This window comes from Rhizobium sp. A22-96 (assembly GCF_053521805.1).
The window spans coordinates 452,994-506,408 of the sequence record NZ_JBNWDQ010000007.1; the positions used below are offsets into that span (position 1 = coordinate 452,994).

At 55.8% G+C, this 53,415-nt stretch carries 41 protein-coding genes and 2 pseudogenes (1 of these 43 cut by a window edge); 25 read left to right on the forward strand and 18 right to left on the reverse strand.

Annotation, left to right across the window (positions count from 1 at the left end):
- The 8 genes from ACQZ6F_RS29375 to ACQZ6F_RS29410 form a co-directional block, all read left to right on the forward strand.
- On the forward strand, positions 1-73 hold the 3' portion of the coding sequence (locus ACQZ6F_RS29375; protein ID WP_449095516.1) for a type I secretion system permease/ATPase. Its footprint begins 2,105 nt before the window's first position; 73 of the gene's 2,178 nt are visible here — the last part of the coding sequence; the start codon falls outside the window, past its left edge; it ends in the stop codon at positions 71-73.
- Positions 70-1,530 (forward strand): HlyD family type I secretion periplasmic adaptor subunit, encoded by a 1,461-nt coding sequence (locus tag ACQZ6F_RS29380; protein WP_449095515.1) that lies wholly within the window; start codon positions 70-72, stop codon positions 1,528-1,530. Before ACQZ6F_RS29375 ends, ACQZ6F_RS29380 begins: the two co-directional genes overlap by 4 nt.
- 52 nt (positions 1,531-1,582) lie before the next feature.
- Positions 1,583-2,332, forward strand: coding sequence for a DMP19 family protein (locus ACQZ6F_RS29385; protein ID WP_449095514.1), 750 nt, complete (start codon positions 1,583-1,585; stop codon positions 2,330-2,332).
- Between the two features lie 747 nt (positions 2,333-3,079).
- A complete protein-coding gene (locus tag ACQZ6F_RS29390) occupies positions 3,080-4,369 on the forward strand; it encodes a hypothetical protein (protein WP_449095513.1) in 1,290 nt (429 codons plus the stop codon).
- A 66-nt stretch (positions 4,370-4,435) separates the two neighbouring features.
- The gene (locus ACQZ6F_RS29395; RefSeq protein ID WP_449095512.1) at positions 4,436-5,752 is read left to right on the forward strand and encodes a TIGR02594 family protein; all 1,317 of its coding nucleotides are present in this window, start codon (positions 4,436-4,438) and stop codon (positions 5,750-5,752) included.
- Positions 5,753-5,805: 53 nt separating this feature from the next.
- On the forward strand, positions 5,806-6,327 hold the full coding sequence (locus tag ACQZ6F_RS29400; RefSeq protein ID WP_449095511.1) for a hypothetical protein: 522 nt from the start codon (positions 5,806-5,808) through the stop codon (positions 6,325-6,327).
- Positions 6,324-7,028 carry a hypothetical protein gene (locus tag ACQZ6F_RS29405; protein ID WP_449095510.1) on the forward strand — a complete coding sequence of 235 codons (705 nt, stop codon included), beginning with the start codon at positions 6,324-6,326 and terminating at the stop codon, positions 7,026-7,028. The genes ACQZ6F_RS29400 and ACQZ6F_RS29405 overlap by 4 nt, the downstream gene beginning before the upstream one ends.
- A 77-nt stretch (positions 7,029-7,105) precedes the next feature.
- On the forward strand, positions 7,106-7,435 hold the full coding sequence (locus ACQZ6F_RS29410; RefSeq protein ID WP_449095509.1) for a hypothetical protein: 330 nt from the start codon (positions 7,106-7,108) through the stop codon (positions 7,433-7,435).
- 495 nt (positions 7,436-7,930) lie between these two features.
- Here ACQZ6F_RS29410 and ACQZ6F_RS29415 read toward each other — a convergent pair whose 3' ends face one another.
- The gene (locus ACQZ6F_RS29415; RefSeq protein WP_449095508.1) at positions 7,931-8,182 is read right to left on the reverse strand and encodes a hypothetical protein; all 252 of its coding nucleotides are present in this window, start codon (positions 8,180-8,182) and stop codon (positions 7,931-7,933) included.
- A 251-nt stretch (positions 8,183-8,433) separates the two neighbouring features.
- Positions 8,434-9,861: a serine hydrolase domain-containing protein gene (locus tag ACQZ6F_RS29420; RefSeq protein ID WP_449095507.1), complete on the reverse strand. Its 1,428-nt coding sequence runs from the start codon at positions 9,859-9,861 to the stop codon at positions 8,434-8,436.
- Between the two features lie 89 nt (positions 9,862-9,950).
- On the opposite strand from ACQZ6F_RS29420, the gene ACQZ6F_RS29425 reads away from it, so the two are divergent.
- The 5 genes from ACQZ6F_RS29425 (at position 9,951) to ACQZ6F_RS29445 (ending at position 15,574) form a co-directional block, all read left to right on the forward strand.
- Positions 9,951-10,427 carry a hypothetical protein gene (locus tag ACQZ6F_RS29425; protein WP_449095506.1) on the forward strand — a complete coding sequence of 159 codons (477 nt, stop codon included), beginning with the start codon at positions 9,951-9,953 and terminating at the stop codon, positions 10,425-10,427.
- Positions 10,428-10,705: 278 nt separating this feature from the next.
- Positions 10,706-11,146, forward strand: coding sequence for an NUDIX hydrolase (locus ACQZ6F_RS29430; RefSeq protein ID WP_449095505.1), 441 nt, complete (start codon positions 10,706-10,708; stop codon positions 11,144-11,146).
- A 72-nt stretch (positions 11,147-11,218) separates the two neighbouring features.
- On the forward strand, positions 11,219-12,073 hold the full coding sequence (locus ACQZ6F_RS29435) for a patatin-like phospholipase family protein (RefSeq protein WP_449095504.1): 855 nt from the start codon (positions 11,219-11,221) through the stop codon (positions 12,071-12,073).
- 768 nt (positions 12,074-12,841) lie between these two features.
- Positions 12,842-13,369 carry a helix-turn-helix domain-containing protein gene (locus ACQZ6F_RS29440; protein WP_449095503.1) on the forward strand — a complete coding sequence of 176 codons (528 nt, stop codon included), beginning with the start codon at positions 12,842-12,844 and terminating at the stop codon, positions 13,367-13,369.
- Positions 13,370-13,702: 333 nt separating this feature from the next.
- Complete coding sequence (locus ACQZ6F_RS29445; protein ID WP_449095502.1) at positions 13,703-15,574, forward strand: DUF4236 domain-containing protein; 1,872 nt, start codon at positions 13,703-13,705, stop codon at positions 15,572-15,574.
- On the opposite strand, the gene ACQZ6F_RS29450 is transcribed toward ACQZ6F_RS29445, so the two are convergent.
- The 5 genes from ACQZ6F_RS29450 to ACQZ6F_RS29470 all read right to left on the reverse strand — a co-directional run bounded on the left by ACQZ6F_RS29450 (position 15,575) and on the right by ACQZ6F_RS29470 (position 21,455).
- Entirely contained in the window at positions 15,575-16,735 is a 1,161-nt protein-coding gene (locus tag ACQZ6F_RS29450; protein WP_449095501.1) for a hypothetical protein, read from the reverse strand.
- Between the two features lie 23 nt (positions 16,736-16,758).
- Entirely contained in the window at positions 16,759-17,406 is a 648-nt protein-coding gene (gene hxsA, locus ACQZ6F_RS29455; protein WP_449095500.1) for a His-Xaa-Ser repeat protein HxsA, read from the reverse strand.
- Positions 17,403-18,485 carry a His-Xaa-Ser system radical SAM maturase HxsC gene (gene hxsC / locus ACQZ6F_RS29460; RefSeq protein ID WP_449095499.1) on the reverse strand — a complete coding sequence of 361 codons (1,083 nt, stop codon included), beginning with the start codon at positions 18,483-18,485 and terminating at the stop codon, positions 17,403-17,405. The genes hxsA and hxsC overlap by 4 nt, the downstream gene beginning before the upstream one ends.
- On the reverse strand, positions 18,482-19,888 hold the full coding sequence (gene hxsB, locus ACQZ6F_RS29465) for a His-Xaa-Ser system radical SAM maturase HxsB (protein ID WP_449095498.1): 1,407 nt from the start codon (positions 19,886-19,888) through the stop codon (positions 18,482-18,484). Before hxsB ends, hxsC begins: the two co-directional genes overlap by 4 nt.
- 655 nt (positions 19,889-20,543) lie before the next feature.
- Positions 20,544-21,455: an HNH endonuclease gene (locus ACQZ6F_RS29470; protein WP_449095497.1), complete on the reverse strand. Its 912-nt coding sequence runs from the start codon at positions 21,453-21,455 to the stop codon at positions 20,544-20,546.
- Between the two features lie 296 nt (positions 21,456-21,751).
- Between ACQZ6F_RS29470 and ACQZ6F_RS29475 the strand changes: the two genes are divergently transcribed.
- Positions 21,752-24,061, forward strand: a complete 2,310-nt coding sequence (locus ACQZ6F_RS29475; protein WP_449095496.1) for a hypothetical protein — start codon at positions 21,752-21,754, stop codon at positions 24,059-24,061.
- 1,527 nt (positions 24,062-25,588) lie between these two features.
- Here ACQZ6F_RS29475 and ACQZ6F_RS29480 read toward each other — a convergent pair.
- Complete coding sequence (locus ACQZ6F_RS29480; RefSeq protein ID WP_449095495.1) at positions 25,589-27,049, reverse strand: HAD family hydrolase; 1,461 nt, start codon at positions 27,047-27,049, stop codon at positions 25,589-25,591.
- A 958-nt stretch (positions 27,050-28,007) separates the two neighbouring features.
- Between ACQZ6F_RS29480 and ACQZ6F_RS29485 the strand changes: the two genes are divergently transcribed.
- Positions 28,008-29,165: a hypothetical protein gene (locus ACQZ6F_RS29485; protein ID WP_449095494.1), complete on the forward strand. Its 1,158-nt coding sequence runs from the start codon at positions 28,008-28,010 to the stop codon at positions 29,163-29,165.
- A gap of 108 nt (positions 29,166-29,273) precedes the next feature.
- On the opposite strand, the gene ACQZ6F_RS29490 is transcribed toward ACQZ6F_RS29485, so the two are convergent.
- Genes ACQZ6F_RS29490 through ACQZ6F_RS29500 form a run of 3 tightly spaced genes read right to left on the reverse strand, consistent with a single transcriptional unit; the run spans position 29,274 to position 39,018 of the window.
- On the reverse strand, positions 29,274-31,901 hold the full coding sequence (locus ACQZ6F_RS29490; RefSeq protein ID WP_449095493.1) for an AAA family ATPase: 2,628 nt from the start codon (positions 31,899-31,901) through the stop codon (positions 29,274-29,276).
- On the reverse strand, positions 31,898-33,022 hold the full coding sequence (locus tag ACQZ6F_RS29495) for a metallophosphoesterase family protein (RefSeq protein ID WP_449095492.1): 1,125 nt from the start codon (positions 33,020-33,022) through the stop codon (positions 31,898-31,900). Before ACQZ6F_RS29495 ends, ACQZ6F_RS29490 begins: the two co-directional genes overlap by 4 nt.
- 2 nt (positions 33,023-33,024) lie before the next feature.
- The gene (locus ACQZ6F_RS29500; RefSeq protein WP_449095491.1) at positions 33,025-39,018 is read right to left on the reverse strand and encodes a DUF3320 domain-containing protein; all 5,994 of its coding nucleotides are present in this window, start codon (positions 39,016-39,018) and stop codon (positions 33,025-33,027) included.
- A gap of 754 nt (positions 39,019-39,772) precedes the next feature.
- On the opposite strand from ACQZ6F_RS29500, the gene ACQZ6F_RS29505 reads away from it, so the two are divergent.
- The 3 genes from ACQZ6F_RS29505 to ACQZ6F_RS29515 are packed head-to-tail and all read left to right on the forward strand — an operon-like array spanning position 39,773 to position 41,590.
- Complete coding sequence (locus tag ACQZ6F_RS29505) at positions 39,773-40,012, forward strand: type II toxin-antitoxin system Phd/YefM family antitoxin (RefSeq protein WP_113349381.1); 240 nt, start codon at positions 39,773-39,775, stop codon at positions 40,010-40,012.
- A 2-nt stretch (positions 40,013-40,014) separates the two neighbouring features.
- Positions 40,015-40,434 carry a type II toxin-antitoxin system VapC family toxin gene (locus ACQZ6F_RS29510; protein ID WP_449095490.1) on the forward strand — a complete coding sequence of 140 codons (420 nt, stop codon included), beginning with the start codon at positions 40,015-40,017 and terminating at the stop codon, positions 40,432-40,434.
- The gene (locus ACQZ6F_RS29515; RefSeq protein ID WP_449095489.1) at positions 40,424-41,590 is read left to right on the forward strand and encodes a site-specific integrase; all 1,167 of its coding nucleotides are present in this window, start codon (positions 40,424-40,426) and stop codon (positions 41,588-41,590) included. Before ACQZ6F_RS29510 ends, ACQZ6F_RS29515 begins: the two co-directional genes overlap by 11 nt.
- A gap of 95 nt (positions 41,591-41,685) precedes the next feature.
- Here the strand turns inward: ACQZ6F_RS29515 and ACQZ6F_RS29520 are convergent, their stop codons facing one another.
- Positions 41,686-42,057, reverse strand: a complete 372-nt coding sequence (locus tag ACQZ6F_RS29520; RefSeq protein ID WP_449095488.1) for a hypothetical protein — start codon at positions 42,055-42,057, stop codon at positions 41,686-41,688.
- Positions 42,058-42,323: 266 nt separating this feature from the next.
- On the opposite strand from ACQZ6F_RS29520, the gene ACQZ6F_RS29525 reads away from it, so the two are divergent.
- Complete coding sequence (locus ACQZ6F_RS29525; protein ID WP_449095662.1) at positions 42,324-43,490, forward strand: ATP-binding protein; 1,167 nt, start codon at positions 42,324-42,326, stop codon at positions 43,488-43,490.
- A gap of 394 nt (positions 43,491-43,884) precedes the next feature.
- Here ACQZ6F_RS29525 and ACQZ6F_RS29530 read toward each other — a convergent pair whose 3' ends face one another.
- Positions 43,885-44,301 (reverse strand): hypothetical protein, encoded by a 417-nt coding sequence (locus tag ACQZ6F_RS29530; RefSeq protein WP_449095487.1) that lies wholly within the window; start codon positions 44,299-44,301, stop codon positions 43,885-43,887.
- A 112-nt stretch (positions 44,302-44,413) separates the two neighbouring features.
- Between ACQZ6F_RS29530 and ACQZ6F_RS29535 the strand changes: the two genes are divergently transcribed.
- The 3 genes from ACQZ6F_RS29535 to ACQZ6F_RS29545 are packed head-to-tail and all read left to right on the forward strand — an operon-like array spanning position 44,414 to position 46,244.
- The gene (locus ACQZ6F_RS29535) at positions 44,414-44,671 is read left to right on the forward strand and encodes a type II toxin-antitoxin system VapB family antitoxin (RefSeq protein ID WP_449095486.1); all 258 of its coding nucleotides are present in this window, start codon (positions 44,414-44,416) and stop codon (positions 44,669-44,671) included.
- Positions 44,668-45,072 carry a type II toxin-antitoxin system VapC family toxin gene (locus ACQZ6F_RS29540; RefSeq protein ID WP_449095485.1) on the forward strand — a complete coding sequence of 135 codons (405 nt, stop codon included), beginning with the start codon at positions 44,668-44,670 and terminating at the stop codon, positions 45,070-45,072. The genes ACQZ6F_RS29535 and ACQZ6F_RS29540 overlap by 4 nt, the downstream gene beginning before the upstream one ends.
- Complete coding sequence (locus tag ACQZ6F_RS29545) at positions 45,069-46,244, forward strand: site-specific integrase (protein WP_449095484.1); 1,176 nt, start codon at positions 45,069-45,071, stop codon at positions 46,242-46,244. Before ACQZ6F_RS29540 ends, ACQZ6F_RS29545 begins: the two co-directional genes overlap by 4 nt.
- Before the next feature lie 214 nt (positions 46,245-46,458).
- Here ACQZ6F_RS29545 and ACQZ6F_RS29550 read toward each other — a convergent pair.
- Together ACQZ6F_RS29550 and ACQZ6F_RS29555 are read right to left on the reverse strand one after the other, a co-directional pair.
- Positions 46,459-46,855 (reverse strand): annotated as a pseudogene (locus tag ACQZ6F_RS29550) (type II toxin-antitoxin system VapC family toxin).
- Positions 46,852-47,103 (reverse strand): AbrB/MazE/SpoVT family DNA-binding domain-containing protein, encoded by a 252-nt coding sequence (locus ACQZ6F_RS29555; protein WP_449095483.1) that lies wholly within the window; start codon positions 47,101-47,103, stop codon positions 46,852-46,854. Before ACQZ6F_RS29555 ends, ACQZ6F_RS29550 begins: the two are co-directional and overlap by 4 nt.
- A gap of 586 nt (positions 47,104-47,689) precedes the next feature.
- Here ACQZ6F_RS29555 and ACQZ6F_RS29560 point away from each other — a divergent pair.
- Both ACQZ6F_RS29560 and ACQZ6F_RS29565 read left to right on the forward strand, forming a co-directional pair.
- On the forward strand, positions 47,690-48,682 hold the full coding sequence (locus ACQZ6F_RS29560) for an alpha/beta hydrolase family protein (RefSeq protein ID WP_449095482.1): 993 nt from the start codon (positions 47,690-47,692) through the stop codon (positions 48,680-48,682).
- A gap of 6 nt (positions 48,683-48,688) precedes the next feature.
- Positions 48,689-49,000: pseudogene (locus ACQZ6F_RS29565) on the forward strand (site-specific integrase); the annotation flags it as partial.
- Positions 49,001-49,420: 420 nt separating this feature from the next.
- On the opposite strand, the gene ACQZ6F_RS29570 reads toward ACQZ6F_RS29565, so the two are convergent.
- Positions 49,421-49,945, reverse strand: a complete 525-nt coding sequence (locus ACQZ6F_RS29570; protein ID WP_449095481.1) for an NUDIX hydrolase — start codon at positions 49,943-49,945, stop codon at positions 49,421-49,423.
- 140 nt (positions 49,946-50,085) lie between these two features.
- Positions 50,086-50,430: an integration host factor subunit alpha gene (locus ACQZ6F_RS29575; RefSeq protein ID WP_449095480.1), complete on the reverse strand. Its 345-nt coding sequence runs from the start codon at positions 50,428-50,430 to the stop codon at positions 50,086-50,088.
- 1,484 nt (positions 50,431-51,914) lie between these two features.
- Here ACQZ6F_RS29575 and ACQZ6F_RS29580 point away from each other — a divergent pair.
- Complete coding sequence (locus tag ACQZ6F_RS29580; protein ID WP_449095479.1) at positions 51,915-52,832, forward strand: recombinase family protein; 918 nt, start codon at positions 51,915-51,917, stop codon at positions 52,830-52,832.
- A 402-nt stretch (positions 52,833-53,234) separates the two neighbouring features.
- Here ACQZ6F_RS29580 and ACQZ6F_RS29585 read toward each other — a convergent pair.
- Positions 53,235-53,415 (reverse strand): hypothetical protein (locus ACQZ6F_RS29585; RefSeq protein ID WP_449095478.1); only part of this gene is annotated, 181 nt, incomplete at its 5' end.

A 53,415-nucleotide genomic window follows, 5' to 3' on the forward strand; every position in this document is an offset into this window, starting at 1 on the left:
GCGCCGCCCTGGTGGGCTTTATGCCCACCTCTGGGCCTTGCAAACCGACCAGTTGCAGGAGGAGCGCGCTTGAACGAGATCGTTCCGACTAAAGCGGTAAGACGGGCTAAGCGCCTTTCCGTCGAACGCCAGCGCTCTGACAATGAGTTCCTTCCCGCGGCGCTCGAAATTATTGAAACGCCTGCTTCTCCCACGCAAATGGCCTTGATCCTTATCATCTGCCTTCTCGCCACGGCCATTTTGGTATGGAGTTACTTTGGGCGGATCGACATTTTTGCAGTTGCCACAGGCAAAATTCGACCGGCAAGTCAGGTCAAGGTCATCCAACCCCTTGAAACCGGGCGCGTGCGGGCGTTCAACGTCGCAAACGGCACGCATGTTCGCGCGGGTGACGTTCTTCTCGAACTTGATCCCACCGAGACCATGGCGGACGCCAATGAGCTGGCTGTCAGCCTGAATTCATATCGAGCTGAAATCTTACGAAGGAACGCCGAGATTACCGCCGCCAAGGGAGAGTACGCCAATATGAGGCCGATTATTCCGTGGCCGACTGATATCTCGGCGGATATCCAGAGCCGAGAGAACCGGGTGCTGGAATATGATCTGGGGAATCTTCGCGCACAAATCCAAAGCCTCAATGCGCAACGGGCGGAAAAGCGGGCTGAGGAGAACAAGCTAAAGGCTACGACGCAAGCTGAAACCGATCTTATTCGGACGCTTCAACAGCGGGTGGATCTTCACAATGCTCTGATTGCTGACAATACCGGCACAAAATCGACCTTGATAGACGCACTCCAGACCCTCCAGGACGAGCAGGCAACGTTCGCGTCCGATCGCGGCCAGCTCGACCAAACCACGGCCTCTCTCGATACGATTGAAGCTGAGAAGCAAAAAACGCTTGAGACGTTCATAAGTGACAATGCCCAAAAGCTTGCAGACGCTGAGCGACAGGCTGACGACCTGACCCAGCGGCTCGTCAAGGCCCAGGCCGCCACAAGCCACATGACTTTAGTGAGCCCAATCGACGGGGTTGTTCAGGCGCTGGCGGTCACGACAATTGGGCAGGTTGTTGCAACCGGCCAGCAGGCCATGCGGATTGTCCCTGACGATGCACCACTGGAAATCGAAGCTTACGCCGAGAACAAGGATATCGGCTTCCTACACGAAGGACAGGAAGCGATCATCAAGGTCGAATCCTTCCCGTTCACCCGCTACGGGACGCTCACTGGGACCGTCAAACGGGTTGCCCGAGATTCCATCCCGAGTTCTGACGCCCAATTGGCTGAAAACGATCCGACACAACTTGCCAAGTCGAACACGAACGTGACCTCAATGGGGCAGACCCAAAATCTCGTCTATCCAGTCGTGATCAGCCCCTCCAGGACCTCTGTCATAGCCGACGGACGAGAGGTGCCACTGTCTGTAGGCATGACCGTGACAGTCGAAATCAAAACCGGTTCGCGGCGGCTACTGGAATACGTTTTCTCGCCGTTGATCGAAGTAGGATCAGAAGCCATGCGGGAACGATGATCTATTCGCAGTTTTCCAAGGCTGACTGAAGCGAGATGCGAAATGGTGGAGCATGACCCCTTTACGTCCGAGTACGATAATTTGCCCGGTTCTTGTGTTTAGCGCGTCTCTTTGGGTATACGATGTCGGGCAGTCCCAACTTTACGAAGTTGAGACCGCTGCAATATTCCGTGCCCAGAGGGATACGTCACCACCTGAAACTGGCTCGCATGTTGGAGATCAAGCGGGAACATTCGGAGCCGCGCCGATTGTTTCTGCGGAGGCGCTCGCAAGTGGAGACGATCAGGGCGCCGTGGAATCGAACTTCTCTGTGGTGGATAGTCTCCGAGACTCGAAGGTTCCTGAGAGAGAAATTAATCAAGCTGCGTTGGAGAGCCGTTACGTCGATTTCTTTTATGGCGAGATGGTTGACGGAGGCTTTGCACAATTTGTGGGGGAATCTGAATGGGACAGTCATACGGTAGCAATGGTCAGAAAGGGGCTTTTCGACCTCAAGGCGTTCAAACATTTGGAACTATTTGACGACGGCGCGGCCATGGTTGCTGCCATCGACCCAAAGGAGTTGCGACAGTTCATCAATACATCCCAACCCAGTTCCAAAGACCGTGTACGCAAGACGCTGGGTTTGATCGACCGTCAATTCTTTGCTGTCAACGACCGAGAAAGCCTCGTAAAACTGAACGCGACGTGGCTTCGCCAACAGCCAAATTTAATCGCGCTTTCACCAGAAGCCTTTCGAAATGAGCTCCTAGGTCGCGGAGTGTACCTCCCTCGTCGCGATAAGATCTCAGTCAAGAGCTAATGGAGTTAACCGAAGAACCTTTTGTCTGGCATTAGCGGCTGCATGCACCATAATGCGAGGCTCCAAGAAGCTCCGAGACATCCGAGTTGCAGAGCAACGGTGGGTGCACTGTCGATAATCGAGCTTTATTCAAGCCCCGCATTGCGCCGGTGCCGCCAGCCCGGTCTCAACGAGGGCGAAGCCTTACATAAGCTCAAACGCGCCGTCTTCGACGACGCCTGCAACCGCAGGCCCGCACATTGTAATTGACTGACAACTGGCCCATTCCTTGCATCGTTGATGCGATGAAAGCTTCAAGAACTCAAAGCTCACTATCCGTGACCGACGTCACATGGCGGCGTCTTTTTGGTGCCTTAAAAAAGGATGGACAAGCAATTAACCTTCAAATCCGCCGCATGATCGTCAATGCGATCGAGACCAGAGTACTCAGCAGGAACACGCTCTTAACGGCTGCTCATTTGTAAAATAGGAAGAAATTGCCCAGCTAAAGAACATGTGAAATCAAAATATTCAACCTTGCAAATCCTAGTTAAACATCCAGAAATTGCATATATTCAAAGAAATTAATATTCAAAATATATTTAGGAATCATAGAGATGAACTTTGCTGCGACAACAGATCACTAACAATCTCTTCGATCTGCGTTAAATGCAAAAAGTTATCCACAGAATATATATCGAACGTGTATTCCAAGTGCCGTTAATTCTCGCAATACTTTCATTGTAATCTTCAATTAGGGCGTTTTCAATGAAGTACATCAATTGTGCTGCGCTCTTGTTTTGCGCGCTGGCCACTGGATCATGCGTAAATTCTCCGGGTATCGAGAGCTCCATCAACGGCCCTCGTCCGATAATGTATGCTTCAAGGGTTTCAGCTTCGACCCAGAACTATTTGTCGGTGCGAGATACCTTCATTCGTCGCTCTTTGGACAATGGAGCATCAACTTACGACTGGTACCAGGTGGCACGCGCCGGATATGGCTATGTCGATGAGCAATGCAGCGATTACCTCGGAAAACTGAGGGACATCCGGATTGCTCGGGATACAACCAGGGCCCAGTTGGCCTCATTTCAGACATCAAGCAATTCCGTTCTTAACATCGTTGGAGCTTCAAAACTGGCGATTGGCGTGACCGCCGCAGCGTTTGGGCTTGCCTCCCAGGTGTCCGACAACGCCACAATTAATCTCCTTTATGCAATGGACCCCTCCGACATTGAGGGCCTTATCAAAAGCCAAACACAGGCGTATCGCAGCATTGCCGAGCAGCAGCGTATAAGTTTTACGGACAGCAATGTCGCTATGGACTCAATCCGCGGATATCTGAACATCTGCCTGCCGGTATCGATTGAGGCACAGGTCAAGGCCGCTGTCCGCAACACTACGTACGTCGCTTCTGCTTCCAGTCCTGGCGTTACCACCCTTACTCAAGTTGCGACGGGAAGTCCGACGGTTCCTTCGGTCAAAGATGTGCGTGATGGCGGTAGCACCAGAGTCAAGCAGTCAATTGCAGACGCTGACCTTGCAGGAGGCTTGACCACCCACGACGTGAGAATTTCCAAAGCCGAAGCCATGACCATACAAAGCAATCTCTGCGCGAAGGCTACGGGCGATCTTGGCGGTGTTGGAAGTGGCACTCGCAAAGCGATTATTGAGTTTCAAAATTTGACGGCGGCGTCAGATAAGAACGGGGAGGCAATTGCTGCGACCGGGGTGCTCGATAAGGTGACACGGAGCAAAGTGCATGACATCGGCCCTTGTCCTAGCGACCGGTACAAATCGTTATTCGAGCACATAAAGCTCAGCACTCACAAGGGAGTCGCGGAAGCCCAGAAGCTGCTGGCGGATTTTGCCAAAGATCCAAGCAGCGGCTTAGGCGCAGATGTCACCTCGCTGGTAGACGATAAATTTGTGGGCGGCGATACGCTGACAGACAACAACCGAAAGGTGATAAGTGCAGCGCAAACGAAGTTGGGGCAACCGGTAACCGGCACATATACCATTCAACTTCAGAATGCATTGCTTCTTAAAACACGCTGACATTTCAATGCAGTAGTCATCCATCGAACATCTACAAACCAAGATGTAACAGATATGGAGTATTAAATGCAGATCACCACCGTCAGTGACACAGTTCCACTGCGGCAGAAGCCGGATGCTAGCAGTCCGGCGGTAGAATTTCCGAAGGGCTACCCTTTTTCTGTTCAGCCAAATGACTCGCTGGTCAATGTCTCAGCGGTCGATCAGGTGTGGTCGAAAGTAACCGTGGATCGCGGCGGCGGCAAAGGACCAACGGGCTACCTGCGCAGTACATACATCGTCACGACCCCGTTGCCTTCTGCAGATGTCTCTTACGAAGATTTCCTTCGCTACTGTGTAAGCGCATGCATCTACTATGAAGTGGATGTTGCCTACCTAATGGCTGTCGCCCGGGTCGAAACAGGCGGAGATTGGAATGACTCTCAAAGTCTTATCCCAGCCTCCGTGATGGAGGCACATGATTCAGGCCCAATCGGCCCGTTCCAATTCTTAGCTTCTACATGGCAGACGACGATCGCGCAAATCGATCCGAAATTCGGCTATGGAATGCAAGATATAACCAGTCCACAGGCCCAAGCGCTTTGCGCTGCGGATATCGCTAACGACGGTATCGACGCTCATCTTAGCAAATTCAACGGACTACCGAGCCCAGCGCAGTTGTATCTCTATCATTTCCTCGGGACCAGCGGTGCTCAGGGAGTTTTGTCAAATCCGGGACAGACCGTCGATGCAGTGCTTTCGGCAGCTGCGATACAAAATAATCCTACTCTTCTCGGACAACCGGGAGCGCCTAATACGGGTGATCAGCTACTTGATATAGTCGCAAACCGGCTACATGACGCATATCAACGGAATGCACCTCTCTTTGATAATCCTCCAGCGTGGTGGCCTTTGCCTCAGGCTTCGACAGGATCTGCACCGTGGCTAGATACAGCCAAACAAGAAGAACAGGCTGGGGTAACGGAGGCCCCTGGCAGCCAAACGAACCCGCGAATTTCTCAATATTTGGAGAGCGTCGGGTTTCCACCAAATCAATCGGATGACACGCCTTGGTGCGCTGCTTTCGTCTGTTGGTGTCTGAAAAATTGTGGCGATGCTACCGCTGCTGCCGCGGCCAGCTCAGTGAAGAATAGCAGCTATGCCAAAAGTTGGATGGACTTGCCGGTGCAGTTGCCAGAGGCAAAGGTCGGCGCAATTGCTATTAAAGCGAGCCAAAGCAGCGATATCACAGGTCATGTGGGGTTTGTAAGCGCCGTCAACGACGATGGCTCAATTATACTTCTTGCAGGCAACCAAGGCGGAAAGACCAATAATGGCCTCGACAGTGTCTGTGAAATTAAGTTCGATCGCGTGGATTTTCTTGGGTTTCGTTGGGTGGGCTAGCCTCACTTGCAGCGAAAACCAGACTGTTCACCTCCCAGCAGTGAGCGAAATACATGGCATCAAAACCACTAAGCCAACGGCTGATCGATGAAGCGCCGCTTCGTAAAATCGCATGTGCAATTATTTTATTGGTTGTCGGTATACCGGCAATCGGTCTTTTTGTAACAGACGTCCTTATCGTCCTTCGAAGTAACAGCATTTCTGTACCACAAGCACAGCCTCTTTTTGACTTCCTGCAGATACCCTTTTCTGACAGCTTGTCATCGCTGGGGTTTGTCGTAACCACATTGGTTCCAGGCATTGTCGCCGTGGTTTGCTACGGCATCAACCAAACAACTCAACCGTGGTCTAGCACCAGTGAGTTGAGCAAAGTTGGCTACATCGTCCTTATTCTTTGCCTTGTGGGTGTTACCGTCGGCTTTATATCCCTCGTCGTCGTAACGGTGTGCGAGCAATATGTGAAGGAGCTGACGACGACGGACAAGGGTGTTGCTTCCATCCATGCTTTAGTGACAGCAACGATGGCTTTTTATGGATTTTATATCGTGCAACTCATGGGATTCGATCCGAAATGAGATATGTTATCGCCATCATAGCCTGCCTAACAAGCTTAGGGTGCCATTACGCCGCAGCCGCGGATGTAGCTATCGAAAATGACATCCCCAGCAACTTTGGGTCAGGCGCAAAAGAGGCGATCGCTGAAATTGTTGGCACAAAAGTAGGCGATCAGCATAGCGCTACCGAAACGACGTTTACACTTACGCTGCCTCCTGCTTCTGCGATAGCGACCCTTTCACTGACGTTGCCGGCCGGCAAGACAGGCTTCGCGGACTATGACCAGAAATTCTCAATTCCATTTTATCAAAAAACCTTGAACTATTATCCGAGTGTGGTCGCCAATGACGCGTCTGACAAGTCCGTTTACGATTTCTTGGCAGACGCATCTTCGAAGCGTTCAGCCGTGGACTTGTTCAGGTTTAATCAACGAGCGCGCGTTCTATTCGAGGAAAGGAACATACCAGGCAGGGCGCCTATTCCTGAGGACGCATCCGTGGCGTATTGGCTTGTTCAATCGACCGGAGCCCTGGTATCCAAAGCTGGCATTGTTATCGATCCAGAGACCAGCGCTGCAGCAACAAAACTGGCGGATTGGACCGCTTCACATGGCCGGTTCGAGAAGAGCTTTTTTTCAAAGAATCCCGGAATCACCTCCGATACTGTAGCTTTTGCATTGAAGGCTTTGCGGAACGTGACGGCAGTGTTCGCGCTCCGCTGATTACCGCTCTGGACAGCGGCACGCTACGTGGGGCTACCAGAGCAGACGCCTGCCTGAGACTGCAATCGCTGCGAGGTATGTTTGAGGATGAATACAGCCAGAGCCTGAGTGGCGCCTTCGCTTACAACAGTTGGTCCTATCAATATGTCCTGGTCATAGGTGTTTCGATCAAATGCATGTACTCGCAGGTGGTGGACGCCAAAACTCAAGGCAATCCAATTACGACCGAAATGAGGGACAACATTACCTATGATCTGAACAAGCTAGCCGCTGCTCTGAAGCTTTATCAATCGAGTGCAGCGAGCAACACGCAGTTGGACAAAGAGGTGGGAAAGCGCATAGAGGCCGCTACCCAACTCTCTAACATTTCCGGTGTAGAGGCGCCTAACGACCTCACGTTGAACTAGCGTATCGATTCCACTAGGAACAGGCAGTCACTTGACCGACCACCAACGATGCATATGTAATTGGCGAAGTCGCCACACTTAGTGCATTCGACGGCGACCGAGCAAATAGTCAACGTCGCTTCATACCTACCTCCAATCGCACCCGCCTTCGCATCGGCAACTGCGAAATTGACGCGCCGGACCGAGCGGCGGCCCCGGCATTCTCTCGGTCGCGTAGCCGGGTGTACAAGTAAAAAGATCACGGTCCGGTTTATTCGGAGCGGTGTTGTATCGCGAGCCTGAAGTCTGCAAAACCAGCAGGACTGCGATGGCTCTGGCCTATCCGCCGAATAGGCTATTACCTCCAGCAACTTCAAAAGCCCGAGCCACCGTGTTCGGGCTTTTGGCTATGCTGAGAATCTTTAACGCTGGCTCCGGTTGGGTTCGCCCCATCCGGCGCTAGGGCGAGAAGAACCCCTTGGCCCTTCTTCTCGCGCTCTTCTCCCACCCTTGAACTTATTGGAAGAAGCCGCTCGCGCCATTCATGATTGTGCCAACTATCGCAAGTGCTGGTCCAATGATGTTGACCGCGAGGGAGTCTTTTTCCGCTTCTTTCGCTTCCTTTAGCGCCGCCTGATCAAGGACATACGGAGCCGCGATGATCTCACTCGACTTTTGCAGCCATGGCTTATAGCCACCTACACGAATGATCGGACGCGCGATGGCAAATACGCCGAGGCATGCCATGACGGCGCCGAACAACGCCAAACTTGCGCTCCAGTTCTGCGGAAGTGTTGAGTTTCACGAGGTTTTGACCCCAATTGCAACTTCACGCTAACCCGTTCAGGCGGATCTAACTTATTAAAAAGCTCGATAGTTTGGCTAGGCAGCCGGGTCATCACGAAACGCAAAACTGGGTTAAACCAACGCGCAAATCAACATCCTTGCCCAGGTAGCAACTCCTCGATAATTTCAGCATTGCTTCCGTCAGCGTAGCTGCACGTGAAGAGGAAATGGGCTCAGGGTGTGGATTGGTCGAGTGGTTCGCGCTCCAAACGAAGCTCCGACCCGAATTGGCGAATAATGAGTGCCGGTCGTCGACGAGACTCGTCCTGTGAGACGGAGACGTGAATGTCAACGACAGGCGAACTGAACGTTCTTTCGCCGCTTGCCACCAGAGGAACCGGTTTGAGCAAGCCAATCTGCAAAGTGAGACTGCCATGGTCAAACGCAACCCTCGCAGTTATGTCGCCAGCGTGCCGGTACGTGCCTGCCAAGCTTCCATAGTCGAGCACGCTCCCTTCAGCCTGTGCGCCGGAACCGGACGTCCATCCAAATTCACTGCCGAGTGCTGATAGGACCTGCGAGATAAGCGGCCACCCTCTGACGGAGTTCATCATAACCACGGCACCGCTGCCGGATGCCCTGAACATCCGGATTTGAGCGATAAACCCGTGATCTTCTCCGCCGTGGCCGAAGTGAAAAGGCTCTCCCTGACCGCTGCAGAACCACCCTATCCCCGCAAACTCTCCTCCAAGCCGATGATGTGGAAGTTGAGGCCGCAGCATGGAGGCGGCAGTTTCTTGGCTGAGCCCTATCAACGAATGCCCGCCACCGAGGACGCTTAACATCTCCGCACCAAGTCGGGCTAGATCGCCTGCGGTTGTCCAGAGGCCTGCGGCAGCCATTTCCGGATAAAGGTGCCACCCACCGGCTACCGGCACACCATTCACGGGATGACCGTTTGCCGCCACCATCGCCCTATCTGGCGGAAGCGGTTGTTCATATGTGCTGTTTTTCATTCCAACCGGGTCGAGAACAAGCTCTCGCATGAGATCTGGAAAGGGTCGCCCGAGGACGTCCATGACGACTTGCTGCGCGATGGTCGTGCCACCTCCTGAATAGCGATAGGAAAGTCCTGGAATGCCTTCGACAACGATTGGCGGAGTATTCGCTGGCGATGCGCCCTCCAGCACCTGGACAAGCGTCGGCACAGGACCACTTACCGGGTATCCTGGAAAGCCGTGCACACTGGTCGCGGCAGTGTGACTTAACAGGTGGCGTAAAGTAATCCTTGGTGTCCATGCTCCATTGGATGGAACCCGCCAGGAGGTCAGATAGGCGTTGACGTCCTCGTCAAGGTCGAGCGTCCCCATCTCGACGAGACGCATGACCGCCATGGCAAACACTGCCTTGCTGATAGAGCCTGTCTGGAAAAGAGTGCTTGGTTTCACCTCGTCCTGCCGGTCAGCAGATCGCACTCCGAAACCACGTTCCCACACAACTTCGCAATGGTCGACAATTGCAATGCTGACACCGGGGATTGCTCGCCGTTGCATTACATTGGCGAGCGACTTTGGCACGCCATTTCGACGCCGAAGTGGTGCCTCAGGCCTCAAGTCATGCAAAACGTTCATCGCCCGGTCATGAATAGATGACTTGCTCACCGTTAGGGCTCCAAGCAGGAATGGTGCAGTTTGGCGCAGAGGTTAGTCGCAGATTCGTCGGATGTTAAAGCGAGAAGCCGACAAGGCCAATGAAAGCCGTCGACATCTTTGTATTTTTATCGCGCCCGGCGATAGGAAATCATCATCATAATCGAAAACAAGACCGTCTGAACGCCGACGATACCGAAATAGGCGATGAACGCCCAGATATCGTTGTCCGGAGCGTCCCATCGCAAGGCACAGGTAATCTGTGCCCATTAGCAGAATGGACCGCGCGAGACGGGAGAACTCGGCTTGACTCACTTTGGCCGCCGTTCAACTCTGACATGACGAATTCTTACGATTCTGAGGTTGCTGTGAGCGCCACAACAGACTTTATCGCCGAGCTGGTGCGGGCTGCAAATGAAGTCGAGAAGCTGTCACCGCACGAAGTCAGCAACATGCTGGACAGATCGGTGAACACAATCCGAGAGCTTCGGCAAGACCTCGGGATCGTTCCGATACCGGGCAAAGATGCGCTGATTTACATTCGCACCGTTTCGGCAGGAGCCGCGAGTGCCACATGAAGAATGGCACCATGGGCTTTTGCATGCCGCCGAGATGATCCGCGACCTGCATATCGTGCGCGATACCGGTACTGAGTTTCGAATTTCCGAAATCGAGTCCTGACGGCCTCCTCGATACAGAACGGTCATACAGTTCGTGACAACATGGAGCGCTGTCTCGTCAACAGCGGGTAATCAAACAGCCACGACAAATTCTTTGTGGGATCGCTTAACTCGGAAGCTCCTAGAGCTACGTGTTCTCCGGCGTGAACACCGATGATAGCAGGATATGAAACTCGATGCGGACACGTCCTTCGGCCCGAATTTTGGTCATCGATCAGTTTGGATGCGTTCTTCTTTTTAAGTTTTCACACACTTCAGGACCGTTGAACGGCCGCATCTATTGGGCAACGCCGGGCGGAGCCGTGGAAGAAGGCGAGACCTTCGAGGAAGCAGCTCTACGCGAACTGGTAGAGGAAACAGGCTTATTGAAGCAGGAGTTGACGGGTGAAGTTGGCCGCCGATCCTTCGAGCTTCAACTGACGAACGGCGAAGTCGTTTGGGCCGATGAGCGGTTCTTCGGAGTTCGAACCGTCCGAAGCTCCATCTCAGACAGAGGTTGGAGCGACAACGAACGAGATGTTTTGGCTGATTACCGCTGGTGGTCTCCTCAGGAACTTAGAGAAACCACCGAAACTATTTTCCCAGAGGGGTTAACAGAACTAATCCGCTACGTATGATCGCTACGGGCCGAGGGTTGGGGAACAGAATCAGAATTTCTCTCCACAGTGTTTCCAGTCGGGAGATCAACGATGTCGAAAGCATTAGTCCTAAGCGGAGGTGGACCGCTTGCTGTTGCCTGGGAGTGTGGCATTCTAAGTGGATTGGCACAGTCGGGACTTGCTGTGTCGTCCGCCGATTTCATTCTCGGAACGTCGGCCGGGGCAATTATCGGGGCTCAGATCGCATCTGGCCGTGACCCAACGCTTATGGCGAAGGCGATTATTGCGGAAGGGGAAAAATCGCCAGCTGGGAAGGTCGGATCACTCTATTCGCCTGAGGCGGTCGCCAAGCTGCCAGAACTCTTCGCAAAATCGCAGACTGGTGACACGGGGCGCATTGAAGTTGGCACCTATGCCCTGAAGGCGTCAACTCAGGACAGTCCAGCTGCCTACATTGAACGCATGAGTTCAATCGTCGGCTTTGACACATGGCCCGAAAAGATCGGACTTGTTGTCGTCGACATTGCCGACGGAAAGCCTCGGGTGCTGCGTCGAGATTGTGGGGTCACGCTCGGAACAGGGGTAGCGGCAAGTTGTTGCCTGCCAGGTCTTCACCCTCCCGTCCTGATCAACGGAAAACACTACATGGATGGCGGCCTGCGTTCCCCCGCCAATGCCGATCTTGTCGGACAGTTCGACATCATCCTGGTTCTCAGCTTCAATCCACCCGGTCCCGTCGGACAGCGAATAAATTCTCGAGTGACCGCACAGGCCGGTGAACTCACGGCCTCGGGAGCAAAGGTTTCGGTTGGTGCCCCGGATCAGGCATGTCTCGAAGCCATTGGGCCGAACACGATGGACTTTGCCCGACGCCCAGAAGTAGTACGGCAGGCAACTGGCCAGGGCATTGCGATTGCGGGTTCCCTCGCGAAAATCTGGCTGTAAGCGAGACGGAAGCAAGACCGCCCCAATCAAGGCCCCACGAAGAATTTGCCACGTTTGGCAACCTGATCATCTTCATGGCTTGCTCGGTAATATCGCTGTACCGAGCAACCGGAAGCTCAGACTTCGATACAAACCGCATCAAATCAGGAACCGCAATTTCTGGATATCCAAGTTCTTTCAACCTGATAGCCTCCCACGAGTCCTTCGAAACCGACAGGAAAGTCGCAATATCAATGGAGCCAGGAGCGACGTCGGCATGATCACCGCTTTCTCCAGAAAACGAAGATATGTCAGTGAGGTAGGTCCAGTCTCAAAGGTCATCCTGGGATATTTTTTCACATATCGGCCACGGTAAACGCGAGATCGGCCCGATGGACCCGCTTCTGAAGACGCCAGAATTCTGAACCAACCATCTCTCGGGCGTCGGTGACGGTCGGACGCAAACCGCTTGTGCAATAGGATTTGCGACCGAAGCCATTGAATCTTGTGACAAATCGGATTGTAAATTCATCCGATCTCACCTATCTTTTTGAGCGAGGCAGCACGCACTGCCTTGGGGCTTCGTAACCCCTGCTAGTGGCTGGTGCCGGCCGATACGGCACCGCACTCCTTGACCTTAGGTCGGGGAGCCTGTGGCGTATGTCCAGGTTCTTCGGAACTAAAGGCCATTGGGCCGTCTAGCACGGTTACGAACTCCCCGATCAGCGGGTTTAAGCGAGTTATTCAGCGGGGGCGCACCGCGGAAACTCTCCACGCGGGGTCTCGAATATGGATCATCGAAGAGCAGCAGCGACAGCAATCTCGTCCGTACGCCGATATCGTGTCCGGCAGCAGGCAGAAGCGCAGGCAGCCAATCCCATTGACCTGCATGTCGGCCAGCAGATCCGCATTCGCCGGATTCAGTCCAATGTGTCGCAGGCCGATCTTGCCGCGGGCATTGGCGTCAGCTTCCAGCAGGTGCAGAAATACGAAAGCGGCAAGAACCGCGTCAGCGCATCAATGCTTTTTCAGGTTGCCAGTTGTTTGAAGGTGCCTGTTGCAAAACTCTTCGAAGGACTTCCGGACGCTAACGGAACAAACCACGGGGATATCGTCACCGAGGTCGACGCGCGGATCGCCTACATCTCGACTGCCGAAGGTCGGCGCCTGATCGAGGACGTCCTGCTGCTTCCGCCGCGCGTCCGAAGCCGTGTCATCGCTTTGGTGAGCTCGATTGCTGATGAGGAGGAGGTAGCGCGTTCGCCCTCTGAGCCCAATGCGTCCAACGCAACCGATTATGTCGATGAGCCGAACTGACGGGTTCTTGGAGGGTTGTTAGAGAGGCCGCCAATGACGCTCTTGAAGAGGAGTCGAACCAACGACCCTCTCTGAAATTCTCCTAACCCACTGATTTACAGAGAGAGAATATTCTATTACGGCCCAACTTATCTTAGCTTTTTTACCCCGAAAGCCCAAACGAACTCAAGTAACGCTGTAATAAGGAAGTCGCGCGAGCAATTTGAACAAGCGCGAAAAGACATTGGCGGACGACCGTGACGACATCGCTAAAGCTCGGAATTCCGGCAACAAAGCCGTTCGTTGCAAAGAGAAAATCGTGTAACATCCATCCGTTGCAGTGGCGAGGGTGGCATGCCATTTTACATTCGGAAGTCGGTAAAGGCGGGGCCATTCCGCTTTAACTTCTCCAAGGGCGGCGTCGGTGTCTCTATCGGCGTGAAAGGGCTTCGCATTGGTACTGGGCCACGAGGTCATTACGTTCACGCTGGCCGTCGCGGGGTTTATTATCGCGCATCACTTGGCTCTGCAGGCAAACGTCGTCATGCTGCGATACAATCCCCTTCTCCGGTGCCACTCACCTTCGAAGAATCCACCGTCACCATGGTGGAAATCGAGTCCGGCGACGTCATGGAGATGCGGGACGAAAATTTCAGCGACCTGCTCGACGAAATCAATGCGAAGGCCAGCCAATGGCGAATGTCTATCATCTTCGGCTGGCTCTTTGCTCTCCTTGGCATTTTCCTTCTTGTGAAAGCATCGCCTATAGGAATTTGGGTATTGGTCGCCGCCCTACCCGCCTGGGCTATTGGATCTTGGATCGACTCTTACCGTCGGTCGACTGTGCTGTTTTACGATATCGATGGCCACGTTGAGCAGGCTTACAAGGACACGATCGCGGCGTTCGACGCTCTGAATGCCTGCGCCGGAAAATGGCACATCGAAGCTGGCGGTGCGGTTAATGACCTGACGACTTGGAAAAGGAATGCGGGCGCTTCCTATATAGTCAAGCGCACAGCGACGAAGCTAGCCTACGCGTTGCCGAAGGTAATCAAGAGCAACATCACTCCGCCTTCGATGCACGTAGGCAAGCAGGTTATCTACTTCCTGCCCGACGTTGCCCTGATCTCCCACAATTCACGCTTTGGAGCCGTATCGTATTCCGACCTTCGCGTTCGTTGGCAGGAATTGCGGTTCATTGAAGATGGCCACGTACCCCGTGACGCAAAAGTCGTCGATCATACTTGGCAGCATCCAAACAAGAGCGGTGGACCTGATCGGCGTTTTCGAAATAACCGGCAGCTGCCCGTTTGTCTCTACGACACCCTCCATTTACAAAGCGACAGCGGTGTAAACGAGGTGCTGGAATTTTCACAAGTCGGCAAGCTATCTGGTTTTGTTGACGGCTGCCGGGCGTTGGCTAAAGCAAAAGCGGAGGTCTCGGAAGCTCCGAAAGTAATCTCATCGACTGAAGCACAGCCGTTACAACCATTTACGCCGGGTATCATTGTCCCGGCGGTGTCGCAGCCAAAGAGTAACGGTCGCGTTGCAGCGTTCATCATCATAGGTATCTTCGGCCTTCCCGTTGCAATCAGCGTATTTCAAAACGCTGGGCATTCGACAAAGCCAAGTGCGACGCAGGCCGTTTTCGGCAACGGCCAAGGGCAAATTCCGCCGCAAACGTCCGCAGCGCCGCCGACCATCTCTTCATCCAGCCCCGATCCAACTGTGCAACCCGCCCAAGCGTCGAGTACTCGGCCCTCTATTCAAGCTTCAAGTACTCAAGCCACAGCACCGGCAACTGGTCTGGTGTCCTCGAATGTCCGCCAACCAGATCAAGAACCAACGCCGGACCCCGCTGCCTTTGAAACGCTTGCAGCTGCCGTGACCGCACCCGACACATCACCCGCAGTCGCATCAATCGAACCACCAGCCGTGCCCTATGTCGTCCCGCCGGAGCCGAAATTCGCCTATCTCAGGCTACCTATACAGCTACGAGAAGGCCCGGGATCGAACTATGTTCCCGTCGGAGCAGTTGGGCAAAATGCTTTGCTCGCCATCCTTGAGGCGGAAGGCGGATGGGTCCGCGTCTCGGGTGGTCCGTCAGCGATTGGATGGGTGCCGAAGGAAGTCCTTAGTCAACGTCCGGTCTCGCTCCAAGCCGCCGCACCCGGACCAAAAGCGAAGAACACATACACGCCACCACCACGGCAGGGAGGTCGATAGCTACTGAAGGGTGCATTGACCCCAGGTCGCATCTGATTTTCGGCACCAACCGCCGTTGGCCAATTCGATTAGAAGCAATGACTGTGAATTGCATGCATCTTGCGAGAAAGAAAGCGAACATGCCGCGCTGTCGGTCAACCATCGGCGAATAATTCGATCCGGGCCAACCACGGATTTATCGCTGGTCGTGATTTTACCGTTCTCAGCCAAAATCTTGTGCGTCACAGGATCCCACGTCATCACTGCGTTCACCACGCCCGAGGACGATTTCTTGCGAGCGGGACTGTAGGTGTACCAGTCGACAACCGCGAAGACTGCACAGGTATCAAAACAGGAGGCATGGGCCGTACCAGGTCGGATTGCGTAAATACGGATCGGCCAGCGGATCGCAAACTGCTGTTTCTCATTCAGAACATCGGCCTTCGAGCGCTGGGAGCCGTAATAGATAACGGAATCGCCGTAATTGCTGGCGAGGAACAACATTCCTTCATTGGTAGACCAGGTCCGTTGCATTTCCTGGAAAAATTGGAGCGCGGCCTCATTCAAGGATGCCGAAGGACTCTCGTCGGAAACCGCAGTCTCCTCGGCCGTCGGTATCACATAGGGCGTCGGCTGACCGGTTACGATCCCAAAGCCAGCCATGTCGATCAGCGACAGCACCTGCCGATCACCGTCGCCAAGACCGGTGACAAATAGGAGAAAAGTTGGGTCGAGGCCCATTTCGGTGAAATAGGCTTTCAACCTGTCCGCGTTTGCCTGCTGACCATTGGGTCCAGGCGATAGAAGATTTCGATACACGACCACTGAACCGTCTTCAGCAAAACGTTGAACGCCACCGACGAACGCGAACAAGCATGCTGCCTCGCATTTTGATCCAGAGACCTGAAGTGTCGAGAGTTTCAGACGACGAATTGCCCGACCGTATCCCATCGCCGCGTCTACGTCGCCACCGAGTGAACGGAAGGCGATAAACTTCGGAGCGTTGCTTTTGATCTCGGCTTCGAGCTTGTCAGGGAGATCACTCATTTCAAACATTCCCTGGATCAGCAAAACATCACTGTTTGCGGCTCTCAAATGGGCAAACCTTATGGCCGCGTGGCCAAGGCCTGGAACCAGGACCAGGGATGTGACGATAACGGAAATGAACACAAACCACCGCATCGCGTCCGTCCTGGCCCATCCGATCAATTTGTTGAAATCCCAAAAGCCGTCAGGACCTGCGGCGTGATGGTTCCGGTCACCTTTAGGCCATAGGCCGCTTGCATTTTATTGAGCCCGCCCCTCGTAGCAGCATCGACCTGCCCGGTGATTGGGCCACCGAAATAGCCAAAGGCGATCAGCGCGGTTTGCACCTGGATGACGATCCGACGAAACTTGTTGGAATTGCCAGGCAAGGTCTTCAACGGAGCAGGGTCAACGCTTACCGAGGACGACTGCGGGGCGGTCTGTACTGGATAGGTGCCAGTTGAAGTCGTCGCCGGTATGTTGGGAATAGAAGGCAGACTTCTAATGACCGGTGACGGATTTGGCGTATAACGCGGCGCCGGGTCCGGCGGCGTATAGGTAGTGCCGCCGCTGCCATAGTCACCACGCGGCAAGGCATAACCACCGCTGGAAGCGGAAGCATGGCTCGCGTGACTGGCATGACTTGCGTGGCTCGAATGCGAGCTGTGACCTGCCAGAGTGTAGACCTGTTTGACCCGCAGCCGTTCGAAGAGAGTGTTCACGGGTTTCTTTTCGGTGAGGCCGGTAATGGGCGCTGCATCGCTTTTCGACGGCATGAACCCAGCCGCGATCAACGACGACACCAGGTAAACCTTACGCTTCTTCATTGCGGAGAGAGTCCCCTAAACCCCTGATCAGTATTATACCATTCAAAAAACCCACCACAAGTAGAGCGCAAAGAACATCCATTGCACTGATCCAGAAATTTGTTCTTCCAGTCTGAAATCGTACCAGGTGCCAGGTGCCGGTACTGCGGTGGGACTGTGCAAAGCGGGAAATTATAAAGCAAAGTTTGTACGCCCCGCCCCGTCGCGAGATTGATCGCCCGACGAAGCTGATCGAAATCCAGCGACGTATCTTTGAAAGAATGCGTCCAGTTCATGCGGCCGTAGCCGATATTTTCGAGCTGCATGATCGCCCAAACATCGACGAATGGCAGCCGGGTTGAGACATAGTTCGCAAGCTCGGGCAATGCATTCCAGTTTTGCTGAAGGACAACCGTGCGAAGCTCGACGGCTGCTCCCGCCTTCATCAACGTCGAAAAGCTTTCCATCAACCTTTTGAAAGCACCTGACTTTCCCACGATGCCATCATGAAGTCCAGCCTGAGGTGCATAGAGTGGGATGCCCCAGAGAACGCGATCTCGCCCAACCTCATCCAATCCGGAAACATCATCCGGCTCGAAAAACTGACCATTGGTCAGAATGTGGAAAGAAATATCCGGCCGAGCTTTAGCGACCGCTCTTAGAAACCGAAACAGCCTGCTTTTATGCAGTAATGGCTCCCCGCCCGATATCGTGATCCGGGCGTCTTGAGGAGCCAGCGTTGCGGCGACCGTGAATTGGTCGAAGAGGTCGGCGTGATGCCTTTTGGGGGGCTGCGAACACATCACACAGAGCTGATCACACTGCTCCGTGACCAGGAAAGTGTTGTGCCGGGACCGTGATCGCACCAATCGATGAGCGGACTGACGCCCCGGCACCAGCAGCAGAACGTCGCCATCCAGATCGGTGCCGGGATCACAATGGACGCGAAGCGAATAGCCTGCGAGATCGAAGGTCTGACTAACCTCATCCCTCTCGATCAAGATTGCATCATGCTCGCTATCGGCGGCCCCCGTACGCAAACGAACGATACTCGGGTGGTCGATTGGGACGTCATCGATCCTGAGACGTAAATCGATCATATGAGCACCGGAGCCAAAGACGGGTCAAACTCCGGAATTCCAGCCCACGCCGCGAGGCTTTTGTGGACCTTCTCGTCATCCGAATAGAGAAGCTCGAAGATCTTGTCGAAGATTGCGGTATGGCGTCGGCAGAAAGCGGTATCACGCTTCGGCAGGTCAATGCGTCCATATCGGGATAGGTCATCGATCACATCGATCCCGCAGGCGGCCTGATACGGACAGTGAATGCAATCAGGATGGAAAGAGTTGGTCGCCTCCTCATTCAAGACATCCAACTTTGTCTGATCGATGCCATCCCAAAGATTGCCGACACTCAGATCGATCTGCCCTACTCTCGTGACCATCCTTGCTTCGTCGGTTGGGTAGAAGGTACCGTCGAAATCGATGACCATATAGTCCATGCCAAGGACGTTTGGATTGCGAAGGTCCACATGGTGATTGTGACCGCCGCGCAGAACCCGGCGAAGACAATGCGTAAAATAGAACTCCTCCGCTGGGACGGCCGCTGTCCAATTATGCTCGATCAACGCGTCGATGAAACGACTGTGGTAGTCGTTCCACCGCTCCTCCTGGCCAATCGCCTGGTATCGTTTCCGCGCGAAACCTTGGTGGTTAATGGGACGCAAGAAGACGGAGCGAAAGCCAAAGCTGCCGAAAGTTTCTATGATATCCTTCGGTGCGGGTAAATTGTTGATGTCGAGCGTGGGTAACGCGGACACCCTACCCTGCCCAAGGCGGGCAATGGCGTTTCCAAGGTTCGAAACAAATTGTTCTGTGTTATCGGACGTAACTGTCCGCTGCCGCTGGTGGACGGAAAGGTCCCCATCCAGTGACGTACTCACAAACGTATCTGGTTCATCGAGAAACGCCCAGGCTTCGTCAGAGACGGACTGCAGGTTGCTGCAAACCGTAAAGGTGACATCCCTGAACTTGCAACGAGCAAACTCTCGAACCTTCTGCATTAGGTCCAGTCGCAATAATGGCTCCCCGCCCTGAAACTCGATCTTTGCGCTTGCAGGGTCCATTCCATCGAGGAAGCGAAGAACTTGGGTGAGCGTGTCATCGGTCCAGTCGAAACCGCTGGCTTTCTCGTTGACACGGGACACCTGGCAGTATCCGCATGCCAAATTGCAACGAAGAGTCGGCACAAGGATGAGGTAGTTTAGCCCTTGGGGACGATGAAGCCTCTGCGCCCATCGATAGGAGAACCCTTGGTACGCAGCATCATCTACTACTTCGAAGGCATGCCCGTTCTCCAAGAGAAAATCGGTATCCGACCCCATCAACCTGTCGGTGGCGTATCGGTCAAGGAAGTAGCGATCTGAGCGAAAATAGCCACCCGCGTCGTCCGCGAACAGGTAATCGGCAGCCAATCGCGTGAACTTCAAGGGGAAGACCGTCATCGTCCGAGAACACCGCTTATCAGCGCCCGTCGCAAAGGAAGCGTTTCGGCGTAGACTTTCTCTCGATAGAGACAGTGCTGGAAATCGGCGATCAACGCGTCAACCGAAGCTGTACCGTCATCAGAAAGCGTAATCTCGTCCGAATGGATAACGCGCACCCGGGCATGTAGGACGTTGAAACGGATTATTGCAGCCGCGAGATAAGGATGATGTGCTGCGTCGATCTCGATTATTGTGCACCGACATTGTTGGCTCGGCTCGCCAAGTTCTTTTGATTCCATGGTAATATAGCGATCTATCCCTCTAACTTCGATTGTACTCACTCAGACGATTGATCACCAGAGGGTTGCACGCAAGAATCGAACGTGCCTCTCCGATGCGCCTCACCAGCAGGGCGCGAGGCGATGCGGGACACAACCTACATCATCGATGAACAACCATCTCCAGCCGGCCTGTTCCTGACAATTCTCAGAAAGAGCCACGTCGCCGAAAACCCAAGCCATATGCTTTCTCGGATACCACTTCGACTATTTGACGAAGCGCTGAAGCTGGAATCTCGCGAGACATGCCTTATTCCTCGCGACATTTACAAAATGAGCCTTGGGCTTTCTTCAACCGCCAGCCCGGGGGGCGTTATCCGATCCCGCGTCACAATTCATTGCTTAAAGCAATTCTCGCGATGCCATTGGAGAAAATGCGGATGTGGTCGCGCGGTCGGTCGTAAGGGCACGATCGCTCTACCGGTCTTGTTGATCAGTCCTCTTATGCTCTCCGGATCATTTGCTTGCCGCGAAACCAGGATATCCAGATCATCAGAGAGCCTGATAAGGCCGCGATCAAACATCCAGTGAGCCGTACCCGACAACGCAATACCATTACTGAGGATGTCAGGTCCGTTTGCCTCAACAGGCCGGATATGAGCGGCGTCCACTTCAGCACGGCCACCACCATTGATGAGCTTCAGGCCAGTGATCGCGCAGCGCTTGTCGTAGGCCTGTAAAACGAGCCGTCGAAATAGCCGGTCGCGAACAACACGCGACGAGAGTTGCATCACACGGTGGCGTTCTTGTTCAAAGATGAACGCTGTTTGATCTGCTTCTGCAAATCCGTTTGTAGGATCAGCCGCTTCCATTCCATCCAGCCGCGGCAGCTCTGGTTCTGGCTCATTGAGGCCGGCCGATAGGATACGGTTGAAGTCTACAGCGGAAATGGGCCGCACCGCCGATTGCGCCCTCCCTGAAATCCGCCCGTCGTCGTTCAATACGCCACGTTCAATGACCCCATCAGGGCCATTGAACGGAACAGGATTGATAAAATCAAGATAACTGCCAGGTTCGATCAGCGCCAGATACATGCCCGCCATCTTCGGGTCCGGGATGACTTGGGCTATCCTGGCGACGGCGAAATAGCCGCGCGTGGCGGCAACCTTGCGCGGTTCATAATAGATGATCCAATCCCCTACGCAGCCTTGAACACGACCGAGGTACTGGCTTGGAAACTGATACTGTTCAGCCGGACTGTCGTCGTAGATCGAGTCCGAGCGGTGAATGAAAACTCCGAATCCCATGTTCGATGCTTAGCACAACAAGATCGGTTTCGGATATGATGCCTGTCTTTCGCTTGAAGACAAATTGTCCGGAGCGGAAGGTTTTAAGGGGAACACTTTATGAGGCTCCCAAACAGCAGCGGCGCCTTCGATTACCAGTCACCTCGGGCCTTTGCGGGGTCGTTGTCGATCCAGTTCATGATTTGACCCGGCATTCCCCGCCAGGTCCAAAGCACCCGATTTTAACCCTTCGCTAACATTCATTCCTTAGCAGGCCATGCTCCGGGGCTGGAATCTCATCTGTAAGGGAAACCTGAATGATCATGAATCCGACGGCGAAAGCCTTTCAGCGCAAAATTGCGGGCTTTTCCGAGATGCGGCTGGCAACGCTGGTAAATCCGGCTGAGCTTGAGTGTCTGACCGCTTACATGTTGGCACTGGTCAACGATCAAGCCCTTCCTCCCATGAAGTGTAAGGCGGTCGATTGGACTGAGATCGCCGCCGCATGCCGGCTGGCTACCAAACCAAGCACAAAGCTGATGCGAGTTGGACAGCATGGCTTCGATGCCATTATCCGCTGGGTGAATACAAGCACTGCGACACCTCGCAACCGCACGAGCTCACTGCCGGACTCGGCTCTGATCTCCAAATCTCGAAAGGCCAGTAGCAGTCGCTCTTCGAAGGAGAATTCAAAACCTGGAGCAAAGCCGAAGCCGATTGAGGAATTCCCCGTCGCACTGTTCGATGACCACCCGGAACCTGTCTCCTTTCAGGCGGCATTGGAATTGCACATCAGGCGCTTTGGCGAGACCTACTACCATCTCCATCGGGCTGTTGTGCGGCCCGGCGACAATTTCGACGTGAAGACTCTCCTCAGTTGGCTCAAAGGCACAAAGATGCCCCGCAGCGTCGAGAGCTTTGAGATCCTGGACCGTATTGAGCAACGATACCGGTTGCCGCTGGCCTACTTCAAAGCAAAACTTCCACATCAGTCGCGAGCCGGCACCGGCCATGAGATCGACGAGGAAGTTTCTCCCGCGGAACGCCGCCGATTGGCCTGGCACCTTCCCGACAATTTCAACAAGCTGCCGAAACCAAAGCGCCAGGAGATTCTCGAGTGGGTTCGCAGGGTCATTATTACCGGCGCCACCGACTATCGCCGCTTTCAGGCGGCGGCAATCAAACAACGATATGCAATCCGCTTTCCGGCGATGGCTTATGGTGGACACGCGTCGTCTGTCCCAATCGGACGCGGCGCTTCAAGCCAGGGCAATCCCATTGGAGACCGTGATGATCCGGATTTGTTATCGGGCGTCATCGATGCCCCTCCCCGACTTGCGCTCGAAATGGCAAACCTGATCTCATTCAAGACGTCTACGCTCACGGCAATCGGGTTTCAGCGGAACAGCGTCTGGGGCGAAGAAACGGCGTCGCAGAAGCTGGAACACCTCGGTCTGATGTTCGGAGCCCTTGTCGCATCGACTGATGGCCAGGTTGCGGGGTGCGGAATTCCGCTCGGCGCCCTCACCTTCGGTCTTCTGGTATTTCCTGGTATCTGGGACTGGTACCTGCAATGGCGCGAGCGCCGGCGCGGGTTTTACACCGCGTGGGAAGCCGACATGCTGAGCATCGCCTTGTCGCTCACGCGCGAAGAGACTGGTTGGCTTCGCCAGCATCCCGAACTGATCGAGAGAGTCATCCCAATCGATGGTTTGGTTTCGGCTGAGGAGATCGCGCTTGCGAAGCGTGACTGGCACGCCTGCTGCGATGCGTTTCATGCCCATGCTCGTAATCGCATCAAGGAAATCCAGCGTGTGATGCGCATACATCGCGATCCATTCGAACCGATCATGTGCGTGCTTGAGGCGCCAAGTCCACTGGCGGAGTATCGAAAGATCACAGACGAGATCCTTCTCAGGATGCCCGACAAGGATCGATATCCAAGAGCGGCGGCCGAATCCGTAAGATCGTTCCTGATGTTGCGGCTCGGGCTCCATCTGGGACTTCGTCAGAAAAACCTCCGGCAGCTCCTGTTATGCCCTCGCGGGCACATACCTACCTCGGAACGTCGGCTTGAAGAACTCAAACGCGGCGAAATCCGCTGGAGCGATCGGGACAATGGCTGGGAGGTCCTGATACCGGCGAATGCTTTCAAGAACTCCAACTCGTCCTTCTTCGGTTCCAAACCATTCCGGCTCATTCTGCCGGATCTGCTTGACCTCTACTATTACATCAATGCCTACATCGATCGGCACCGGCGCCTTCTCCTTGCGAATGCCAATGATCCCGGCACCTTCTTTATAAAGACAGTGAAGCAATCGAGCACTGAGGCTTCTTACAACCAGACCACCTTCTATGAGGCTTGGCGGCTGACCATTCAACGATACGGGATCTACAATCCCTATACCAGCCGCGGGGCAATCAAGGGCTTGCTGCCACATGGTCGCCATAATGTCCGGGACGTGTTGGCCACCCAAATCCTCAAGCTAACCGGATCCTACGAGCAGGCGAGCTATGCGATCCAGGACACCCCTGACATGATCCAGCAGCACTATGGGCGCTTCCTTCCCCAAGATAAAGCCGCACTCGCCGCCAAGATCTTGAATCAGGTTTGGGAAGCGGCATAAGGTTCGAGCGGGCACCCTCTGCAGAGTCCGTCTGTTCGATGTATTACCGCTGGCGCAGTCATGTGGCGCCAGTACCTTAAACCACAACGATCCGCAGCAGGTGCTTACACTGTCCGGCGCAAGGGTTTCTCAGTTGAACTCCGCGCACCCCGCCGAGATAGGGAGGTCGAATGCGGCCGAGAAGGAATGACCGATTTGGGGCCGTTATCGGACTGACCGGTATCAACGGGGATTCGAGAAAGCTGACATTCAACATCCGACAGGCACTCAGTCCGCGCGGCATTTCGCGCAGGTTCAATCGATTACCGGGGTAGAAGTGCAAATCAGCGAGCCCTCTTTATGTGCCTTATTTGGTGGGCTTGCTAGATTTGCTAGGTTTGAGGGACGGTGTATTCCCTGGTGTGCTTTTGTTATCACGGCGGCGCTGATCCGGTTTCCCTGTGGATTTCGCTATCGGCTTTGGTCCCGGTTTAAGTGCCATGAATGCTCTCCTATTTTGATTTAAGAAAATAAGCCTTTGCGTACCTTCTGACGGGTGCTTAGGACACAGCAATACTATGTATCAGTCCACACTAGTTCTGGCTGAAGTCAAGGCCCAATGTATATTCATACAGTAGCTACACCCCACGAAAATCAGCAGGCCAGGCCGAAGGCACTTTGCCTCATTGTCCCTGTCAGCGGCGGTGAGGGCGATCGGGTTTTCCGTATGGACGAAGTTTCTGAGCGCCTGCTGTCGGCCAGGATTGACGTCAGCCTCGTCCGGTCACGTTGATTGAGGTGCTACCGTCTGTTTCAGGAGCAAAGCCTGCTCCCTGCGCTGTCCTTCACTATCAGGGTGGCACACCGACCGGCAGCTCTCTGCGCATTGCTGCCGTTTGTCTCGGATGCAGCGAACGACAGCTCCCCGCCCTTCTTGGTCATTAGCGTCGGCGCGTGCGAACGACGGCTTTTAGGACGGCTCGGTAACCGCATGAACGACCAATTTGAGGGCGTAAAGCAGTCGTCCCGCATTTGGCTGCAACGCCACTTTTAAAGATCACGACCCACAGCCTACAAAATCGGATCCGCATGATGTGAAAGGATTCGAACCGCCAACCCCTCCCTCTCGATTGTTTGTGACTCGGAGTCGAAGAGTGACCGCACAGGTATCCGCACAAGCATCTGAAAATGCTGAAGATATCGAAAAGCAGTAGGGGTCAAGGCTCGAGCCGGTCGTGGCCGCACCATTAAGTGGATTTATGCCCGAAAATCAATAGATTGCGCTCTATAGTGAAGGGGTCAACTTTCGGCTCCGCTTCAAAGCTGCATAACCTAGTCGAACAAGCTCGGAAAACAGGCTTGCTTTCGCGTGAATGGTCGGCAGCCAGAAGCATGATGATCCATTGCATGCGCTGATTGCATTGAGGAACGGGCTATCGCACGGTGCGTCCGATATACACACATCCGGCATGGCGTTTTCTGTCCTGGAAATATGCGCTCGATGGATTGACCACGTATTTCCGCTGGCGGCCTGACACAAGCTACGTCTTACTTCGCTTCCGTTTTTGCGCCCGGGGCGGCGCTCTGTGAAGTCGTGCTGGCGGGAGTGGCTGTGGCTGGCTTGGCCTGTGTCGCGAGCAGCAAGGTGAGGAAAACGACGCCGATCATCACGAAGCCCAAACAGTAGAACATTTTGAGCCGATTTTCGGAGTTCGTCGGGAAGATGCCGAAGATTTTGACCGCCCGGCTCTCTTCAGAAATCGTATTTCCCAGGTCGATACCCGGGATCCTATCTTTGAAAGTCTTCTCGATTTTGGAGGCGTGTTTCACCGCGCCGCGCAGAAATACGTGATACCAATAGTAGTCCATTACGAAGAACGCGAACCAGGCAAACAATGCGGCAAGGATGAATCCAAGGCCCGCCGCGAACTGATGGCCAAGGATGTGGGCCTCGAGACCCTGCTGATAGGTGTAGCCAACAGCCGCGATTAACGCGCCCACGACCGTGATCGCGAAATTGCGGATGCGCATTTCCAAATCGTTGAAATGCTGCTGCACATCCACGGTCTTTTTCCAGATTTCGAGCGCGTTTTTGATTTCCAGCTCGGAATCGGGTTCTTTTTTGATCGAGGGAAAGGCTTCGAAGTCGCAGTACATGAAAATCTCAGCAAATGAGTCCTTCAGCACCGCACTTGGCTCAAAATCGTGGCCCTTTGCTATTATCGCCCGTTCACGTTGCACGTCTGCATCCGTCCAGTGCGAAACGCGCTGCAGAAGCGTATATTCAGGCCGCCTCTGGCTTTCCCCGTACTTAGCATAGATGTCGAACACACCGACGTCACGCGCCATGGCAACGTCTTTGAAGAGACTATCGCCCACATAAGCACAGCGATCAGCGCGTGCGCCGACCGTCTTAAGAATGTCGAGCAGCACGCGCGGATTGGGCTTCAGTTCTCCGGGCGGCGTATGCCGCATCTCCGTCACCTGCAGCTCATAAAATTCATCCGGTAGGCGCCGGAGATTTTCAACCGACACCCCTGCGGGCAACTCGTGATCCTGCGGACTGAACAGCACATCAATCACGCCATCCAACCCAAAGCGTTTCAGTCTGTATGCACTGTAAAAACCCATAGACTCTGTGTAGGCGATGATCTTGGTACCCTTCTTTTTTAACTCCCATAGGCAGCGAAACACGCTCGGATAAAGGCTGAGGTTTTGGTCCCTGCCCTGCCGGGAAAGCTCAATGGCTTCGTGGAAGGTGTCGCGGATCTCGCCGGTTGCACGTAAATCGCTCAAGGCGTCGATTTCTTCGATCAGGAAAGAATATTCCGATGTCCGGCGCGCCTGATGCACGCGACGGATATCCGCCTCGATTTCGGCGGCCGGGCGGCCGGTGACGCGGAGTAATTCGTTATAGACAGGCTCGAACGACGCAAACCAGACGGCGAACCAGTCGAATATCGTATTATCGAGGTCGAGAATGAGCGTATCGACCGCTTTTCTTGTCATGCTTCGGACCTCGACCAGAACGCTAAGGATCGCCTTGCAGGCGGAGCCTAAATATTCATCAGAAAATTAATCAGGCTTATCCGTTTGCCATGTTCTGATGAATACGGAAAGACAGATCTGAAAATGAAATAGCGCGGCAAGGATTGCTTGGCCCAGACCGCATCGGCCGACGTGTCGCTGGCCCGTTGCGTTTGGTAATCAAGGTTCTACGGATTGAAGTTGTCGGCAATGACGATGTCGTAAGGCATGGCGACGCACCCTTCCCAGCTATGCAAGCGTCTCTGCTAAAACGGAATCCCGTCGTCCATGTCCACCGCACGCGGTTCGCTGACAACCGGCAGAAGAAACGCCGGGATATCCGCAAAAACGCGTCCGACGCATCATCCAGGACCTGATTCATTTCCTTTTCGAGATAGCCTTGCAGTTAATCTTCCGACATGCAGTGCCGGTTCTCCGCGGCATCGACTGCGCCATAGTGAACCCGCGCCCACAAACTACACAGTTCAAAAGTCACGCGGTTCACCTCAAGCGTCACGAACGCCGTCTTGCCGTCACGGGAAGACGACGTCATTGGTTGCGTCGCTTGCGACGAGCTGCCGAACGCTATCCCAAATGCCGATTAGGGGAGATGAGGCCGACGGCGAACCGGACGGCTGATGAGATTATCGATCTAGGACGCGAGACGGTGCATTTCAGCGGTCGCATTGCGGTCATCCAAACATCGGATAACCGTTTGGTACCAATTCTCCGGTCGGTTCTTCATGATCAGTCGCGTTGTTCCCAGTTTGCCCAAATGGCCCGCCCCTGCAATTCTGGTGGTATCTAATCCATTGGTTCAACTAGGACTTGATCATGCAAAAGGCGCGCGCAATAGTGATTTCATGGAAATTAGCTATCCGAGACCATCAAGAGATGACCAGGCCGTTACCTTGCCACCGTCGCTGCATGGCAGGCTCAGATGACTAGCAACGGGCTGCCGAGCGCATGGAGGGAGAATTTCTATTCTCTCTTTCCAGGCGAAAAACACGTGATTGACGAAAAGAACGCCCAGGCGATTGGCGCGATTGTCGCGCGAGCTTCCGCGGGCGGGCTGCTCAATTCTGGCAGCACCATGAGTCAGATCGCAACCGAGCTGGCGAATTCCATTCCCGAACGCGTTTCTCTCTCGATTGCGATTGTTAGAAAGGTCATAGCGGCCCACGGCGAAAGCATTTCCGGTGAAAACAAATCGGAATTGATCGCTCTATTGCAAAAGCTGGTTGTCGATCAGCAAGACCAGTTGAAGCACAAAGCCTTGAGCACGCCTCCATTCCGTTCAGCTCCACAGGCGGCACGGGACGCTGCCCTGAACTACATAGATCTGAAAGCAAATTTAGAAATCAACCGCATAGTTGGAGAGATCAATCTTATGGCCGCCAAAAAGCCTGCCCTAACGCCGCTCGATTCCACCGCCTATGAAATCCTGGCACTGCTGAAGGAAGAATTTGTCTCTGCGGGTCGAGCATCAACCGAGCTGGCAAACAGTTATGTCGGGCCATCACTGCCGGGCATTCAGCAGGCAATCATGACCGATGGTGCTGTATCACAGGTGGATTTCGACCTTTCATTGAGTGCCCTGGAAAATAACCAGATGGTCCAGACGGGACCGATGGTGCCGTTCGAAAACAAGCCCGGCTCTTCGATCATGGTTCTCGGTGTTTTCAGCAAACGCGAATACCTCAGCCTGACAGAGGATGGTTATCGCGCCGCCAATAGGCCCGAGGCGAGGACGCCACACGCCACGCACGGTCATTCCATCACGATCAAAGATAGTCACTTCCACAATTCGCCGGTCGGCGCAGGAACAAGTGTTACCCAGACAGTTGCCTTCGACGTGACCAATGAAAACGAGACGGTCAATTATCTGTACGAGCTGCTATCCCACAATAACGGCAAGGTCGACGCTTCAGCCAAGCAGGAAATCAAGGCGATGGTCGACGCAGCCAACGCCGGCGACATGAAGGCGGCAAAGCCTATTTTTCAGAAGCTGTTCGGCGGCGCTGCCGACGCCGTCAAGGAACTGGGGATTGGTGTCCTGACGGCCATCGTGAACAAGCAGTTAGGCATGGACGGCTAGCCCTTCACGTTCCGGCAAGAGCACACCTCGACGACTGTCTGCGCCGGCCTTCAGCAAAGTTACGACCTCCACCAAACGGCTATCTCGATCTTTTCAACCTAGGTGAGTCTACGGCTGCCAGTCCGTCATCTGAAGAATGTTTCCGCCGAGTTTCTGGAAGGCCCGTTGACGGCAGGAAAAGACAATGATCTGTTGGTCTCTGGACTGTCTGTGGAGTGCGTCGAACATCTTCTCGATACGGTCATCGTCCGAATAGACGAGTGCGTCGTCGAGGATGACCGGTGCCGGCCGACCGTCGCGGGCAAGCAGCCTCGCAAAGGCGAGCCGTGTCAGCACAGAGAGCTGTTCCCGCATGCCGCCGCTCAGGCGATCGACATCCTCCTCCTGGCCGTTGCGCAGGATGGTCTGGGGCAGAAGCGTCTTGTCGTCGAACGTGATCGCAACATCGTCGAAGAGCAGTCTGAGAAGCGGGGCCAGTTCGAGCATGACTGGCTTGAGATAGAGTTCTCGGGCATCGGACCGGGCGGTCTCCAATCCTGTAACCAGCCGCTGCAAGACAGCCACCTCCTTTTCGAACGCCTGTGCGCGTGCCATCGCGGCAGAGAGCGCCTCAGCGGTCTCACGCCATTTCTCTTCCACCGCCTCGTCGGATTGCGCACGAATCTCGGCGTTCAGGCCGGCGATGGTCTCGCGCAGCGTACTGACCTCCCTATCGGTTGCCTCCTCGATTGAACGCGTCCGCTTCAGGGTGGCTTCGAGCGACTCCAGATCGACAGCGGCAGCGCCAAGCCTTTTCGCATGTGCGTCGGCCTCAACGAGCGTCCGGTCAAGGTCGTCCAATGTGTTCAACAAAGCCTGTTCGCGTTCGCCGCGCGCTTCTTCTGGACCCAGGATCGCCATGACCTGCGCCCTGTCGGCCATCAACGAGGCCAATGCTGTCTCAGCAGCGACGAAGGCTTGGTCGGCGCGCGCCTGGAATGGCTCCGCCTCTCGCAGGACCTGCCTCGCCTTCTTCCGCCGCTCTTCAGCTTCGGCAAGTGCGGCGCGTACCTGCACGGGTTCTTGCTCTAGTTCCAGAACTTCCGTGCTTGCCGAATCGGAGTCCGCTGCCACCTTCTCGCGGAGCTTGGGTAGGCCTTCTGGTGCGAGCAATGACAGCCGGCCCCGCAGCTCACGTAGGTCAGCGTCCATCTGCTGCGCGCGGACCTGCCGCGTCCGCGCCATGCTGAGGTTGTCGACGCCCATTGAAGCGAGTAGCGTTCGGCGCTTGGCCGCGGCCTGCTCCAGGTCGTCGTTACTGCGGACCGGACGGTTCGACCGTAGCGTGATCATACCAAATCCCGGCACTGCGAGCTGCGCCTGCCCATCGTAGGTGCGCTCCTCCCCGTCCATCAGCGGCGTACCGTCCATCGTTACAGGGCCGACTGCGTCCGTCTTATAGTCAATCGCAAGTGACGGACGAACGGCCTCTTCGACTGCACGGAGCTTAGCAATGTCGACTTCAAGCGTGTGAAGTTCATCAATGGCGTTCGTGGGTATCTTCAAGAGCGAGAGTTGCGCTTCACCTTCTTCGAGGGCCTGGCGGGCGCTCTCCGCTTCTGCCAGCTGTTCCTTCCATTCTGCCAGGCGTTCGGATGCCTCGTGTGCCTTCAACGCCGCATCCAAGCGAGCAAGCAGATCACGTGTGTCCTGCTCCTCGGCCTCCGCGGCCTCGACATCCTCACGCGCCTTTTCGATCGCCTCAACGGCCTCGCGGCGTTTGCCCACAGTGTCGCCTCGGTGCCGCTCGGCGACAAGCAGCTTTTCCCGAAGCACCTTTTCATTTTCCTGGGCCGTCCGGAACGCTTTGAGATCCCGCTCCGCACCGATCCAGCGTTCGCGAACGAGCTTCAGTTCCGCCTCGGCTGTCTTTAGCTTCTCGCTATGCGTCTTGGCAGCGTCGAAAATCGCCTGTGCCGCCTCGATTGCCTTTCGCCGCTCGGCCCTGTCTTCGGCCCCGTCAAGTTCGGTGAGCCGCTTAATAGCGCTCGCCCGACTGTCCAACGCCTCGCGCAGTGCGGTGACTTCGTTCGAAAGCCTTTGCTCGTCCGCAGCGAGTTTATCGCGTTCCTCGATCACGGCGGCGTAGCGTCCGCCAGTCTTCGGTCTCCCGGTGGAAGTGACAAGTTCCGAAAGGGCTTCCCGCGCGGCGGCCATGATCTCGGCCATACGTCGCCCGCCGGTGACGGCCTCAACCTCTCCCTGCACGGATTCGAGCAAGCTCTGTCGGACTTGCTTTTCACCATCTTCTTCGGAGCGGCTTCGCTTTTCGATCCCAGTGATGCCCTGGCGCACCCAAAGGAGACCGGCTGGTCCGGCGGTACCTCCTCTGATCAGGCTGGCAATAAAGTTTTCTGCTTCGTCTGCCTGAGCCACGACCCGGCCGGTCCCCAGATCGGTCACGCGTGCGGATCGGCCGCCATAATATTGCTTGGTTATCCGGAAGCGGCCCTCCGCCGTCGAGATGTCGGCTTCGAGCAGTGGATTGCCGCCGCTGTAAGGCCGGAGCCTCTGGACATCGCCAGGGGTGCCTGAATGCGGTTGGAAGAAGAGCGCGTGCAGCGCCTCAAAGCTCGTCGACTTGCCAAACTCGTTGGCCGCGCATAACACGTTGACGCCATCGCCAATCCCCTCAATGGCAACACCGCGGCCGGCAAACCGCTTCACATTGAACAGGCGCAGTGCTGAAATCTTCATGGTGCGACCGCCTGTGCGTAGGAGTAGAGGCGTCCCAGTGCCGCCCGTGCGATTTCACGCTCAGCCGAAGAACGACTCTCGTCGTGAGCCTCTACAAGAAGCGCATTTGCGGCCTCGCGAAGTGCACCGCCGCGATCGATCTGGTCGAGGTCCTCCACCTCGCACTCTGTCGCAAGACCCGCGTCATCCAACTCAAGGAATGCGAAATCCGGCACCGCCCTGTCGGTCGCACCCGCCAGTGCCGCGCGCGCCGCCAAGCGACTGCGGCCTGTCGCCACCACACGGGCGAGCGTGTGCCTTCGATACCTAGCCTCAGGTAGCTGCGCTTGCAGAGCCGACACGGGATCGTCGCCGTCGAGCAGATGGAGATCGAAACTGCGCCAAGCAAAACTCGCGGTCGGCAGTGAGATCATCTCAGGGATGGCAGTGTGGCCGGCGACACTCACCAGCAACGCCGTACCCGGAAGTTGGTGTTTGAAACGATCGGGCTCGGGCGTACCACTGTAGTAGGTCCGCTGATCGACTTCGACCGCGCCGTGCCAGTCGCCGAGCGCGAGATAGTCGAGTCCGGCTCGCCGTGCTCGGTCCGGCGCAATTACATCGGAGGCGGCAGCCTCTTCCGAGAAGCTCCGGATGGCACCATGGGCAATCCCGATGCGGACCGTGCCCTCTGGAGTAGCTTCGCCGTCCATCCATTCGGTCAGGTCTCGGCCTGGGCGACGCGTCGTGCAAGGGGCCGGCAACAGCACAACGTCCGTCGCCAACTCGATCGGTCGAGGATCGACCGCAAGCGCGACATTTTCAGGCACTTCAGCATTCAATGTCGACCAAAGCTGCGTTGCCTCAAGCGAATCGTGGTTGCCGGGCAGAATCACCCACTGAATTGGCGCGTGGTGGCGCATCTCAGCGAGAGCCTGTCGTCGCACATCCGGCGCGGGCGTTTCGGTGTCAAACGTATCGCCCGCGAGCAAGATGGTAGTCGCACCTTGCTCGCGGGCGTGCTGGGCGAGCCGTGCAATCACGGAGTGTCTTGCTTCGCGCAACCGACCGGGCAGGTCGCCCGAGAAATTACCAAAACGCTTACCTAGATGGAGATCGCCTGAATGAATAAAACGGAACATGGCTACCCCAATGACTGAGTGGTTGAATCGTGCTGGCGGGCTCTCGCAATCGCTTCGTCCAGCCGCGAACGCGAAACAGCGGCGAGTCGCTCGACGCCGAGAAGACGAGCAAGTTCGCGCGCCGGATCTGGCTCGTCCAACAGGTCCGGATTATTGAGCACAACGAAGGCGAGTTCTGCGAGCGGGATATCGGCGATCGACCGGCGTGCGTCCTCGCTGGCGGGCTGCCGATAGGGAACGATGTCCGATATGGCTCCCTTCTTCCAGATGAACTCTCCGCTTGATTCCAGGGTTGTGTCGAGCCCACGCAAATGGAGGTCGATTCTTTCTCGGATGCGTCCGCCGGTGCGCAGCCAACCGTGGGCGCGCGAAAGCCGCTGGGCAAGGATGTCTGCCCGTAGGGGGCTTTCGGTTTCTATGACGGCTTCGATCATGCCTCGCAGGGTATCGCGATAACCGAATTCGAAAAACTGATCTGGGTCTGCTCGGAAACCGGACAGATCGGTGATGCTGTACCGGCGCTCCTCCACGGTTTCGTCAGGAGCCGGAGCCGCAGCTAGTTGCATCTCCGCCGCTTTGGGTTCGCCGAAGGCTACCGGCGTCTCCACATATACGAATTCGGTCTCTATGGCCACTGACGGCGGTGTGGTTTCTTCGCTCGGAACGGCGGCTTGGGCGCCGTGAATCTCGTTGATCCCGATTTCTTCATGTCCCGTGTTCCAAAGTGTCGGAATGTCATCTTGTTCCGCGATACGTCGCGCCCTGCTTTCCTCCAGCAGCCTTTCCAAATTCGCGTGCAGACGTTCCATGCAGCCTGCGGCATCAAACCACCAATCCGTCGACCAGACGCGGAGCATGTTCCAGCCAAGACCCCTCAATACCTGCTCGCGGACCTTGTCACGGTCTCTTGCCGTCGCAGAGCTGTGGTAGGTGGCGCCGTCACACTCCACGCCCGCCAGATAGGTGCCAGCCAGATCAGGGTGGCGGACGCCGAGGTCTATTCTGAAGCCGGAAATCCCGACCTGTGGCACGGCACTCCAGCCGCGGCGCTCCAATTGCACTGCGACGGCTTCCTCGAAGGAGGAATCGAAGCCGCCAACAGACCCGATATCTTGCGCCGGCAGGGCGATCGCGCCACGCTCGGCATAGTCAAGGAACGTCTTCAGATGCTGTATAGCGAGCCCCTTGGCTCGGGCTGGATCAATCTGGTCGGCCGTGAAGCCGGAAAACACGATGAGCTCCTGCCGCGCACGCGTCACAGCGACGTTGAGGCGCCGCTCGCCGCCGTCGCGGTTGAGAGCTCCGAAATCCATCGTCAGTTTTCCGGCGGCGTCCTTCCAGAACGTGATCGAAAAGAGGATGACATCCCGCTCGTCGCCCTGCACGTTCTCCAGGTTCTTGACGATTGTCGGCTCAACTCGTTCTTCGGCAAAGAACCACTCAAGTTCTGGATCATCCCGGCGCGCAGCGTCGAGAAGATCGAGGATCAGCGATTGCTGCTGAGCATTGAAGGTGATCACCCCGAGCGTCGGGCGATCTTTTTCCGGCAATTTCAACCATCCCTTCATTCGGGAAACAGCTTCTTTCGCGACAGCCTCCGCCTCGATCCGATTGGTCCGGCTCTTGCCGCGGTCGTAAACACCGTTCTGCACTTTGCGCAGATGCACCGCGCGATCTTCAACGGCCGGTGATGGAAATGTCACCAGACGGTTCTGATAGTAGTGATGATTGGAGAAGGCGATCAGGGATTCGCTTCGGCTGCGATAGTGCCATCGCAGATCGCGGATCGGAATTCCGGAGGCTTTGGCCTCGTCGAGAATGCTCTCGAGATCTTTCTCGTGGTCGGCAATTTCCTCCTCTTCCTCGTTACGCCCGAAAAAGTTCGTCGGCGGCAACTGCTTCGGATCGCCGACGATGATGGTCTGGCGCGCCCGCGCGATGGCGCCAACGGCGTCCCAAGTCGTAATCTGCGAAGCTTCATCGAAGATCACAACGTCGAACAGCGCCTGATTGGGCGGGAGATACTGAGCGATGGAGAGCGGCGACATGAGCATGCAGGGCGCGAGCTTGGAAAAGTTCTGCGGCATCTTGCCGATCATGTCACGTATCGAGTGGCTTGGCCGCTGCAACTCCATCTGGTAGCGCAGCAGCCCGAGTTCCGAATTGCGTGGAACGCTCTGCACGGGCGGCAAGCCATGGGCGATCACGCTGATGACACGCTGGGTGGCATGCGATCGCACGAGATCGTCGATCTCACGGAATTCATTGATGGCGTTCTCATGTTGAAAGCGCCGAAAATTCCGTAGCACCGTATCGGAGTCGAGGACCTTCGGGAGCCACCACCGGGCATATCCAAGTCGAAACGCGGCCCGTGCTTCGTCGGGTCGGATTGTCTCCTTCTCAATCTGTTCGACCAGAGAGGAAAGATTAGACGCGATGGCCCGGTTTCTGATCCGGCACCAGGCCGACCAATCGCGTAGAAGATATCGCGCATCCACAAGCGTATCGAGTTTCTCTCTCAACGCCGTTAGGTCAGGGCCATCTACCTCGGCAAAATTGCCTCGCCCCGCAGCCTCGCCGAAACGCTGACGAGCAATCCGCAGGCCTTCGACTGCCGCGAGAAGTCTGTCTCCCCCCTGCCGGACCCAGTCGTTTTCGACAGTCTCACGCAGGCACGGGGCGATGGAGCGGAGCACCGATCGTATCTCTTCTTGATCTCTTCCCGGAATGGGAATGGCGGCACGAAATTCCCTTGCGAGCTCAAGGATTTCGGCGGCGGCTCCAACATCGGTCGCCAAACCCTCCATCGGTAGAGGTTTCCCCGCCAACGGGCTCTGCTCGACTACCAGCAGGCATTCCTTCATGCGCCGCAGCAGTGGAAGGTCCCGATCAGGCTCCGCGGTACCGTGATCCGCATAACCTTGCAGCAATTTCTGGACTTTACGTTTGCCGAGCATCGCGCTGGGCCAGAAAGAAGCATTGGCCTCCCGCCATTGGCGGTCCAGCACTTCCGGGTCTAGGTCGCGGATGGCGGAAACGCCATAGGATGCCGCAAGTCCCTGCTCTGCCTCACGATAGGCCTTGATGGACCGTCCAACATTTTCCAGAGCCTCGGCGCATCGTGGGAAATCTCGGTCGTATGCGATCGTAATGTCACGGCCTCGGCTTCTCTGCAGTACTTGCGCAAGAGCTACCAGTGCCTGGCGTTCTAATTGAGAAATTTGTTCCTGCGGCCTGAACCCGAGGCTTACGAGATATCCGTCAACTGAGTCGGTAAAAAGATCGATCGCATTCCGCAGCGATTGCGCTGCCGCCAGCAAACCATCCTGCCAGCCGGAACTCCATTCGCCAACATCAATGAGATCCAGCACGGGCTGCCGCTCGACCGATGCGAAAACGAGGCCGAGTTCAGCGGCAAGGTCCTCAAGCGCGTGCAACGTCTGCGTATCATGAGCGTCCCGTTCCAGCCATGACAAGGCGGGTGCCGGAGCCTCCGCGGCTTTCAGAGCTATTCCCAGTGCCAGATAGGGCGTCCATCCATTCGGATAGCGCGTATGCAAAGCCTCGACATAGGTATTGAGTTCGTCACGACGCAATCGAAGGCGCTCATTGATCGCGATCCATTCGGACGCATCGGTTCGGCCGCCGTGCTCCCAGGCCGCCTTCAGCTGTCCAAGGAAATGCCGGCGATCAGCCTTGTTCGAGTGCAACTCGATACAGTGCTCTCCCAGGCCGTGCGCGCGCAACCGTCGATAGACGACATCGAGCGCGGCTGTCTTTTCGGCGACGAACAGAACCGTCTTTCCCACCGCAAGACAGTTGGCGATCATGTTGGCGATGGTTTGACTCTTGCCCGTCCCAGGCGGACCGACGATGACGAAATCCCGTCCTTCTGCCGCCGCGAGGCTTGCCGCCGTCTGCGATGAATCTGCGGGAAGAAGTGAGATGATGTCCGCTGGCGCATAAACACGATCGAGCTCACGCTCGTCGCGGAATGGCCCTTGTCCGCTAGCCTCTTGGAACGCTGCCTCCGGTGTGTCGATTAGGTGACGGACCACCCGGTTCTCGCGAAGCGCCTCGGTGCGTTCGACCAAATCCTTCCACATGAGAAATTTTGCAAAGGAGAAGGTCGATAGTGCAGTCTCGTCTACAACCTCCATGCCGGGAACGTCGCGGATCGCCTGCCGCATCATGGCGAGAATACGTGGCACATCCACCCCACTATCGTCGAGCGGTAAGTCGCCGCCAAACTGAGGAAGCGTCACGTCGAAATCCCGCTCCAGGAATTGCAGAAGGGTCGCATTGAAGCGCGGCTCGTCTTCGTGGAAGCGAATCGTGAAGCGCGAACTGGCGCTGCGGCGCTCAAGTTTTACCGGCACCAGTAGAAGCGGCGCTCGATAGCTGCGCTCGTCATCCGGCTTTTTCCTCCAACGAAGGAAGCCTACGGCGAGAAAAAGAGTATTCGCCCCGCCTTCGGCAAAGTCGTTACGGACCTGCCGGTAAAGATCGATTAGGCGGGGCTCGAGTTGCCGCGCATCAAGGGGCGAGGGAAGCTCGTCCCTGAGCAAGGCTTCGGCTGCAAAGCCGCGTTGGAGATCACGGCCGTGTACATCACGATAGAGTGCTGCATCCCGTTCTCCGAGCGGATTCTGTTCGGGCAACGATATGATCCGAATTGCGGCGCCATTCGCGAGCCGGTCTTCGAGATAGGACACATCAGTGCAAAGGAACGGAATCGTCTTCTTCGAATCCGGAAAGTTTAGGAGTCGGTTGCGAAGGGTCAAATCAAGCAGCTTCTTCTGCCATCGATCGATGCGACCGGCAGCACTGGTCGGCTTCACCTCGATGGTTTCAGCTGGCAGCTCACTAACATTAGGGGCCGAGGGAAGCGGTAAGTCCGCGACGGAAGCTGTTTCGTCGTCGAAGACGTTGCGCCGAATCGGCTCATGCGAGGCGAGCGGCATAATTCCGCCGCTTCGCGAACGTCTGACATCGATCGCCGCGACGAAAGCCTGGGCTTCTTCTTCTCCAAGACGGCTGTCCAGGGCGCGCTGGGCGCTTTCTAACGTCATGGAAGGGCGATGCGTCACACCGGTCGTTTCAAAAACAATCAACTCGCGCGATGCCAGAGCCTTCCGGACCTCCATCTGATCCGTCTCTATCGCATGGGCGAAGGTCCTTTTGATCAACCATACGCCAACTGCCGCATGCCCGTTGAACATCAAGATAACGGGATGCAATCCCGCGGCTTCCAGCCCGGCAGAAAAAAGTAGCGTCGTATCGAGACAGGTCGCCAGCCGCTCTTCCGCGATCGTGCTTGGACGCCGGATCTTCTGGCCGCGGCTCTCGAAGCTCACCGGCGGCTCAGCGTAGTGCAACCCCATCCCCGCAATCGCGGAATAAGCAGCAGCGGCCAGCATATAAGCGCGTTGAGGATTTTGCGACTGGTACCCGTCCAATCCGCCTGGATGACCGTGCGCAACAAGCGTCTCCGCCGCCGTTCTCAGGATTTGGGCCACGCCCGGATCGTTCGGCATGACGAAAGCTGGTAGCAATTGTGCCATATCGTCGACACCGCCCCACTCATCCCGCGCAAGTAGTCTGACCGGAAGGCGTTGTTCGTCGAGGATTTCCCCACTCGAGGATAGGCGTAGTGTGATCTCGCCGCGTTCCGCCTCGTTGAGACCCGCAAGGTAGCTAGCGTCGAACTCGACCTTTCGATCAATTAAGGGAAGCCTGTCTCCTGGTATGAGACGATCAACTGTCCATGACTTCGGCCTTAGAAATGATGGCGAAGATGTCAATTCAATACGACAGTTCTCGACGTGCCTATCCGTATTGTTCTCAATGAGAATTGATCGGATGACCGGCACAGCATTTTGGTAGGACGCATAGGTAAAGCTCGCCGCAACATCGGCAACGATTGCAGGATTCTTAGGTCTACCGCCGAGGTCAATTTCTTGTGTCTCGTTATTACTTGTCTCGGAACCTTGCATCGATGTATCCCCCTCGCGAAAGATTAGCGATGTTTTCCAATTTTAAGAAGAGTTTTGTTCGCGTGGAAATTTCTTTTTTTTCGAGAGTTTTCTCTCTCAGGTTACATCCGGCTATTCCAAGATGACAGCGTGCGGTTCTCGACGATCTCATCCGCCATTGCCACACTCATGAGACCGCAAACGATAGCTTCAGCTTCGAGACTTCCCCAATTGACGTTCGATTTTGATAGGAGCAATGTCGAGCGATAGGTGCCATGCCGGCAGCGGGCGGGTTTCAGTCAGCACGGAGATCATCTTGCTGCGGACACGCCTTATTGTCGGAAGGCCCGATCTCGCGCGCTCCCATGATCATGCCTAGAACGGTGGCTCTGATCCCAATGACGTCTTATGCCCCCCGCTACCGATTATGGTAGAATAGCATTGAAGGCACGATTGCCTTCCAAATCGGTACCCTACTCGAATCTTCCCCTTTCACCCAGATCCTGAATAGATATTGCCGAATTTTCACTTCATTAACCATATGAATCAACGCTGTTCTTTTCCCATAATGAATCGAACACGGCTCTAATTTCCACTCGTCATACAGCGTTTGTCTGCGCCTCTCACTATCGATAAGTACCAAGTATCGATAGTGATATGACCTACTGCTTGACCAACAAGGATTCTGCGCCTATTGTCGCGTAGAACGTCGAGTTGCAGGCCCTGCCACGATCTGCGCGACGAGACAGTGAATTCCAGCTTCCGGAGAATTTTCATGAGCGTCACCGTCAAGGTCGCAGAGGCCAAGGCCCATCTTTCCGAATTGCTGGCCCGCGTCGAGGCCGGCGAAGAGGTCATCATTTCCCGCGGCAACGATCCGATCGCCGTATTATCGCGCATTCGCAAGGAGAACGATATCGACAAGACGATCGCTGAAATCAGAGCGATGCGTCAGATGGCCAAGCCCGTTACCCAAGAGGAAATCCGCGCCTGGCGCGATGAGGGCCGCGCGTAATCATGTCTTTCGTTGTGGACGCCTCTATCGCCGCCAGCTGGTTTCTTCCCGATGAGCAGAGCGAAGCCGCCGAGCGCCTGATTGGCGTACTGGCCGTCACACCAGGCCTGGTTCCATCGCTATTTTGGTTCGAAGCCCGCAATCTGTTTGTCATGGCCGAGCGCCGCAGTCGATTGCCGGCCGGGGCAGCGCTGACAGCGACATTGAAGTTGCGCAGTTTGCCACTTGATGACCGCGGTTCGGGCAATGATGTCGCCATCGTCGATCTCGCTATCCGGCACGGCCTTTCAGGTTATGATGCCAGTTACGTTGCGCTTGCGAAATCTGCCAACGTGCCATTGGCGACAGCCGACCGGAAGATGGCAAACGCAGCCAGAAGCGAAGGCATTGCGATCGTGGGACCACTTGAGCATGAGCACTAATCGGCATCCAGCGGATTTGCCGGTTCTGAAGCGTGCCGAAGAACTCGATGCGCTCGACTCCATCCTGCCCTTTGCCCGGCGCGATCAGCTGGCCACCCTGCTGACGGACGATGACGTCGCCACCCTCAAGCATCTGGCCAAGGAGGGCATGGGCGCCAATACGCTGAGGGCACTTGCCTCCGATCTCGGCTATCTCGAAGCCTGGTGCGAGCTTGCCATTGGTGTGCCTCTGCCCTGGCCGGCGCCGGAAAGTCTGCTGTTGAAATTCGTCGCCCATCATCTCTGGAACCCGGTCAAACGCGCCGAGAATCTCGATCATGGCATGCCAGCTGAGGTCGAGTCGGGATTGCGCGCAAAGGGCCTGCTGAGGGTTGATGGCCCGCATGCGCCCGACACGGTGCGCCGGCGGCTGACCTCCTGGTCGATCCTGACGCGCTGGCGTGGCCTGGCCGGATCATTTTCGGCGCCATCCCTGAAATCCGCGCTAAGGCTCGCCGTACGGGCGAGCGCCCGGCCAAGGCAACGGAAGAGCAAAAAAGCTGTCACCGGCGACGTGTTGGCAAAGCTGCTGGCCACATGCGGTGGCGAGCGGCTGGTCGATGTCCGCGATCGCGCCCTGCTGCTGACTGCCTTTGCCTCCGGCGGCCGCCGGCGCTCCGAAGTCGCCGAACTCCGTATCGAGGATTTGGTCGACGAGGAGCCGGTGCATACCGACCCGAAAAATCCGGCCTCCCCTCTTCTCCCCTGCCTGACCATCAATCTCGGCCGCACCAAAACCACGACCGCCGGGGATTGGGCGCATGCCATTCTGATCGGCCGGTCGGTCGAGGCGCTCAAGCGATGGATAGGGAAAGCCAGGATCGAGACCGGCCCAATTTTTCGTCGCATCGACCAAAGGGGCAACGTCAATCGCCGCGCCTTGACGCCGCAGTCGGTCAATCTGATCCTGAAGGCACACTGCAAACAGGCTGGTTTCGATCCGGCGGGGTTTTCCGCACATGGGCTACGATCCGGCTATCTGACGGAAGCCGCAAACCGCGGCATTCCACTTCAGGAGGCTATGCAGCAATCCCTGCATAAATCGGTCACGCAGGCGGCGAGCTACTACAACAACGCCGAACGGAAGAACGGGCGCGCAGCGCGACTGATCATTTGACGGAACTGTTCCTCACATCGCACAGCTGGCGCGAAAGTATTATGCCGGCAACTTAGCTTGCCCTCAAAGAATGCTGCGCGACCAAGTTGTCGATATCAACGCCAACCCCTGCCATAGCCATAGTCCGAGCCGTCAAAATCGCGATAGTCGGAGTCGTCCTCATAACGCGGACCGCTGCTGTACCGATAGCTCGAGCGACCATAGTCGCGATAACCGACATTGCCTTCGTAGCGCGGGGCCCTGCTGTAGCGATAGTCTGCCCTATCGTCATACTGAGGGCGATTCCTATCCTGGACGAGAGCGCCGACAACCAGCCCGCCAATAATGCCTGCGGCCAGCCCGCCGACGATGGCTGCTCCTCTGTCGCCATGGCGGCGATAATCATGAGCGCTGGCCGTCCCATAGGAGGTCAATATGCTGCCGGTAGCGACCAGTGTGGCAAGTGTTGAGACAATGATCTTTTTCATCGACTACTCCATCAGGGCCTGGGTTGGGAGGTAAGGCTCTTTCTGGTTACTTGATGACATTCGTGCGCTGAACCGGCTCTGAATGTTGCGTTTCTCTGCCATTCATCGAACATTGGGTGAAAGCCCCTAGCTATGTCCCGCCGACACTTCACGAGGGAGTCATTGAGCACACGGTAATGTAAATGCTGCGCTGCGCGCTGACTAGCGCGGCTCGGCATCAACATATCATCCTTGCAATTATGGAATTCTACTCCATAATTGCAAGGATGATTGAACGCCGAATTACCCCTGAACTGAACGAGCTGATCGATACGAGCCCTGCCGTTGCGCTGATTGGCCCGCGCCAAGTCGGCAAGACGACACTGGCCCTCAGCATAGCCTCCCAACGTCCGTCAATCTACCTTGACTTGGAATCAGATGCTGATCGGGCCAAGCTCGCCGAGCCGGAGCTATATCTCAGTCAGCATAGTGACAAGCTGGTGATCTTGGACGAAGTTCATCGCCTTCCTAATCTTTTCCAGAATTTGCGCGGGCTTATCGATCGTGGCAGACAACGCGGAAGAAAGGCTGGACATTTCCTGCTGCTAGGATCTGCATCCATCGACTTATTGAAACAGTCGGGCGAAACGCTGGCAGGTCGCATCGCGTATCTTGAAATGGGTCCCATCGATGGCTTGGAAGTGCCCACTGACGATTTGAACAGCTTATGGTTACGAGGTGGATTTCCAGACAGCCTCCTCGCGACAAGTGATCGGTCAAGCCAGCGATGGCGCCAGGACTTTATCCGTACCTATTTGGAGCGGGATATTCCGTTGCTTGGCCCCCGCATCCCCGCCGAGACATTGCGGCGCTTTTGGACCATGCTCGCACATCACCAATCCGGACTTCTGAATGCCGCAGAATTTGCACGTTCGCTCGGCGTCGACGGCAAGACGGTCGCCTCCTATCTCGATCTTCTGGTTGACCTACTCCTCGTGCGGCGCCTCGAGCCTTGGCACGCGAACGCTGGCAAACGCTTGGTGAAATCTCCGCGGGTCTACGTTCGCGATAGCGGCATTACCCATGCCCTTCTGGGACTGGCCACCCAAGAGGACTTGCTCGGACATCCCATCGCCGGCGCAAGCTGGGAAGGATTTGTGATCGATACGTTGATTGCAGCAGCACCGCGCGGAACTCAAAGCAATTTTTACCGCACTTCGGCTGGTGCGGAGATCGACCTTCTTCTGACACCCCCCGGCGAACGGCCCTGGGCTATCGAAATCAAGCGAAGCCTCACACCGAAGCTCGAGAAAGGCTTTTATCTCGCATGCGAGGATCTCGACCCAGCACGGCGCATCGTCGCTTATCCTGGGCAGGAGACTTTCCCCATAAAGCACGATGTGCAAGCCATGCCCCTAGCCTCGATAGGCAAAGCTCTGGCTGAACTTGCCTAGCGAATAGATATGCATATCGCCTAGAGAAGCCCACTCCAGCGTCTCTCTCGGCATCTATGCGCGAGCAAAGCAATAGCGCTTCCATTTAAAGCACACCATTCTGCGCCATTTCGCCCATGGATGGCTGCTGACCGGTGCTCCGCGGCAGAATGACCGCCGTTATGATCGACTAAAAACGCGCGCCGTGTGACCTCCTTTTCGGTCATAAAACACGCTTACAAGTGACCCCTTTTCTTGCGCTTTCCTTGTCTGTGCCGGCGCCATAAAAATACCTCGGAAAATAAACGGCAACGCGACAAGGGCGAGTCGCATTCCCTGCAGCAACAGTTGATCTGGTGTGCCCGCGTCTGGCCCCCAGGTGCCGAGGAGTTCCACGGATGGGCTCGTCTTAACTCTATCGACGCTCAAACTCTTGACCCACCGCTGAACGTAACAGTTCCACCAACTCCACCCAGTTCGACCGAGCTGATGCCGATCGAAGCAAATACTCGCAATTGATCAAGAGAGCGGCGTTTCGTCTGGGATTTATGAGCAGGATTTCCGACCAGATATCGCTGCCATTTTCAAGGGACCTTGCATACTTCAATAGCCAGTACATTAGCACCTGGCGGAGTTCACTGGCTCCAAAGTTTCGTTCGGTATGCTTGACCTCGATCAACATCGACCCGAGCGCGAAATCACCGTTGCCGGAAGCCACCCAACCCAAACCTGGAATGAGAGGCGCGTGCTCCATTCTCGCAGATGGCCGCTGCGCTTGAACACTGTTTAGCATTGTCACTAGATTTTGCGCAGCGTGATCGGCGATCTCCATGTCCGACTTCTCGAGCCTGTCAGATATCGATAGTGAGCCATCTGATAGAGCTTCCATTGCCATCTAAGGTCGGAACCGCTATATTTGACGGGATATTGATAGAGGAAAGCCGATGTCTGAACCACAACTCTCCGTCCGTAGCACAAAGGCGAGAGACCTGGCCCATGCGATGGCGCGCCGTACCGGTCAGCCAATCAACAAGCTCGTCGAGCAGGCGCTCGAGCGCTACGATCTGGAACTGCGCCAACAGGCCGCCCGAACCCCGATCGATGTCCTATCAGAAATGATGGCCGAGGGTCGCCGTACTGTGCCGACTGGCACAACTTCCGCGCATGACGACTTCTACGACGAAAATGGTTTGCCAGAATGATCGCTGTCGATACGTCCGTCATCCTGGCGATGGCCTTGGGAGAGCCGGAGGCCGAACAGTTTACATCGTTGGTGGGCCGAGAGGCGCTTGCGATCGGCTGGCCTACCCTGCTTGAGGCTCGAATGGTGCTTACAGGAAGAGGATTCCCAAACGCTTCGGACATAATTGATCAGTTTGTCCGGCTGCCGAACGTAACTGCGATCGCTTTCGACGAGAAGCATTATCGTGAAGCGGAAAGAGCGTTCGATCGTTTTGGCAAAGGCCGTCATCCAGCCACACTCAATATGGGCGACTGCTTTTCCTACGCCGTGGCTACGGTCGCCAAGGCCCCACTCCTGTTCAAGGGCCAGGATTTCGATAGGACCGATGTCAAATGCCATCCCGCGTCGGCAACGCAATGACACGTAAGGCCATCACGCAGCCCTCCCCTACCGATCCTGTGGTGCGCAGAGCCGAGGAGCTCGACGCGCTCGATTCCATCCTTCCCTTCGATCGTCGTGATCAACTCGCGACGCTACTGACAGACGAGGACGTTGCCACCCTCAAACATTTGGCCAATGAGGGCATGGGCGACAATACGCTGAGGGCACTCGCCTCTGACCTCGGTTATCTTGAGACCTGGTGTGAACTCGCCACCGGCTCTCCCCTGCCCTGGCCGGCGCCGGAGGCACTTCTGCTGAAATTCGTCGCCCATCATCTCTGGGACCCCGAGGAGCGCGCCGCGAATCCGAGCCATGGCATGCCGGCCGAGATCGAGACGGGATTGCGCAGCAAGGGTCTGCTGCGCGCCGAGGGGCCACATGCACCAGATACCGTGCGTCGGCGATTGACCTCGTGGTCGACCTTGACACGCTGGCGTGGCCTGGCGGGATCCTTTACCGCTCCCTCTCTGAAGGCTGCTCTCAGGCTTGCCGTGCGGGCTAGTGGGCGGCCGAGGCAGCGCAAGAGCAAAAAGGCCGTCACTGGCGACATCCTGGCAAAGCTGTTGACCACCTGCGCCGGCGACCGCCTGGTCGATCGTCGCGATCGCGCCCTGTTGCTTTTGGCCTTCGCCTCCGGCGGCCGTCGACGCTCTGAAGTCGCCGCCCTCAGGACCGAAGATCTTGTCGATGAGGAACCGGTGCTTGCCGATCCACGCAACACCGCCTCCCCTCTCCTCCCCTGTCTGACGATCAAACTTGGCCGCACCAAAACCACGAATGTTGAGGACAAGACCCACGCCGTCCTGATCGGTAGCCCGGTCGAGGCTTTGAAACAGTGGATCGCGGAGGCAAAAATCGAGAGCGGACCGATCTTTCGCCGGATCGACCAATGGGGCAATGTGGATCGTCGCGCCTTGACGCCGCAGTCGGTCAATTTGGTCCTAAAGGTGCGCTGCAGGAAGGCAGGCCTCGATCCGGAGGCATTTTCCGCCCACGGACTCCGGTCCGGTTATCTGACCGAGGCTGCTAATCGTGGCATTCCCCTGCAGGAGGCCATGCAGCAGTCTCTGCATAAATCGGTAGCGCAGGCCGCAAGTTACTACAACAATGCCGAACGGAAGAACGGGCGGGCAGCAAGGCTGATCGTCTAATCCAAACAGACGGTATTTGGATCGATAAAGAGCATCGCAAAATTCTCACTTTCGCGAATTCCTCCGTTTGGCCTGCCGCCGGCTTTTGAGCGTGGTTTCGCAGGCGCCCGATGTTCATTGTAGATGCGATGACGCAGCCGTATTCCAATGCGACGCGGAGAACAAACTTGGTGGGAGTGCGTAGCCAGCTCGAAATCAAGAACTGGTCCCGACGTCAGGAAAGGATTTGTGCATCCTGCCCTTGTCGGGTGAGCAACTCGACGGCCTGTTTATCGAATGCAAAAGATCTCACCGCCAAGCCAATTGCCCTCATACGCTATAATGCCGTCTGCAAAATCCCCACCAGCCTCGAGGATCGCAAGCCCCGCCTCAACGGCCGGCCAGTTCATCACGACATTCCCAGCCTCGAGCAAATCGCGGATCGTCACGGCAGCATCTTCCTTCGGCAGCTTCGCGCCTCGAAGCAATATCCAGACCAATTCGCACAAGCCGGGCAAAGAAACCGCGATCAGCGATGCCTCTTTCAGAAGCTTGCTTGCTGCCTGGCCCTGCTTCGCATCGTCCTGCAAAACAGCCCGAGCGAGGACGTTTGCATCGACCGAAATCTTCATTCGCTGCCGGCCCAACCAGAGGCGACAATCTCGTTCATCTCTTCAATCGTCATCGGCTTTTTAACTCGACCTGCGTGCCGTCCGATGAAACTATCAATGCTGCCCGACGGCTTTGCCGCTTTCACCCGAAGCTCGCCGCCCGGTAGCTTATCAAAGTCGATCCGCTCCCCCGGCTTAATGCCCAGATGTTGCAGTAGGTCCCGCTTTAACGTGACCTGTCCTTTCATCGTTACCGCTAGTGAAGCCATGGAAGTTCCTTTCCGTTGAGTATGACTGTATAGTAATTGAACTATTCATTACTAACAGGCCACTTTAGGAATCATATTGCCTGATTTGGTATCATTTGCGGCTGGAAGCGAAATGATATCCTAGTTCACCACCCAAACGAGACCATGCCAATTCGACCCAGTCACGCGGTGACTGGCTGCATCAAGCGCCAATCTCTAAGACAATCTTACCTGATGCGCGCCCAGTCGCCGGTAGATCGAGCGCTTCTTTGACTTCATCAAGAGATATTCTGGAACCGCCGGCTTCCAACTTGCCCGGCTCAACGAGGTCTCGGATGGATGATCACTTGTCGGCATAGGGCTTGCATTGGGCACGCCCGAGACCAACCCCATGGGGCATCCCCTTCGTCCTCCGGAAAGGGGCGGCCGTCACTTGAGAGGCAAGATGATCCAGAGACCCTCACAAGAAAACTCTATGCAGATGCCGGTGAGAGGTTCGTCAGCGGCGTAATGTCTGTCGATGCAGAAGGACACCGACCCTATGGCAAGGTCTTATCGATGAAGATACAAGCATCGTACCGGTAATTTTGGGGCAGTAGAGGACAAAATGCAGGTTGGTTTTCGGACAGGGAATGCCATTGACCCTCTTCGGCAAAATTGGGATGGAACTGCTCCTCGTCCCTTGGTTTGGACAGCGTGGTATCCGACCGATGAGAGTTCGATTGTCCATATGCCCGCCGAAAAATCGTGGTTTAGGAAAGAAGCTGTTGCTTTCAATGCGCCCGCAGCCTGCTCAAACACGACTCTGCCTCTTGTTCTTCTTTCGCATGGCACCGGAGCCACGGCCGCAAGCTTGGAGTGGCTGGGTTTCCGCCTAGCTCAGCGGGGTTTTGTCGCATTGGCCGTAAATCATCATGGCAATACTGGTTCCGAATCATACCGCGCCGAAGGGTTCCTTTGCATGTGGGAACGAGCGAGTGACCTCACGGCTATTCTCGACGAACCGAGTTGGCGGAGGGAACTGAACGTTGAAATCAATCATCAGATATGCGTCGCAGGGTTCTCAGCGGGAGCCTACACAGCGCTTCTTTTAGCGGGAGCGCGTGTCGCCTTCTCACAATTCGAACCGGACAATCCGGTTAAAAGCCCCATACGAGGGCCAAGAGAGTTTCCGAACCTCGTCGACCAACTTCCAACGCTGTATGGGAACCCGGTCTTTCGCACTTCCTGGGAACGACGCCGAGGCGACTTTTCTGATCCCAGGGTCCGAGCAGCGTTCGCGATTGCACCTGGCCGCTCCGTATTAGGTTTCTCACAAGATAGCCTTCAAGCCATCAGAAAGCCGGTCCAGGTAGTCGGCGGCGACGGGGATATGATTGCTCCACCTAAACAATGCTGTGACTGGCTGTCTCGACATATCCCGTTTTGTAAGACAGAAATTTTGGGCGAAGGTGTCGGCCACTACACTTTCCTACCGGAAGGTTCGGAAAACGGGCTGACGGCCGCGCCCGAACTTTTTCTTGATGCAGATGGTGTAAGCAGGACGGCTATCCATGAGGAGGTGGCGGGAAAGGCAGTACGTTTCTTCGCGACCACATAACCAAATATGTTGCTGCTGACCTTTGCCTCCGGCGGCCGTCGACGCTCAGAAGTTGCGGCCCTCAGGATCGAAGATCTTGCTGACAAGGAACCAGTGCATGCCGATAGCGCCTCCCCTCTCCTCCCCTGTCTGACGATCAACCTCGGCCGCACCAAGACGGCAAACGCAGAGAACACGGCTCACACCGTCCTGGTCGGCAGCCCAGTCTCGGCGTTGAAGCTGTGGATCGCGGAGGCAAGAATTGCGAGCGGGCCGGTCTTTCGACGCATCGACCCATGGCGCTACGTTAGTGGATCGGTAGCCTTCCCGTCGCACGTTTGAAGCTAATGCTGAACGCTCTCTCCGACGTGGAGCCAGCCATCCCCTCGCCTCTATCATGATCCAATCATGGCGAGAGGCAATCTTCACAAATCCCGCAACAGTCCTCGTCCATGGGGGCGCGACGCCCGCAACACACGCAAGACGATCCCTCCCCGCCGCATCCATCCGGCTCTGGAGGTAGTATTTCGATGGTTGCATCGGGAAGAACTAGGGTGGAGGGCATGTCGACCATTTGGGGCTCCGGGTGATTTCGAACTTAAGATGGTGACGCCGGTCGAGCAGACAAGATGGACGCCTTGGCGGTGCCTGAGCGCACGCCCCCTCTGCCAAACATAGCTTGCTAGCGGCTTGATAGCGATGATTGTTCGCTAAGTGCGCGGTTGCTTATGTCGGTTTGTGACGCCGATCCCACTAGATCTACTGTGATTTCCTGGCCTGCGGGACGAATTGGACGAGCAGCGATTTCAACTCGACCTCACGAACCCGTCTGGCAGCCTCGTCCGGCGTAACCCAGTTGAGGACTCGTTGCCCCTTCTCCTTAAAATCGGAACGGATCTCTTTGACCTCAATTTCGAACATCTCGACGATGCAGGGGGCAACGTCGCCGCCGTCAAGATCCTTCAAATAGGTGTATCGGCCTATCGCCTTTTTCCTGACGGTGCCGCGAACGCCAGCCTCTTCCCAGGCTTCAACGGCCGCAGCCTCGTAGGGCTTTTTCCCCTTCATTGGCCATCCCTTCGGAATAATCCATCGCCCACTGTCCCGAGATGTGATGACGAGAATCTCGAAATCTTGCCCGCTGTCCTTGTAACGAAAGCACAACGCGCCGAACTGGCTGCGAAATGTTCCGGCAAACAGTTTGTCAGGTTTTTGCGCCAGCTGTTGGAGTAAGCGCTTCGATTTGTCCGGTGACGGTTTTCCACCTTGCTTCTTTGACTTCATAACAGTTGAAGTTGTCAAAGTTCCAACAACATCTCAATTGGCGTGACGGCGTTTCAGCGGATTTATAGCAATCAAATTGCGAAAATGGCCCTCCTAGCCTTTAACGGGCACGTCAAAAGCACCATCGGCGGCGGTCTGGGTTACCGGTTGGGATCCGGTGGCGAGGTTTTGACCTTCGCCTTCCGACTTTTATGAGATTTTTGAATACGGAATTTCATCTCGTCTGACGCAGTAAACTTCACTACTCGACGCGCAGAAATCAGGACCTCCTCTCCTGTTTGCGGATTGCGGCCCGGGCGGTCCGTCTTGGCATGCAACTGAAACGAAGCAAAGGATGAGAGCTTTATCGATTCACCCCACACAAGTGCATCGCTGATCTCACTAAGCACAACGTCGACAAGATCGGAGGATTCCGTTCTTGAAAGACCGATCTTCTGAAACACTACATGCGCCAAATCGGCGCGCGTCACAGTCTTCGTGGTCATATCTTTTGATCCAAGGCTCCGCAGATAGATACTGCTATATAGCGGATTGAGAGCCAGGGATGTAGCCTCATCGTTGCCGGCTCATGACCTAATAGCCGCGTCTATCAGAGACGGAATTAGACATCCGTACTCCCTATTTCCAATCGGACTGGATGATGCCGACGTCCATGCTATTCTCTCAATTACTACGCCACCTCCCTCTTCGAGAGTCATATTTTTTGACGAAGACTGAATTTGCGACATAGTAACCAAGCTGGACAGCCACATCGACCGGGCCGCTTCCATTCAAACGAGGACTACTCTCGAATAGATATGTGGTAGACCTTTCACCTGCATGTGCGACGGCAGGCAGTTGAGAAAGCAGACAAGCCGATAGAACGAACATTCTTAGCAAATACGCCCCCGATCTATGAATTGTAACGATCCTGCCTCTAGCCCGATGCCGTTTACGCATGACCCGAAGTTGGGAAGATTGGCGTGGCAGCCGGATCTGCCAATTGCGTGATTGAGATTTGTTGTAACGCAGTTCATTCGCTCGCATGCCGCGGTACTACTTTGCGCGTTCCCGGCTGCTGGGTCGACGTGCATTTACCTCAGCGGTATGAACTCAGTCCCCGCGCGCTGCCCTACCCTCCGATGCTGACCGGAATAGGATTTCCATACGCTTCGGACATAATTGATCAGTTTGTCCCGCTACCTGACCTAGCTGCTATTGCTTTCAACCAGAAGCATGATCGAGAGGAGCGCTCGGGCAGTGATTTCGGGCGGACCGATGTAAAAGGCCATCCCGTGTCGTCAATCCAATAACAACCAAAGCCATAGCCCAGCCCCCTGCGGGACCCGGTGCTGCGTCGTGCCGAAAAGTTAGATGCTATTTTCCACCTCTTGGGCCGTGATCAACTGCCAGGGCTGCCAACCGTCGCTGACATGACCACCCATCTGCCATCTATGGGCAATGGAAGCAAATTTAGATTTCCATTCCATAAGGGAAATTTATACTGCTATTTCAGTATGATAGAATTTGCTCTTCCCACTCAATCCCGGCGGCTATTCAGTGCATTGGCGATCATTCTACCGCTTGCGACACTCCACCTGCTCATCCCCTTTCTCGCAGATGAGACAGGACCGCCTGAACCAACTCACAATACTCCATCGCGGCCTGGGCTTCAATGTGACACCGACCATTTTGACGTCAGTCTGACGGACTAGGAAGCGGAGGTCGAGATCAGTCCGGCCTCGTGAAGGATTGCTACCTGCCCTAGGCAACGGGATCGGGCTGATCGCTTGCGACGTCGGCAATACCTAGATTTTTCATCTTTAAGGCCCATCCACGCGCCTTTACCCGCTGCGATGGATCGTTGCCTATCCTTGGTCAGAAAACGCGCTGTGTGGCCTTCCTTTTTGACCATAAATCATGCTTGCAAAGGATCGTTTTCTCACGCATTTCTTATCTGGACAAGAGATCATCAAAGGGCGAGAGAGTCATGGCAAAACGGCAGCTTGGAAATGTCTCGCCAACGTCGAGGCGCCTCATCGGCTATGCGCGCGTCTCAACCGACGATCAGGTTCACGATGCGCAGATGGACGATTTGCGCATCGCCGGGTGTGAGAGGATATTTCAGGAGCACTGCTCGGGCGCATCGCGAGCTCGACCGGTTCTGGCGAGGCTATTGAGTGAGCTTACCGCCGGCGACGTTCTTGTCGTCGTCCGGCTGGATCGCATCGCACGATCGGTCGGCCATCTCTTGCAAGTGATCGAGGATCTAGGTAAGCGCGGCGTCCACTTTCGGTCGCTCCGCGATCCTATCGACACGGCCACACCACAGGGACTGTTTTCCCTCCAAGTCCTTGGTGCCGTCGCGCGGTTCGAACGCGCCCTGATTACAGAGCGCACCAAAGCCGGCATCAAAGCGGCAAAGGGCCGTGGCAAGATGCCAGGCAACCCTGGTCTACGTGAGCGACGACCGGACGCGATCAAAGCTGTGTCGAAGGCACGGGAAAAACTCTATATCGACGAGCTAATTTCCTCTGCCCAAACTTGGCTCCCGACCGTTAGGCAACTTCGTCCGCAGCATAGTTGGGACAACGTCGTACAGGTCCTTAATCGTCGAGGCCATGACTGGACAGTCGAAAGGCTACGCCGTGCGGTGCATCGCATGGTCCGCGAAAAATTGGCCGAGCCCGAGCTGCTGGCTCGCTCTCCGCGCCGCGCACCTGAGGATCACCTCATGAAACTTGTCGCGGTCATTGCCATTGCGGATCCAGGACTGTCGCTGCGCGATATTGCCGCTCAACTTGATCAAATGGGAGAGCGGCCGGCACACGGCGGACGGAAATGGCAACCATCGTCCGTTCGCGACCTTTTGGGTGAGGCGCATCGGTTTGGCCTCATTCGTCACTAAGCGTACGCACTATCAACCTGGCGAGTTGCCGAGAGCCGTCGGCCAGCCATATGCAAATGGGTTGCCGCTCTTCCTATGGCCTCGCCGCAGTCGCCAAGACGCCCGCTTGCTGAAGAACCAGGATTTCGGCAGACAGATGTCAGATGCGATCCGGCGTTGTCCCCCAACGATACGCAAAACCAGCACTCAGCCCTCCCCTTCCGACTCTGTGCTACGCAGAACCACGAGGCTTGATGTGCTGCTCACTTCCTGATTCTGATCCCCCGCCCCAGAGGGCGCTTTCGGCTTTGAGCTTAAGGAAGCTTGCCAGTGTATTCAGTTTCACGGCGACAGATGGGTATTCGACAGTCCTGTCAAATTCCCGAAACAGATGTGCTGTGAGATAGCGTTGTAACCCCGGAGCTACCCAATTGCGAGATTAAGGCGCTGGAGGCATGTTTGAATATCAATATGGCGATTGGCCCGCCTACGAGTGCCCCAGGGCTCGGCCTCGGCAAAACCCATAATCGTCGCTGAGATCCCTTTTGGGTCCAGACGCAGCCGTCCGTTGCCGTCATGGTCCATACTGGATCGAATGAGCTTG

Excerpts from the sequence above, each read along its gene's own strand:
- ACQZ6F_RS29385 (WP_449095514.1), top strand. The coding sequence starts at position 1,583 with ATGACCCCTTTACGTCCGAGTACGATAATTTGCCCGGTTCTTGTGTTT.
- ACQZ6F_RS29390 (WP_449095513.1), top strand. The coding sequence starts at position 3,080 with ATGAAGTACATCAATTGTGCTGCGCTCTTGTTTTGCGCGCTGGCCACT.
- ACQZ6F_RS29395 (WP_449095512.1), top strand. The coding sequence starts at position 4,436 with ATGCAGATCACCACCGTCAGTGACACAGTTCCACTGCGGCAGAAGCCG.
- ACQZ6F_RS29400 (WP_449095511.1), top strand. The coding sequence starts at position 5,806 with ATGGCATCAAAACCACTAAGCCAACGGCTGATCGATGAAGCGCCGCTT.
- ACQZ6F_RS29405 (WP_449095510.1), top strand. The coding sequence starts at position 6,324 with ATGAGATATGTTATCGCCATCATAGCCTGCCTAACAAGCTTAGGGTGC.
- ACQZ6F_RS29410 (WP_449095509.1), top strand. The coding sequence starts at position 7,106 with ATGTTTGAGGATGAATACAGCCAGAGCCTGAGTGGCGCCTTCGCTTAC.
- ACQZ6F_RS29425 (WP_449095506.1), top strand. The coding sequence starts at position 9,951 with ATGAAAGCCGTCGACATCTTTGTATTTTTATCGCGCCCGGCGATAGGA.
- ACQZ6F_RS29430 (WP_449095505.1), top strand. The coding sequence starts at position 10,706 with ATGCGGACACGTCCTTCGGCCCGAATTTTGGTCATCGATCAGTTTGGA.
- ACQZ6F_RS29435 (WP_449095504.1), top strand. The coding sequence starts at position 11,219 with ATGTCGAAAGCATTAGTCCTAAGCGGAGGTGGACCGCTTGCTGTTGCC.
- ACQZ6F_RS29440 (WP_449095503.1), top strand. The coding sequence starts at position 12,842 with ATGGATCATCGAAGAGCAGCAGCGACAGCAATCTCGTCCGTACGCCGA.
- ACQZ6F_RS29445 (WP_449095502.1), top strand. The coding sequence starts at position 13,703 with ATGCCATTTTACATTCGGAAGTCGGTAAAGGCGGGGCCATTCCGCTTT.
- ACQZ6F_RS29450 (WP_449095501.1), bottom strand. The coding sequence starts at position 16,735 with ATGCGGTGGTTTGTGTTCATTTCCGTTATCGTCACATCCCTGGTCCTG.
- hxsA (WP_449095500.1), bottom strand. The coding sequence starts at position 17,406 with ATGAAGAAGCGTAAGGTTTACCTGGTGTCGTCGTTGATCGCGGCTGGG.
- hxsC (WP_449095499.1), bottom strand. The coding sequence starts at position 18,485 with ATGATCGATTTACGTCTCAGGATCGATGACGTCCCAATCGACCACCCG.
- hxsB (WP_449095498.1), bottom strand. The coding sequence starts at position 19,888 with ATGACGGTCTTCCCCTTGAAGTTCACGCGATTGGCTGCCGATTACCTG.
- ACQZ6F_RS29470 (WP_449095497.1), bottom strand. The coding sequence starts at position 21,455 with ATGGGATTCGGAGTTTTCATTCACCGCTCGGACTCGATCTACGACGAC.
- ACQZ6F_RS29475 (WP_449095496.1), top strand. The coding sequence starts at position 21,752 with ATGATCATGAATCCGACGGCGAAAGCCTTTCAGCGCAAAATTGCGGGC.
- ACQZ6F_RS29480 (WP_449095495.1), bottom strand. The coding sequence starts at position 27,049 with ATGACAAGAAAAGCGGTCGATACGCTCATTCTCGACCTCGATAATACG.
- ACQZ6F_RS29485 (WP_449095494.1), top strand. The coding sequence starts at position 28,008 with ATGACTAGCAACGGGCTGCCGAGCGCATGGAGGGAGAATTTCTATTCT.
- ACQZ6F_RS29490 (WP_449095493.1), bottom strand. The coding sequence starts at position 31,901 with ATGAAGATTTCAGCACTGCGCCTGTTCAATGTGAAGCGGTTTGCCGGC.
- ACQZ6F_RS29495 (WP_449095492.1), bottom strand. The coding sequence starts at position 33,022 with ATGTTCCGTTTTATTCATTCAGGCGATCTCCATCTAGGTAAGCGTTTT.
- ACQZ6F_RS29500 (WP_449095491.1), bottom strand. The coding sequence starts at position 39,018 with ATGCAAGGTTCCGAGACAAGTAATAACGAGACACAAGAAATTGACCTC.
- ACQZ6F_RS29505 (WP_113349381.1), top strand. The coding sequence starts at position 39,773 with ATGAGCGTCACCGTCAAGGTCGCAGAGGCCAAGGCCCATCTTTCCGAA.
- ACQZ6F_RS29510 (WP_449095490.1), top strand. The coding sequence starts at position 40,015 with ATGTCTTTCGTTGTGGACGCCTCTATCGCCGCCAGCTGGTTTCTTCCC.
- ACQZ6F_RS29515 (WP_449095489.1), top strand. The coding sequence starts at position 40,424 with ATGAGCACTAATCGGCATCCAGCGGATTTGCCGGTTCTGAAGCGTGCC.
- ACQZ6F_RS29520 (WP_449095488.1), bottom strand. The coding sequence starts at position 42,057 with ATGAAAAAGATCATTGTCTCAACACTTGCCACACTGGTCGCTACCGGC.
- ACQZ6F_RS29525 (WP_449095662.1), top strand. The coding sequence starts at position 42,324 with ATGATTGAACGCCGAATTACCCCTGAACTGAACGAGCTGATCGATACG.
- ACQZ6F_RS29530 (WP_449095487.1), bottom strand. The coding sequence starts at position 44,301 with ATGGAGATCGCCGATCACGCTGCGCAAAATCTAGTGACAATGCTAAAC.
- ACQZ6F_RS29535 (WP_449095486.1), top strand. The coding sequence starts at position 44,414 with ATGTCTGAACCACAACTCTCCGTCCGTAGCACAAAGGCGAGAGACCTG.
- ACQZ6F_RS29540 (WP_449095485.1), top strand. The coding sequence starts at position 44,668 with ATGATCGCTGTCGATACGTCCGTCATCCTGGCGATGGCCTTGGGAGAG.
- ACQZ6F_RS29545 (WP_449095484.1), top strand. The coding sequence starts at position 45,069 with ATGACACGTAAGGCCATCACGCAGCCCTCCCCTACCGATCCTGTGGTG.
- ACQZ6F_RS29555 (WP_449095483.1), bottom strand. The coding sequence starts at position 47,103 with ATGGCTTCACTAGCGGTAACGATGAAAGGACAGGTCACGTTAAAGCGG.
- ACQZ6F_RS29560 (WP_449095482.1), top strand. The coding sequence starts at position 47,690 with ATGCAGGTTGGTTTTCGGACAGGGAATGCCATTGACCCTCTTCGGCAA.
- ACQZ6F_RS29570 (WP_449095481.1), bottom strand. The coding sequence starts at position 49,945 with ATGAAGTCAAAGAAGCAAGGTGGAAAACCGTCACCGGACAAATCGAAG.
- ACQZ6F_RS29575 (WP_449095480.1), bottom strand. The coding sequence starts at position 50,430 with ATGACCACGAAGACTGTGACGCGCGCCGATTTGGCGCATGTAGTGTTT.
- ACQZ6F_RS29580 (WP_449095479.1), top strand. The coding sequence starts at position 51,915 with ATGGCAAAACGGCAGCTTGGAAATGTCTCGCCAACGTCGAGGCGCCTC.